The following is a 54,390-nucleotide window of genomic DNA, read 5'->3' as shown; positions in this document are numbered from 1 at the left end:
TCTTATTTCAGTATTTTTATAACCTAACACTTCGGAATTAAAATGGACTTTACCTTACTTTCAACACTCGCCGTAATACATTGCTTGGCACTTATAAGTCCAGGCCCAGATTTTGCCATTATTGTAAAAACATCTACCCAGCAAAGTCGCCAGACTGCGTTGATGTGCGCTGCGGGCATTAGCGCCGCTATATTAATCCACAGTTTACTGTCGCTTTTGGGTATCAGCATTATGATAAAGCAATCTGAGCTGGCATACTTTACGGTACAAATTATTGGGGTGAGTTACCTTGCGTGGATGGGATTTGGGGCCTTAGCCTCTGCAGTAAAATCTTTTCAAAATAAATCGGAGCCTTCTGAAGTACTGCAAACACCTTCTGCTAAAGCTAATATTAGTTTCGATGCTATAACGCCTGCTAAAGGCTTTAAAATCGGTTTATATACTAATTTACTCAATCCTAAAGCGCTGATTTTCTTTATTACTATATTCACAGTACTGGTGACACCTGAAGTTACTGCATCAACCAAAATAGCTTCGGCCAGCTTATTGTTTATTTTATCGCTAATTTGGTTTTGCTTTTTAGCCTTAATACTGACTAAACCAGCAATACAAAATAAAATGAGTAAAGGAAGCAATATCATCGATGCAATAACAGGAGTGATATTCATCGGGGTGGCACTCACCATATTACTAAGTCTGATACAGCAACTGCTTGTCTCATAAGTCAATTACTATTACAGTCAGTTAAGGTTAAGCATTATTACTTTATTATCTACCTATAGCAGGTAGTTAACTGGTGAGTTAGAAAAGTTAACTAGACAATATTTAATAAGCTTTAAAATCATATTTCTAATTTTATAGCGATAACACCAAAGAGTATTTTATGAGAATTTTGGTAATAGAAGACGACCCTATCTTATCCCATCACTTGAATGTGCAATTATCTGATTTAGGTAATCAAGTTCAGGTTGCCTTAACAGCAAAAGAAGGGTTTTATCAGGCTACGAACTACCCTATTGATATCGCTATAGTCGATCTAGGCTTACCCGATAAAGACGGTATGAGCCTCATCTCAGACATACGTAATGCTGGCGTCAAAGCGCCGATTTTAATTTTAACCGCCCGGGTAAATTGGCAAGATAAAGTAGAAGGCTTAAATGCTGGAGCCGATGATTACTTAGTGAAACCTTTTCAAAAAGAAGAGCTAGTAGCAAGATTAGATGCATTAGTAAGGCGAAGCGCAGGCTTTGTAAAACCCACCATCAGTAGTGGCACACTGCAACTGGATTTAGCAGCCAAACAAGTGAGCCTAAATGATGAGAACATGGAAGTGACTGCTTTTGAATATCTCATTTTGGAATATTTGATGCGTCATTGCCACGAAGTCGTTGCTAAACAACGTTTACTGGACGTAGTTTATGGAGATAAAGAAGGCGATCCGAATACCATTGAGGTTATGGTCAGCCGTATTCGTAAGAAACTCAGCAAAGGTGGGATTGAAAACCCTATCGCCACTATTCGCGGCCAAGGATATAAATTTAATCTCCCATGCAGTTAAGATTTAAGCTCAAAAAGCGTCTGTTAACACGGATGTTCATTACCTCACTTTCTATCATTGCATTGGTGGGGTTTGGGCTTGCTTGGTCAGTGACCATCCTTCATGCCCAGAATAGTTATAATAAGGAAACTTCGCAGCTCATCGCAGAAATGCCACAAATCGCTGCCGAACTAAGAGAATACGATCTCATCCCAGCAGACAATGGTTGGCTTAAAGAAAATAACAAACAAAAACGCTATATGATGGCGAGTTGTACCCAGACCTTTGATGAAGTGTGGATTTCTACATTAGCCATAGACAGCGGTTTGGATAACATTTGTCAGCGCTTTGAATCAATAGCAGACACAAACCCGCCATATTACCTCACGATGTCAGATGAAAAGTCCTACTTTGCTTATATGCTGCCAGTTGAACTTAATCAAACTCAGTACAACATGGTAGTCCTCAAAGATGCTAATTCTGTTGAGGGAGAATTTATTCGCTTCAAAAAACTTACTTATCTGCGTCTCGCTGTGGTTATGCTTCTCGCAGTAGTATTACTTGTCAGTGCGGCATACTGGGGAATGCGCCCGATGGCAAGATTGAAAAGCGAATTGCAGGCGATTGGAGATGGTAAAAAAAAGGCGCTTTCGGACGGTTATCCTCATGAACTTGAAGGTGTCACTCAAGCATTAAACCAATTATTGTCGCAATCTAGTGATCAGCAAGAACGCTATCAAAATGCGATGAATGATTTAGCGCATAGCCTCAAAACACGATTAGCTGCAGTACACGCTATTACTGACGACAACTCACTGACTAAAACCGATGCGAGCGAGAAAATTATGCAGCAAGTGGGTCAGATGGATCAGCTGGTTAAATATCAATTAAAACGCGCTTTAGTCGGCAGACAAGGTTTAGTACAAGAACAAACACCTGTAAAACCTATGATTGATCAATTATCGCAAATGCTGTTTAAAATTTACCGTGAAAAAGATATAAAATTTACCGTTAATGTTGAGCCAGAAGTGAGCTTCCCGATTAATAAAGGCGACTTAATGGAGCTTTGTGGCAACTTGATGGAAAACGGGTTTAGGCTATCAATTAGCGAAGTCATCGTTACTGCCAGTATTGATCAAGACGGCAATGCAGTACTCATTGTTGAAGATGATGGCCCGGGTGTTGAAGATGCTTTAAAAGAGCGCATCATTCAGCGCGGCGTGCGCGCTGATACCCAATCACCAGGACAAGGGATTGGACTTGCAGTGTGTAACGAAATTGTCAGCAGCTACCATGGACTACTTTCTATTACAGAAAGCCATTTACAAGGCGCAAAATTTACTATCAAAATTCCGCCTCAATAATCATTGTTTAAATCACGAACTAAATGACTAAATATGTACTAACAATTTAACTTCACTAAATAATTAGCACCAATAGCAAGTAATAAAACGGGGCGAAATGCCTCGATTTTATCTAATTGGCGCATATAAGTTTTCAGCCTTGTTAAACATAATCCATGACGTAGCAATGTACTTATCACCACTAATCGGTGTATTGCCTTTATGGGTATGAGTAAAGCCTGCCGGCGCTATGACCATAGTGCCTTTTTTTGGAGAAACTGATTTATTTTGATAATAGAATTCTGTCTCTCCACCTTCTTGTACATCATTCAGATAAAACATATATAACAGCACTCGATGCAGCGCTTCATGAGAGCCTGTTTGAGGGAAATGTTCTGAATGCCAGTGAGGATATCCGCCAACATCTTGAATATACTTCTGAAGATTCACCACGCCGCTACGATACAAATACTTAGTTAATGCTTCAGCTCTTGGCTCACCAAGAGAAGAAAAATTATCAGGATTGAGGGTGACTGGTTTACCTTGCTCATCGGCTACTGAAACTGAAACCGCTCCCATTAATGCCATGGGATATTTTTTGAAATAACTTGCGGTGTGCTTTAATGTATTCTGTAATAGCTCATTCTTAAGCGAAATCATATCTTCATGATTATCCAAGGTTAAATCAAAGCTTCTCTTTTTCGTCCTATCTACGCCTTGGCCTGTTTTTCCTTCCATAACGCCTTCATGTTTCTCGAAAGCCATTATTAGCCTCTCACACAAATCATCAGGTAATGCATTCGGGATGACTTCAATAAAATCCATATTAAATCAGCACTTTTTAATAATGTAGTGATAATATGCTGCCATGGAATTGATAAATTGGCAAAAATACTCGCTTATCACTTGCTATTCAAATAATAAAAAATGCTTTAGGTATTTGCTTTAACCTATGAAAAAATCTGTAAAAGTATCAATAAATCAAATTCAAGTGGGTAACTTTATTCGCTTACCTGTCTCGTGGAAAGATCACCCATTTCTGTTTAGTAGCTTTAAAGTAAAAACAGAGTCTCAAATAGAATTAATCAAAAGCCTCGGCATTGAGCACGTTTATTTCGACAAAGAACGTAGTGATAGCCCATTAATAGATAAAGCACATATCACGCAGAAATCAGTACTCGTTCAAGATGAAGGCCTAGATAAATTAAAACTCGAAATGGATCAATACAAACAGGATCAAATCGAGTACCAGAATAAACTGCGCCGAAGCATCAAGAAAACTGAACAACAATTTGAACGGTCTTTAGCAATGATGCGCTCAACAGTATCTAAGTTAGGAAGTCGGCCACTTAACTCCGTTAATGATGCTAAAGATATGATTAGTACCATGACGAGTATGTTGCTAAATTCAGATGATTTAGTACTGCATCTAATGAGCGACGCAAAACCTGACGATCTCATTTATCATCACTCAATGAATGTATCAGTGATGTGTATGATGCTAGCTAAAAGCCTTGAATGGAGCCGAGAAGATATTGAGCTAGTTGGATTAGGTGCATTATTTCATGATGTCGGAAAACTTAAAATTCCAAGCAATATCTTAAAAAAACAAGTCCCGCTTACCAAGCCTGAACAAAACTTAATTAAGCAGCACCCGCTGATGAGTCTTAATTTCCTGAAATTAGCAGATACATTTCCGGAGCAAGCAAAACCTATGATTGCTAATCATCACGAATTCCTTGATGGCTCAGGTTACCCAAAAGGTTTAAAAGCAGATGAATTAGATAAATTCAGTCAGTTAATAACTATGGTAAATGAATACGATGATTTGTGTAATGGTACTAAAATTTCCAAAGCCAAAACACCCTACGCTTCACTGGGTATAATTTACAAAAATTATAAGCACAAACTTAACACCGAATACGTTGGGAAATTAATTAAAACTATTGGTATTTACCCCCCTGGTAGTGTCATTGAATTGTCCAGTGGACAGTTTGGCTTGGTCATGTCAGTTAACCTAAACAAGATATTGTTCCCACAGATCATGCTTTATGACCCTTTAGTCCCTAAAGACCAAGCGCCAATTATAGATTTAGAACGAGAAGAAATCAGTATCGTGCGTTGCTTACCCACATCAGCTTTGCCTGACAATATTTTTAAATATTTAAACCCAAGGGAACGCATTAGCTACGGCGTTGGACAAGCTTAGTAGTCTTAGCCAAAACATTAATTCATTAGGCCTGTTTATTTTTAGAGGGCGTTGTTGGAGTGAAGGGGGTAAACTAAAAGCGCTTTACTTACTGTTGAGCGAATTTAGCTTAGATTACTTGGAGGTAACCCTCTCACCTCAATTAAAACGCTTTTATCTCGTACAAAACTTAACCAATAAAGTTCAACATGCCCTAATGTAAAAACCATTAATAACAGAGTTATTAATGGTTTTTGTAAACATGGTTACGCTTAATTAAATAACGTTTATCTAAAACGATTATAACCAACCTTTCCGCTTGAAGAATAAGTAGGTGCCACCGGCACTGGCAAGCATCAAACCAATCGCCATTGGATAACCAAAACGCCAATCTAATTCTGGCATATTGGCAAAGTTCATCCCGTAACTACTGGCGATAACTGTTGGTGGTAAAAATACCACGGCAGCAACCGAGAAGATTTTAATGATTTTTGTTTGCTGGATGCCACTGAAGCCCATCGCGGCATCCAATAAGAAATTTAATTTATCGAAAATAAATTGGCTATGTGGCATTAACGATTCAATATCCGATAGCATTTCACGTAAGTCTTTAATGTTCTCTTCAGATAAATGATCACGATAATAACGTTGAATGTAACGCAATGAACGTTGTGTATCGAGCAAACTTAAACGAATTTTGCCATTTGAGTCTTCTTGCAGCGTGATCATTTTAAAGACTTCATCGAGCTCTTCATCATCAAACACTTTCTGGCTAACATCATCGAGAACTGAATACACATCTTCAATTAAATCAGAAAGGTAATCTACTTTAAGATGAAATAGCTCTAACATCAGTCCTTGTGGTGTTGTTGCATCTAATCGTCCTAAACGTAAATAGTTACGCAGCAAACGGATCAAGCCCACGTCATCTTCGCGAATCGTCAGTAAAAAATCTTTTCGCAAGTTGAACGAGACGTTAATCGCACGAACATCAGAGCCAACACGTTGCGGGAAAAGAGAGTTAATGTGCAACCCATCTTTGCTCTGAAAAAAACGTGCTGAAGCTTCAATTTCATTAATGTCTTCCTCTTCGGGTACTTCCTCTACCGAAAACCGACTTAACCACTCACGCTCATCGTCATTGGGTTTGAACATGTCTAACCATAATGTTTGTTCGGGTATACTGTCTTGAACATTCAGTTCATGAACAGTTAACTTGCGATTGTGATAAACATAGGCAGTAATCATGATTCCCCCAGAGTGGTCACTTTAAGGTGTCCACCTTCAATTAACTTTATACAACTGGCATAAATTTTGGGGCTAGTGTACTAAAATAATTTGATAATAAAATGTTTAAATGTAATTACGAGCAAATAAGCTCACAAATGTGCCCAAAACGTTTAATACATATAATAAATGCAAAAAAAAGCGCCCAAACGGACGCTTTAATTGAAATATGCCGCTTTATTCACCTTTCAGACGTCGGTCTAATTGATCTTTTAAGTTAGCTGGTACACCTTTAATTAATAAGGTGTCAGAAATAGGATCGTAGATAACGCGCTCACCTAAGTGACCACCATCAAAACTCAATGTTACTCCGCCACCCGTGCCCGAAAACTTCTTCAATGTGCGTAAACTAGCTTTATCAGCAGGAAACTCTTCATCTAGCTCGTAAGTGCCACCACACGCAAAATCATAAAATGAGTCCATGCCAGAGTCAGCTAATTCGTCAGCCAAATCTTTCACTTCAATATCTGCGCCTTCATCAGCACGTTCACTACAGTAATCAAATACTTTGTCACGGCACTGCTGACGCTCATCTTTAGTCAACTCGCTGCTAGCAACAAAGTCTTCTACAGCGTGCATTAAGGTTTTGTTTTGCGCTTTGGTATTCACGCCTTCTACGCAACCCATAAAGTCTAAAAAGAAATCGGCTACCTTGCGTCCAGCACGACCTCTAACAAACGAGATATATTTGCGAGATTCTTTATCAGCTTGCCACTCTGTTAAGTCGATACGAGCTGCTAATTGAACATTGGTTAAGTCCAAATGATTATTCTGCGATAGCTCCATGTCATCAAGTACCGTCATTGACGGTTTAGCATTCAGCAAAGCCACAAATAAATAATCACTTGTCATGCTGGTATAACAAGACATCAATAAAAATCCGCCTTGGCTGAAGTCGTATTTAGCGAGTTCTTCTTGTAGCAACTTACTGGCAGCACTACTGAACTCAACAAAACCTAACTCGCCACTACGATATTCATTTAATGCGTTAGAAAAAGCAGGGTTTGCTTCGCCATCTTCCCCATGAGTCCCAAAAAAGCCAAAACCTTTACCCGCTTTTCCAGTATAAGTTTGGTGTAATTCTTCCAACATAGACTCTACTGCATTGCTGTTTAATAGCGGCTGGGGTCTAAGACGACAACTTAACTGTCCCTGACTGTCTTGGGAAATTTCGTGGATAATTGCTTGTTCGATATTGATGCTCATAAGCCCTAACTGATCTCTATTGATGAAAGCGAAATAGCGTTCGATATCATAACAGACCGAGTTAAAAAGTCTCAAAAAATCTTATCGAAAACGTGCAATAACAAATCAAATAAACTTGAGAATTGTCAGCTGAACCTTCAGAGAAGAATGTGGCATAAAATCAGGATAAACAGCTAAATATTGTTGTATTTTTAGTCTTTAGAAACTTGCAGCAACCACGCATTAAATCCGATATAATAGCCGGCTAATTCATTACTTTTTGAACTTTTCTGATTATGGCTATCCAATCTAAATATACCAACACTCAAGTTGAAGCATTAATAACTGAGCTTTTAGCAGTACTAAACAAGCATCAGGCACCAACTGATTTAAGCCTGATGGTATTAGGCAACTGTGTATCACACTTACTTGAAAACAAAGTACCGAGTGAATCTCGTCAAGCTGTTGCTGAACAATTCGCAAAAGCGTTAGCACAATCAGTAAAAGCTGACTAAGACGTACTAAAGTCATTTAAATTGTTCAAAGGTATGCTATTTTTATATTTTACTTTTGACACAATTATTTTGATTCCAGATAGGATTAGGAAAACGATACCGCATGGTTGAGCGCAAAAAACAAATGACTCGTGACAAAGTGTCGCGTCTTGTTAACTGGGGCCACTGGTTTGCCTTCTTTAATGGTTTTTTAGCCATGATAGTAGGCGCTCGCTATTTAAGCAGTGTCGGTTACCCTGAAACCATTATTGGCTGGGGCTACCTTGCAATCAGCACGATTGGTCACTTCAGTTTTTTAGCCTTTATTGTTTACGTCGTATTTCTTTTTCCTGTCACACTGCTGCTGCCCTACTCAAAAATATTGCGTGGCTATGCAGCGCTAGTGGCCACGTTAGGTCTATGTATCTTACTGTATGACACCATTGTTTATGATGATTACGGTATTCACTTAAGTCCATTTGCGTTTGACCTTGCTTGGACAGATCTTAATGCCCTTCTTAAAAGCACATCCTACATAGCGACACCGACAGCGATTATTTTAATCGAGCTAACTGCAGCTAACTTTATTTGGAAAAGAATAGAGAAATTAGAGAAGAAGCAGCTCGGTAATAAAGCGATTGCTTTCGTGGGTATTTGTTTTATCAGCAGTCATTTGGTTCACATTTGGGCTGATGCATCTGATGTTACTCAAATTACCCGTTTTGATGATACCTATCCGCTGTCTTACCCTGCAACAGCCCGGTCTTTCATGGAAAGTCATGGTATTGAAGGCACAAACAGTGATGACAACAGTTATCAAACCAAAGCAAGAAAACTAAGTTACCCAGTTGCGCCACTTGAATGCAAAGCGCCAGCTGAATTACAAGAACAAGCCAATGTGCTTATCATCACTGTTGATGGTTTAAGAGCAGATATGGTCAACGAACTCACCATGCCTTTTTTAACTCAGTACCAAGCTGACAATAAGCAGTTTTCTGAGCATTACAGTGGCGGCAACCAATTCAAAACAGGCATGTTTGCTTTATTTTATGGCTTACAAGGTAACTATGGTGATAGAAAAGAGTTTTATCACACTGCGCCTATTATGACTGACGCATTGACGAAAGCAGGTTATCAACAAGCTATTTTTCTGCCAGAAGAAAATCAACGTGTGTTCGAGGGGCGTTCAATATTTGATGGCCTAACTATTTTTACCAATCATAGTGAAACAAGCAGCGCACAAACCGACATGAAAAATGTACAACAGTTTGTTGACTGGAGTGCAGAACAACAATCACATTGGTTCTCGCTGGTTAACCTATCTGCACCGAAACATTACGATACCCCAATTGGCTTTTTAGGTATTGAAACAGTTAAGCCACATATCGATTTAAAGCCTGCGCAAAGGGTCCTTTATAATCAATACCGTCAGTCACTTTACTTCATTGATCAGCAGTTACAGAAAATTGTAAGTGCACTTAGTGATGATACCGTTGTGATGATTACCGGTACCCATGGTCAGGTGTTTAATAGTAATACTTCTGAAGTTAATCAAAACCTCTCACCGGGTAACGTTCAAGTGCCTTTTGTTATGCATTGGCCGAAAGCGGGTGCAGATAATGTGACCTATCGTACAAGCCATTATGGCATTGTACCTACTGTGATGAGCCACATACTTCATTGTGACAATCCAATCACAGATTACAGCTCAGGTTACAGCTTATTGCAGCCGAGCGAGCAAAGCTGGGTCTATATTGGTGACAGCCGCACATTTGCTATTTACCAAAGTGAAGAAATAACCGTACTGGACCGTCATGGTAAATATCGTATTTATGATATTGATTATCAAAAAAGGCTCAAACACAAATTAAGTGCGCCAGAACTGATTCAAGTGATGCGTGAAGGAAGAAGGCTTTATAATCAGTAATACTGCATAAACGTATAAAATACAATCGATTGATGGTGTTTTTTAGTAAAGCTATTGCCTGAAAAATACCTTATTGATAGTCTATGCAGCATAAGATTTTAATCGGGATATGGCCTAGTCCGGTAAGGCGCTTGTCTGGGGGACAAGAGATCACAGGTTCAAATCCTGTTATCCCGACCAATTCTTATCAATTATTTAAACTTTTTTTAGCTTGCGGCAACTTCTATAGCCAAAAAACAGCATAGCCCAATACTCTGTAAATTTACTAATCGACTTTACCTTGAGACTTCTACTATTCAAATAGCGATTTCAATATTAGCTAACCAACGCAAATACATATTGCCATTTTTGACCTCTGTCACTTAATACAATGCTCGAATGTAGACTTCTGTGAGTGATGTAATAGAACAATCACATTCTAATAAGCTATATTGCTGGATTCAAAATGCATGAATGACAGCTGATTAGTGAGGAACGTGGCAATGTGGTGGCGAATTATTCTAATTTCTTTGGCTTATTTACTTTTAGGTGCACACTTTTTACGATTCGGCCAAATGCCACTGGCGATAACTTGCGTGATGCTTCCCCTTCTACTATTGCTTAAAAGTAACCTGATTACTCGGATCATCCAGCTAGGGCTAGTTGTTGCGACAGTTATGGTTTGGGGAATATCTACATACCAGTATATTGACCTCAGAATGACAATGCATCAACCGTGGTACTTATTGGCAATAATCATGGGCAGTGTTATTAGCTTCAGTTTATTCGCAAGTTACTGCATCAATGGCCTGATACATCCACCTAGAGATAAAAATTGCTTATTTAGATAATCAGATCATGGTGAACAAAATGAGATACAAAAGAGCCGAGTTTAACTCGGTTTTTTTGTAGCTATTTCATAAGAGTTAAACTCTAAGCATTGCTCAACTTATCCCTAGAAAAGCATTCACAATACTGAAGTAAATCATCAAACCTGATATATCAACAATAGATGCGAGTAACGGACTAACAAGTACTGCAGGATCTAGTTTACAGGCCCTTGCAATAATAGGTAATACGCCGCCTAAAGTGGTTGATATTGTTATTTGAATAAACAACGCAACAGCTATCGCACAGGCAATGAGTTCTAAATCAAAGCCACCAGTAGACATACCATCACTAAAAAGCATCACCCTTGCCACAATAACCAGTGCGATCACCAAACCAATGACTAACGCAACTCTGCTTTCTTTCCACAATACTGACAACCACTGGCGCTTCTTAAGCTCTCCAGTGGCCAAAGCTCTAATCACTAAAGTTGCTGCCTGAGCTCCAGTATTACCGCCAGCGGCAGCTATCACCGGCATATAAATAGCCAATAACATTAATTGACTGAGAGTATCTTCATAACTTGCAATAATTAAACCTGAAACAATGCCTAACAAAGCCAGACCAATAATCCAGCCTATTCTTTGTTGCACATGTGCAAACACCCCGGTATTTAAATAACCTTTATGGGGCTCAACTTCTGAAAGAATTATGCCTAGCTGATGTGCATAATGTCTCGCTCTAACATCTTCACCAATAATATCTAATTCAGCGATTAACTTTTGGACATGAATAACTGAACACTCACCAAGAATATTGACTGCATCCTCAATAGGCATTGAGGTTAATAATGCGACTTGTTCATTTTGAGTGTAGTGAGTAAATTCTATATAGGTTGGGCTGGTGTCTTCATTCGTTTCTAGAATTGAATCGTAAGCTAAAGCTTTATTTATAAGCTTCATGGAATATCTCTCTATCTTGCAAAGCTTAACCGACCATTTTTAAAGCGGCAGGTCTTATTCATCAGCCACCTTCAAATAAGTGTGCTAATCATTTTCTAAATACAAAAGTATTGTGAAATTAAGTAGAGAATTGGGAGAAAAATAAAAACTAACTAGTGAAATGCAATCTCAGCCACTGCAGGGCTAGACATTCATTGACAGAACGACTGTAGGTTATTTTTCTCCCTTTCTACTAGGGGGATAATCGGTCGTTTTCATTGTCGTTTCCAAATAAGACTGGTTATTCCAGCGCCGCGCAATATATCAAAGGCCTTCGGTTTTGGACAAGAAGATTAATGCAGGAAAAAGTAAAAATAACAAAACTATGACACAAATTTAAAGTCGGCAAACAGTAGCGCTTTAGCCAAGCCTTTATTGATAACAAAAGATAAATTAACGTATCAGAGCAAGTAAAAATGAACTCCATATGACTCTATTATCAAGAATTAACAGCTACTTTAATTTAAACAACCATTGCTTGATGGTCTTTCTTCTGTACCAAAGTAATAAAACGAACACACCAATATAAATGCTCGGTTCAATAATTTCTGACTTTACCGACCAATAAAAATGAATTGGCGCTAACAATGCCATGACATAAACCCAATTATGTAATGACTGCCAACCTTTACCCATCTTACGTTTTATTGCCTGAAAAGAAGTTAATGCTAAAAAGGTAGCAATAATAAAGCAGGCAGCGCCAACTAAAATATACGGCCGTTTAATTATCTCTTCAAATAGAAAGCCCCAAGCAAACAGCAAATCCAAACTAATAAATGCGGCGATATGTAAACTTGCGTATGCAAATACATATAAACCTACTAACCTTCTTGTTTGCAGTAATAGCCCTTGCCTAAATCGTTTAGCAATTGGTGATATAAGCAGTGTTACCACTAAGGCGTTAATCGCACCCATGCCTGTATAATGAATAATATACTGCACCGGATCGCCGCCGGCATTATCGGTTAACACCATTACGACTAAGTAAATTATTGGGGTTAAAAAGCTTAAATGTAATAAGCCTTTTAACCAGAATAAACCTCTAGGTGTCAGACGCTTCAATAGTACTTCCTTAAATCTAAATTTTTATATAAATCTGCCACTTGTTCGCCATAGCCATTAAACATTTGTGTCGGGATACGTTTTGCAGAAAATAACCCGCCCTCACCGATGCTGCGCTCTGATGCCTGTGACCACCTTGGGTGATCCACCTGTGGATTTACATTGGCATAAAAACCGTATTCATGTGGCGCTAATTGATTCCAACTGGTTGGCGGTTGCTTGTCCGTCACGCGGATTCTGACTACAGACTTGATGCTTTTAAAACCGTATTTCCACGGTAAAACCAGTCTAACTGGCGCCCCATTCTGAGGTGGTAAGGTTTTACCATAAAGGCCAACTGCTAAAAATGGTAATTCATTCATTGCCTCATTAATGGTCAATCCTTCGACATAGGGGTAATGAATGCCGCCGCCCATTAAACGATTCTTTTGCCCAGGCATTTGGTCTGGATCAAACAAGGTTTCAAAAGCAACATGAGTGGCTTTACTCGACACACCAGCCATTTTTAACAGCTCAGCTAATGAAAAACCAACCCAAGGCACAACCATCGACCATGCTTCAACACAGCGCAATCGATAAATACGTTCTTCAAGATCGAACTTAGTGGTTAAGTCATTCAAATCTAAGGTTAAAGGTTTATCAACTAAACCTTCAATTCTTAGTTCCCAGGGGTTAACTTGAAACTGCTGGGCGTTTTCAAACGGATCTTGTTTGCTGGTGCCAAATTCATAAAAATTATTATGACGAATTATTTTATCTTCTGGAGTTAAACGATCAACTATTTGAAACTGGTTAGGCTTGCTGTAATCAAGACCCTGCACGGCAAAAGGAGGTTTATCTTCGCTGCCAAATAAATCAAACAGCCCAGCTTGAACTTGGCCAGGTAAGCTTGCACCCAAGGCGCCAAGTCCCAGTGCTTTAATAATATTACGTCTGTCACTAAACACGCTTTCTGGAGTGACTTCATTTTCTTTAAGTGACCAAGAAGGCGTATTGCTAATTCCTTTCGTAAAGCCTTTTTTTGACACCATAAATCACCCCTTGTCGTTCAATTAGAACCAGATTAACTATCTTCGATAAACTATAAGACAGTTTAATACGAATATTAATTTCAAAAAGTTTATATTATTTATCCTTTTGAGTTTATTAATTAAGCGCTTAAGTATGAAATAGCCTGCAACTCCCTTGCGCCATCATTAACGGCATGAGAATCTTAAGCATCATTTTCAGTTGGTCGAAATCATGACGCTTCCCACTTCTTTATCTATCGCCGAAATCATCGCATTATCTGCCGCCGCTTTTTTAGGTTTACTCATTGGCGCCCTACTTAATCAACGTTTAACCCGCCAGCGATGGGAACAACATCGGGATAAAATTGCCGCTGAAACAAGCCAACTTCAAGCAGATTTAGAGATTAAACAGCAACTATTACAGCAACAAATTGATGAAAAAGAAGACGCGCTGCAACAGGCAAGAGAAAGGTCTGAAATACTGATTGCTCAGTTATCTAAATTAGAAGCACAAGCAGAACGTGTGCCGCAACTTGAACAAACATTAGCTGATGGCCAGCGTAAGTTCATGGAAACCCAGTTGGCACTCTCTAAATCCAATGCCATGCAACAAAGTATTCAAACCCAAGCTAACACTGAAAAAGCGGCGCTAAACGACAAAATTGCCCTACTAGAAAGTGCAGAAGAAAGATTAAAACTGCAATTTGAAAATCTGGCTAACCGCATTTTTGAAGAGCGCAGCGAAAATTTTAAGCAACAAAACGTCACTCAAATTGATGGCGTGCTTGGTCCCCTAAAGCAGCAACTTGAAGGGTTCAGACAGCAAATCCGTGAATCCTATACTCAGGAACAAACTGAACGTAGTGCACTTAAGCATCAACTTGATCATTTAAAAGACCTCAATCTTAAAATGAGTCAAGATGCGATTAACCTTACCAAAGCGCTCAAAGGTGATAACAAGCAACAAGGTAATTGGGGCGAAGTCATACTAGAGCGAGTATTACAAGAAAGTGGTCTACGTGAAGGTCATGAGTACGATACCCAACAAGATTTAAAAGATGAGCAAGGTAAACGCTTCAAACCCGATGTCATTGTTCACTTACCTGAGCAAAAAGATGTGGTTATCGATGCAAAAATGTCACTGGTGGCGTACGAGCGATTCTTTAACAGCGAAGATGAAATCGTTCAGCAACAAGCAATTAAAGAGTTAGCTCTCTCAATTCGTCAACATATTAAAGGCTTAAGTCAGAAGGATTATCATAAGCTTCATGGCCTTAAGAGCCTTGATTATGTGCTGATGTTTATCCCCATTGAACCAGCTTTTTTATTAGCACTAGAATCTGATCCTTCGCTGGTAAGCTTCGCATTAGATCATAATATTATGCTCGTCAGCCCAACAAACTTATTAGTTGCACTGCGCACAATAAATAATATTTGGCGATACGAATATCAAAATCAAAATGCACAAAGCATCGCCGCGCAAGCGGCTAAGATTTATGACAAATTATGTGGCTATGTTGAAGATATGGATAAATTAGGCCGCGCCCTAGAAACCGCGGATAAAACTTATCAGCAAGCAATGAGTAAATTGTCACAAGGAAAAGGTAACCTAATAAGACAAGCTCATATCATGCAAAAACTAGGGGTTGAAACCAGCAAGAACCTAGACCCACAGCTAATTAATAAAGCTTTGGATGACTCTAAAGAGAGCTAAACATTAAGCAACTAGATATAAGATTTAAGCAAATTTTACAGACCACAAACGACTATTTGCACTATTATTTGATTGAGCAAAATTGTTGAGTTTTTTAAAAGTAAATTGCTGAGTTAAAACGCGAGATACAATAACAACACTACAGAGCATGTTTAAATAACAGTTCAATCAATTATTGAACTCTAAATTTAGTTTTCGCAACGAAGTCGTACTGAGGCGGAGGTCTCATTATTATGCGTAACATGGTGCATTTTTCATTTGTCATTGCCGCCCTGCTTTTGTTGCAGGGCTATAGCTACTGCGTCAGTGCTAAAGAAGCAAACTACAGCGCTGAACAGCAACTTTATTTAGATGCCCGTCAAGCGCTAGATAAAAAACAAATGAAAACCTATCAACAATTACGTACTAAACTCGGTGAGTATCCGCTAAACGTTTATCTCGATTACCATGAAAAATCTACCAGCATTTTGAAACTCAATGGCAAACAAGCTCACCAAGCCATTGAAGCATTTAACGCAACTCCCTTATATAACAACTTGCGCTACCGCTATTTAAAAAATGCCGGAAACAGAAAGCAATGGCAAAATTTTCTCACTATCTCGCCAGACTCGCCCAATGATACTGCGCTGCAATGTTATTATTTTAGAGCACAACTGTCACAAGGAAACGACAAAGTCGCTTTTGCTGGCGCACAAAGATTATGGCTATACGGCCGCTCTCGTCCAAAAGAATGTGACGTATTGTTCAGCGAGTGGGCTAAAGCTGGTAAACGCAGCCAAGCGCTCATTTGGTCACGGATGCTATTAAGCTTTAACGAAAGTCAGTACGGCTTAACTCAATATCTAGCAAGAAAAATCACCAAAAATAAAGCTGAAGCTGATTTACTTATATCCGTTTACCGCGATCCAAATAGTTTACGTCATACCCGTAAATTTTCTTCTAAGTCACCAATGGTGGCTGATATCGTTACCGTAGGGCTGAGAAAGCTTGCCCGTAAGGACTTAAAGCAAGCGGTTAAACTTTACAAAAAATACGATAAAGCGAATCGATTCAATGCCATTAAAAGGCAGCAATTAAATCGCTATATTGTTCGCCGTGCACTGATTTATAAAGAAGCTGACTTACTCGAACATATCGATGCCAGTTTACCCATTTTAGATTCTGATGACTTATTTCAAATCAGGCTGCGCTGGGCGATTAGCGAGCAAGATACCGCATCCATAAAGCGCTACCTTGCATTGTTAAGTGATGATGTCATTGACGACTCACGCTGGCAATATTGGCAAGGGCGCTATTTAGATGAAAACGGGGCAAATGAAGCTGACAAACTTCAGTCTAAAAAAATTTCAACGCAACTCAGCCAAGCTCGTAACTTTTACGGCTTTCATACTGCACAAACCATTAAAGCGCCGTTAGCAATGAATGACGATAATTTACAGTCATCACCGCAGCTTGCCGCCAGATTAAATGACGATCCCGCTATGGCAAGGATTGTAGAATTAATTGCCATGGATAAAACTCGAGATGCCCGCAATGAGTGGGTACATATGCTTCGTAGGCAATCTAATCCAATGCGCGCAGAATACGGTTTGTACGCGCTTAAACAAGGTTGGTTTGATTACAGCGTTGAAGCCAGTATTCAAGCTAAACAATGGAATAGCTTAAAGCTACGCTTTCCGCCAGCGGCGCAAACAGAGTTTGAAAAAGCCAGTAAAAAGTACAAAGTGAATATTGATGAAGTGCGCGCAATCGCAAGACGTGAAAGCGCATTTTATCCTTATGCCACATCCGGTGTTGGAGCCCGTGGTTTAATGCAATTAATGCCTGCGACAGCCAAAGAAACCGCGCGTAAGAATAAGCTCAAATTCAAACGTAAAACCGATTTGTACCAAGTGGAGTACAACATTCAACTTGGTAGTGCTTACTATGCAGAGCTATTAAAGCAATTCGATAATAACCGTGTGTTAGCCTCTGCAGCATATAACGCAGGGCCTCATCGAGTTAAACGCTGGCTAAAAGAATCCGATGGAAAATTAGATGTCATGAGCTTTATCGAAACCATTCCATATAAAGAAACACGAGAGTATGTGCAGGCAGTGCTGAGCTACCGTTTGATTTACCAACAATCCCATAGCCCAGATGCCAGTATGTTTAGCCCACAAGAACTGAGTTTTTTATATTAAAACAGCTGTTAATAATGTCTTAAGCATTTAATAAACTTTTACAGCTTAATGACGTTAAGTGCTTTCCTTCTAATTAATGACAAGGTAACGTTATAGTTTCGGTGTATTTGTTAACAAACATCACTTTTTAATTTGTTAACTAACGGAGTCCTGAGTGCCAGCGTCAAAACTAAAACAATTATTATCGCAATTAGAAAGTGTATTACTGGGTAAACCAGAGCAAATTAAACTGGCTGTGGCCTGCATTTTGGCTAAAGGCCACTTATTAATTGAAGATTTACCGGGAATGGGCAAAACCAGTTTATCCCAAGCGCTCGCTACCTCTTTAGGCATGAGTTACCAACGGATCCAATTCACCAGCGATATGCTCCCTGCCGACATTCTCGGTGTGTCGATTTATCAGCAGGAACAGCAACAATTTACTTTTCACCCTGGGCCCATTTTTAATCAAATGCTGTTAGCCGATGAAATTAACCGTGCTAGCCCTAAAACCCAAAGCGCGCTTCTCGAAGCTATGGCTGAACGCCAAATCACCTTAGATGGCACCACTCACCCGTTGCCAAAACCTTTCTTTGTTATTGCAACGCAAAACCCTATTGAGCAATCAGGTACGTTTCCATTACCTGAATCACAATTAGATCGCTTTATGATGCGTATTTCTATTGGCTACCCGAATGAGCAAGCTGAACTTGAAATGCTCAAAGGCTTAACTTCACGCAGCGTAGCTGAACCACTGTCTCAATGCTTTACGCCTGATGAGTTAATCAGCTTACAAAACCAAGTTCAGAAAGTGAGCGCATCTGATGCTGTACTCAAATACCTCATTCATTTAGCACAATTTTCTCGCCAGCAGGCTGATGGCAACGGCCTATCTCCCCGTGCCAGTATTGCGCTGTTAGATGCCGCTAAATCTTGGGCGTTTATACATCATCGCAATTACGTGGTACCTGAAGATATTCAAGCGGTATTTCACTGCGTGGCTGAACACCGTATTCGCACGAATAGTCAGTTACAAGGTCAAGCCTTGTCTGATCATATTCTTGCTAGCGTTAACCCAATTAGCTAGCAAGTATGAATAAGAAAGTTGAACCACGAGCAAGTTTTCAGCCAAATCAAAAATGGTATTCACGCTTCATTCCTCATCGAATAACGCGCCGCTGGGGGCATTGGCTTAACAAGCGGATCCCCCCCAACAAACAGGTCACGCTGACCCATAAGAGTATTTTCATCTTACCCAGTGGCTTTGGTATCGCGTGGTTTGCACTTATTTTTGTACTCTATCTATTTGGAACAAACTATCAAAATAACTTAGTCATAGGCCTAAGCTTATTGCTGGCAAGTGTACTGCATACTTGTATTATCTACAGCTATAAAAACCTTGCAGGGTTAACACTTACATCTCAAACACCACCTGAAACTTATGCCAATCAAAATATTGCATTCCCGGTAAGTTTAACCAGCAAAATAAACAAAAATAACAGTCAAACTAGCCATCAACAAATTTGCCTAAACTTTGCTGACCAGCGACATATTCGACTGACAGATGTTGGTGAGTCAATCCATGCAACTATCGCTTTCTCTCCACAGGTTCGTGGCACATTTAATCCAGGGCGAATTCAAGTTTCATCCAATTTCCCTTTAGGTTTGTTCCGCACTTGGACTTATGTTGATTTAGATATCAATCACATCATTTATGCTGAACCGCTCAACACTCAAGTATCGCTCACCAGTTTAGATGACGATAACAGCACAGAATTTGACCACGGCAAATTACAGCCTGGAGTAGACGATTACAAAGGCTTAAAAACCTATGTTGAAGGTGAGTCATTAAAACAGGTCGCTTGGAAACAGTGGGCCCAAGGTCGAGGCATGCTAACCAAAGAGTTTGCGCAACCAGAGGGTAAACCCGTGTGGTTAAGCCTTGATGACACTCGAGGCAATAGCCTTGAGCAAAAACTCAGCAAACTCGCATGGCAAGTCAATGCCTTATCTCAAGGACAGCAAGTGTTTGGTTTAGCCCTTAATCAGCACATCATTGAACAAGACAGCGGCGAAGCACACCGTAAACAATGCCAACAACTCATTGCACTGTTCGGCAACACTAATGAATTAAACAATGGGAGTGCTGATGAAAGCTAAAAAAACAGCACCTCAAAATGCAAGTTTAACGGATTCATTTAACGATAACTTTAATGAAAACATCGGTCGTAATACCCTGTTTTGGTTACTGTTAACCAATGTGTTGGTGTTATCGCCACTTTATCAAGATGCCACGTTGTGGAGTATTGGTATTTGCGCCATTTGCTTTGTTTGGCGAGTGGGTATTTATTTTGGCAAAGTCGCCGCCCCGCCAAAGCTATTAGTCACCAGCCTTGCCATTGGCGCCGCCGCCACATTAGCTTTAGTGTCTAAAGAAATTGGCATGCTTAACGCACTCGTTAATTTGCTACTGCTGGGTTACGCGCTTAAATACATTGAAATGCGTCAAATTCGTGATGTAAAAGTCGTGGTATTAGTAGGCTATTTTCTCATTGCGTTTGCGCTGCTTGAGCGCCAAAGCATCTTAGATACTGTGCATTTACTGTTTGTCTGCGTTATCAACGCCTGCGTCCTTATCAGCGTATATCAACATAGCAGCAGAAAGGTTCACTTAAGCTTTGGTTTAAAATTATTTTTGCAAAGTCTGCCCTTAGCATTACTCCTTTTTGTAGTATTCCCGCGCCTACCTCCATTATGGTTAGCCCCAAGCATGAACAATGCCACTACAGGCTTATCTGATGAAGTTTCACTGGGAGATATCAGTAAACTCACTCGCTCGCCAAGCCTGGCATTTAGAGTCGGATTTGATAACGAGACTCAAAATTTTTCTAAATCACAGCTTATACCTAATCAGGAACTATACTGGCGCGCGTTGGTGATGGAAAACTATGATGGAAAAACATGGAAGCAAGCAAATAAAAGAAAAAATCAACAACTTAAGATTTATGGGGAAAGACCTAGCAGACCACGTCCCCAAGGGCCTGAGCTTGATAACCCTTTAAATTATCAGGTAATTACCGAACCCACATTTCAAAAATGGCTTTTTGGCTTAGACCAATCCTTCTCTCCCACTGAGCAAGTGGTAGAAATGAGTGATTTTCGCTTATTCTCATTACGTAATGTAGATCAACGTTTTAGTTATCGAGTGACCTCTTATCCTAACAGCAAACTTGAAGCTGAATTACCACCACTGACCAGGCGGATTAATTTAACTCTGCCAACTAAAACCAATCCTAAAACTCAAGCGCTGGGGCAGCAATTTGCCAAGGAATACCCTAACCCCGTTAATCGCATTAACGCAATGATGCGTTATTTTACTGAACAACCGTATTTTTATACCTTAAGCCCACCTCCTATCGGCGGCGATCAAGTGGATGATTTCTTGTTTGAAAACAAAGCGGGGTTTTGCTCTCATTACGCGTCAGCATTAGTGTTTATGGCACGTTCAAGTGGTATACCGGCTCGTATGGTTGCTGGCTATCAAGGCGGTGAGTACAACCCTAAAGCAGGTTATTACAGTATTTATCAGTACATGGCTCATGCATGGACCGAAGTCTGGTTTGAAGGACAAGGCTGGGTTCGTTTTGATCCAACGGCTATGATAGCGCCTGAGCGAATATTAGATGGTTTTGATGCCATGTTTACCGGCCAAGATAGCTACTTACAAGACAGTCCGTTTACCAGTTTGAGATTAAAAGAAATCCCTTGGCTTAATGATATTCGACTGCAACTAGCAAGTTTGGATTTTTACTGGAGCGTCTGGGTACTTGGCTTTGATGGAGAGCGCCAGCAACAAGTGCTCAGTGAATTACTTGGTGATGTAAATACCAGTAAAATGATCATCTTAATGATTATCAGCTTTAGCCTTATAGCGTTAGTGATTGCCTACTATGCGGGTGTGTTTAATTTAAGCCCCAAACAGGACCCAATCATCAAACGCTATAACCTTATATGCGCTAAGTTAGCTAAAAAAGGTTACCCACGTGAGACCATGCCACCACAAGCATTTGCAAACTTTGTACATCAAGTGCTACATCAAGAGCAACCGCAATTGGTATTCGATTTTGAAAAAATGACAGAACACTTTATTGCACTTCAATATCAGCAGTTAAGTGATAAGCAGGTTGAACAACATCAAATCTTGTTTAAGCGCTACTTTAGGAAAGTGAAAATGGGATTGTAGGGTTAACTTTTTAATTTGCTCATTTAAATGAGATTAACGTCGTGGTGCTTCGCCCACACCAGACCAAAAGGGTATCAACAGCAATACCCTCTTGGAACACCCCGCTGCCCCTAAGAAATTTTCTGAAAAGCGAAATATTTCAATGGGGATTTTCACAGCGTCAAACTTCATTTTTAGCCAACCTCGTCAATCGGCAAAAAACACTAACGCTTACGATGGGGCGTCCCTTCCCCTCGAAAGCTAGCCAGACATCCATGTCTGGGCTCACGTAATTTTCTTGCTTTCCTCAATTCACATTGAACATTTTGGCCTTTAAAAGATGTGTTTTTCTAGCTATGACAAACGAGGCTGCAGGCTCAAAATTCTCCGTTTGAAGTGCCCGAATGCTTTGAGCTAATTTGCGTGATGGAGGCAGGAAACCGACACAGCCTAAGATTGAGCCAGGGATGGCGAATCTGAGGCGGTAGTAAACTCGCTAATTTAGCATAAGGAACCACACTTCGTCGGAGCGGCAAGGGATATCGAAAAGGGAAATGCTGTTGTTTCCCTTTCGTCACAATTTACAAAAGAAGGGGCGAAGCGCCACGACCTTTATCCTAATTCAAACAAAGTTTGGAAATAAAGGTAAAATAAGTTGAAGTAGAAGAAACGAAATCTCTTACCTCTTTAACCTGCCTTATCAGCTCCCCTACTAACCAAACTATCACAAATCAAAGCAAGCAAAACTCTTCCTATTTGCTTGCTATTTTATCGTTTAACCCCGCTATGTTATAAAAGCCTTTCAAACCTAATAACAACCTCTTAGAATGGTTTTTATCATCAGTTGCCGAGTCAGTAATGCTTAGATTAATTCAATCGAATCAGATGGAAGTGCTATCTGAACAGCTTTCCAAAATGTTAGCCATTCCCCTTGATAATGCTAACTTGCTGGCTAACGAGCATGTGCTAGTCCAAAGCCCAGGTATGTCGACTTGGCTGCGTTTAGAAGTCGCTAAATACAATGGTATTGCAGCGGCCCTTTCCTTCCCGCTTCCATCTAGCTTTACTTGGCAACTTTGCCATGAATTATTGCCTGATGTGCCCAAAGATAATGCTTTTACCAAGGCGGCCATGACGTGGAAGTTAATGGATTTGCTGCCAACTTTATTAACAGATGAAGATTTTGCGCCACTAAAAGCGTACCTCACTCCTGAGTTAACGACCGATTTTACAGGCACTAACCTAAACTTAGATCCTTCTGCGGTAGAAGCAGCACAAACACATACCCCTACAAAAGATAGCTTAAGTATTTTATCGGCCCAGCATCAACAGCATTTTGATGCGATGAAGCTTTATCAATTGTGTGGCCGTATTGCCGATATTTTTGACCAATACTTAGTTTATCGCCCAAGTTGGATCCTTGGTTGGGAGCAAAACGAGCACCCGATAAAACTGGAACAAAATCAGTTATGGCAACCTAAGTTGTGGCGAGCATTAATTGACTACAATCAAAACACCATCAAGGGTAGCCATTATCATCGCGCCAATTTACATCAAGAATTGATTTCAGCGCTGCAAAACCCTCAAACGGTTATCGGCTCATTACCAGAGCGGTTATTTGTGTTTGGTATTTCATCCATGCCACCGCAAACCCTTGAGGTGCTTTACCATTTAGCCGAACGTATCGAAGTTATCATGTTTTCATTAAGCCCTTGCCAGCATTATTGGGGCGATATCGTTGACCCTAAAGCTCGCGCTCGTATGGCGCTGCAATACGCTGATAAAAAACAGTTAGGTGAACTGTGGGAAGAAAAGTTAGAAGTCGGCAATCCCATTTTAGCCAATAACGGCAAAATGGGACGTGAACTTTTAGATTTAATGCTGGAGTTACCTGCTGAGCACACTGACTTTAGCTACGATTGTTACATAGAACCAGAGCAATCCCCTGATGAGCTAAACCTACTTCAAGGTTTGCAGTTCGACATTTTACAAATGGAAACATTAGGCCAAGCATTAGGGCCAGATGCGCATTTTTATCAAAATGCTGAGGCGCGAAGAAGTCTTAAACCAACTGATGATTCGATTACTTTAAGAAGCTGTCATAGCCCGCTACGTGAAGTTGAAACCCTGCACGATCATTTATTAGAACTCCTTTCCAATAAAGACAATAGTGACAGCTTACTGCCTAAAGATATTGTGGTTATGATGCCTGATGTTGCAGCTTATGCGCCGTACATTGATGCAGTTTTTGGCACAAGTAATAGCCAATCAAGCTCTTTACAAGGCGCGTTAAAAGGTACTCGTCAAAGTAACTATTATATTCCTTATGCCATTGCAGATAGAGGCGCTGCGCAAGAGTCGCCACTAATTAATAGTTTCTTAAATTTACTTAATATCAATCAAAGTCGTTTTGGCTTAACAGATATCATTAGTATTCTTGAAGTGCCCGCTATTTTACGCAAGTTTCAACTCGATGATGACGGTTTACAGCTCATCAGGCGCTGGTTAGATGACGCCAATGTTCGTTGGGGGCGTGATGAACACACTCGCCTGCAACAAGGTGTTCCTGGTTTTAAACAGAACTCATGGGCATTTGGCATTAGCCGTCTTATTCAAGGTTACGCTTTCAACGACGACTCATCGATTTACCATGAAACCTTGTTAGTAAAGGGTGTTGAAGGACAATCTGCGCAAACCTTGGGTTACTTACTTAACTTTTTAGAGTCCATTGATGAGTATCAACTGCAACTTGCGACCACCTGCCCGACACTTGAGCGCATTGAACAGCTTTATCAATTACTCGATGTATTTTTTGAAGCTGATGACGATGAACGCGAACAAGTTCAAACCATCCGTGAAGCATTAACAGCATTAAAAGAAGAGTTAGAAGGCGCAGGTCATCATGGCGAGCTTGATATTGAAGTGCTTAAACAGTGGTTCAATCAACGCTTAAATGAATCAAGAGTGGGTCAGCGATACCTTGCAGGTAGCGTTAACTTTTGTACCTTAATGCCAATGCGATCGATTCCATTTAAAGTGGTGTGTTTATTAGGGATGAATGACGGTGTTTATCCTCGAGTCCAGCATCCTGTGGGCTTTGACTTGATGGCGCACAATGGCGCAATAAAAGGCGACCGATCTCGTAGATTAGATGACAGATACCTCTTTTTAGAAGCGCTTTTATCAGCAAGGCAGCAGCTTTATATCAGTTACATTGGCCACTCAGAGCGCGATAATGCCGAGCGAATTCCGTCGATGTTAGTGTCAGAGCTTATTGAGTATTATCAACTGTGTTACTTTGCCGATTATTGCTTCACCGAAGGTTCAGACTCGACTCTACGGTCAAACATCAGTAATGACGCTGCCGACCAAGCTATTATTGAGCATTTGATTGTTCAGCAACCGCTGCAACCTTTCGATGCGAAACTATTTCAGTCTGAGATTTCTGACTCGCCATTGCAGCAATCTAGGTTACAACAAACTTCTTTTCAGCAAAGTTATAGCCATCAATGGTGCCCGCCTAAGTTTAATGATCCATTAACAGCGCAATGGCAATCGGCATTTATCGACTCTGCTAAACCTATTGCTGTGGATTTACAATCAGATTTAGCCGATGCAGCGACAGAACATCAACTTACTCTTGAGCTATCTGCTTTATTGCGTTTCTTTAGAAGCCCTGCGCAGTTCTTTTTAAATCGTAGCCTTAAAGTCGACTTTAACCTGCGTATTCAGGCCGACGATAATGATGAACCTTTTGGTTTAGACTCGCTTGAGCGTTACAAGCTGCAATCCGCTTTACTCGATAGCGCTATTTCAAATCAGTTAGAACATGCAGATATTGAGTTTGTCGCCAAGCTAAAAGCTAGCGGTTCATTACCGATGAAGCCTTTTGATGATTTGCTACTCAATCAATATCAAAAAGATATCGCACCACTCATTGGCCGTGTATTGTATTTAACTGCTGAAACTCAAACCACTGAAGTGGATGTGGATTTATCCTTTAACGACATTAAATTAACGCCGCAACAAACTATCGAAGTCAATTTGATTGGCCGCATTGATGATATTTACGCCAAGGGCCAAGTGAACTATCGCCCTGGGACTGCTCACGGCCGGGACTTTTTGCGGGTTTACTTACGTCACTTGTGTTTAAACGCGGCTGGAGTAGAGAAAAACAGTTACCTGCTGGATATAGGCCATTTTCATGCCTTTACTGCCATAAAAACTGATGCAGCACAGCAACTGTTGCAACTGTTTATTCAAGCTTATGTTAACGGCCAAGCACAGCCTCTTTGCTTTATGCCCCGTACTGCCCTTGCCTACGTTGAAGCCGAAGGTGAGCACGATGAAAAACTCCATGAAGCCCAAAGCCAATGGATTGATGAACAAACCGAGTTTGGTGAAGGAAACGATCCACACAATAAACGTTTATTTAGCTTCCCAGAGGATTTCACTGAGCAAGGATTTGGCCATACAGCCATGCAACTACTTAAGCCAATGCTCAGCGTGTATCACAAAGGCACCTTGGCTGACTTAGATGAATACATCAATGAAACCGTATCGACTAGCACTGAGGGCAATCAATAATGGTCACAGTAACCAAATTAAATCCCCTCACCTTGCCTTTTGTGGGCAGTAGCTTAATTGAAGCCAGTGCCGGTACAGGTAAAACCTATACCATTTCAGGGTTATATTTACGTTTGCTGTTGGGTGATGAAAACAACGCGCCATTAACCTGCGAACAAATCTTAGTGGTGACTTTTACCAATGCGGCCACCGAAGAGCTACGTGACCGTATCCGTAAACGGATTCAGGTGGCCTTTAAATGTTTTATTGGCCTAGAAACTAACGATGAGTTTGTCAAAGCGCTTTATCAGCAAATACCTGAATCTGAACGTGCAATCGCATTAAGACGATTAGATTTAGCGTTAAAGTCATTAGATGAAGCCGCCATTTTTACCATTCATGGTTTCTGTCAGCGGATTTTGTCAGACATGGCGTTCGAGTCATCATTGCTCTTTGAATCTGAATTTACCCTAGATGACAGCGAGTTTTTACACCATGCGGTAAGGGACTTTTGGCGTGAAACCTGTTACCCATTGCCACCCGTATTAGCCCAAGTGATTGCCAATGAATTTGGCAGCCCTGATGATTTAGCCAAACAACTAAGGCAGCTATTAGGTGCAACGCAAGCTAAAACCTCATTTATAGCCAAAGACTTTAATAAGTTAACCAATGAGCTTATTCAAAGTTTATCACGCTTTAAAATGCGCTGGGCAGCCGACAGTGAAACAGCACTGACATTACTCCACAGCCTACCGCTTAATGGTGCCCGCTTTGGTAAAAAAGCCGATGACTACCCTAAACTTGCAGCAATGTTTGACCGCTTAAGCAATTGGGTCAAAGCAGATTATGGTTTGCCGCCAATTAAAGAATTAGAAATGCTGGCACTGTCAGGTCTTAAGCTCAATAAAGGCGGCACGGTACCAACGCCATCTGAAGCGCCACTATTAGATCATATTGAGCGATTGTTTGATTTAATAAATCAAATCAAACCCGCATTTTTAGTTCGGGCTAAAGATGGAATAAAATTACGTTTTGCGCTGCAAAAAGCCCAGCGTAATTTGATGACCCCAGATGATCTATTAATTACCTTAGCTGGCGCACTGAATTCTGCGCAAAACAGTCAAGCTGCTGAATCACAAGCATCACAAGAGGCTGAGTCTTGCGTCTCGCAGCAGCTTGCTAACGCCATTGCCAGCCGCTTCCCGGTCGCCTTAATTGATGAATTCCAAGATACCGATCCGCTACAATTTGCGATTTTCTCGGCTATTTATCAGGAGCAAGAACAATTAGATAAACTCAGTTTGCTAATGATTGGCGATCCTAAACAAGCGATTTATGCCTTTCGCGGAGCCGATATTCATACCTATATTCAAGCCCGTAAGCAAACCCAAGCCCATTACAACCTTGAAACCAATTACCGCTCATCAACTGCGCTAGTAAAGGGTGTAAACCAGTTATTTAGCCAACATGACGACCCGTTTATTAGTGATGCGATTCCTTATGATGTAGTCAATACGCCAAAAAGTGCTGACAATAAAATACTCACCGAAGCAGAAACTCACGCTGCAGCACTGCGCATAAAGTTACTGGGTGAAGATGACTCCGGATTAAATAAAACCACTGGCCGTAAAGTATTAGCCAATGATGCCGCCAGTGAAATTAAGCGGCTATTAACTGAATCCCAAGATGGTCAGTGTTTTACGGGCAATGGTTTTACGGACAATGGTTTTACGGACAATGGTTTTACGGAAAATAGCTCAAATGGCAAATCAGCCAAACCGCTTATTGCTAAAGACATAGCGGTACTGGTGCGCGACCGAAACGAAGCGGCTGTCATGAAAAAAGCCTTAAGCGACCGTAATATTGGCGCAGTATTTTTAAGCCGTGATAGCGTCTTTAAAACCCAAGAAGCCTTTGAGCTTGCGATTATATTACGTGCTTTAGCTACCCCAAAAGATGAGCGCAGCTTACGCAGCGCCATGGCAACCGAGTTAATGGGCTATAGCGCCCAGCAAATTCATCAATTTAATCAAGATGAAGAACAGCGCCAAGATTTATTAGATAAATTCGCTGAGTGGCATCAACTGTGGAATCGTCACGGCATTATGCCAGCACTGCTTTCCCTCGCCAGTGAAACAGCACTCATCAAACGTTACTTAGCCAAAGGGAATGTGAATGAGTCAAAAGCAATCAACGAAACTGAAAGTGGCGAGCGCCGCTTAACCGATTTTCGTCATCTATCTGAGCTGTTACAACAAAAAGCCACCGAGCTTGATGGTAGCAGCGCCTTAATCAATTGGTTTGAACAACAACTGATTGATGGTCAAGGGAGCGACGAGCAGCAGCTTAGGCTTGAAAGCGAGCAAAACTTGGTACAAATCGTCACGATTCATAAGAGTAAAGGGCTTGAGTACCCAGTATGTTTTGTCCCCTTTATCAGCTTAGCCCGAGATAATCGCCGAAAACCCACACCAATGCTTTACCATCAAAACGACCAATTAATATGGGATGTAGAAGCCACTAAAGAAGGTTGGGAGCAATATAAACAAGAAAATCTTGCCGAAGATTTACGCTTGTTATATGTGGCGCTCACCCGCCCTGTTTATGTATGTTACTTATACATCGCCAATCATAGCCGTATGTTAAAAGCGGGCATTAGTAGCCAATTATTTGAAACTGCCATCGGTTATTTATTGGGTATCACCAGTAAAGAGTGCGACTTTGAGCAGCTCAAATTAAAAGCACAATCGCTTACGAAAGATAAAGCTGGCAATGTCATTAATGCAATTAGTATTACTGAAATCGATGCCATCGATGAGTCAGCGCTTATCAATATTGATAACAACGACCAAGACCTTGCTCCGAAAACATTAGTGCGCGATTACCATACGCCTTGGCGAGTAGGCAGTTACTCAGGGCTAGTGAAGCATTTAGCCCATGAAAAAGTGACCCCAGGGGCAGACGATGAAGACTTCAGTCAAGAAATACAACCACAGTTTGAACCAAGCAGTGATATCAATCCGTTTGATACTGAAGCTCAAGAAGATGCCATTAACCGTTTTACCTTTGAACGCGGTGCCAATGCCGGTAGCTTTATGCACTTGGTATTAGAGTTATTTGACTTCACCAATGCCGATAATGAATTACCAGATGCGTTAATCAAAGCGATGGATCAATACGGTTTTGATAAAGAGATTTGGACAGACACCTTATTTGATTGGTATCAGCAAATATTGCATACCCCACTATTAACGGGTTATCAGCAATGCGATCAACAATTGCTTACTCCGCAAGGGATGCCGCTGACCTTAAGTGAGTTAACTGAAAAGCAAAAACTGGTGGAGATGGAGTTTTACTTACCCATTAGCCGATTAAAGTCGGAGCAATTAAACCAACTGTTAACCCATTACGGTTATGATGCAGGGCTTGAATTTGATGAGCTACAAGGCATGTTAAAAGGCTTTATCGATTTAACCTTTGAATATAATGGTCAATATTACATAGCCGATTATAAATCGAATCATTTAGGTGACGACTACCAAGATTACAATATCGACGCCATGAGCAAAGCCATCAGTAGCCACCGCTATAACCTGCAATATATCTTGTATACCTTAGCGCTCCATCGTTACTTGTCATTGCGCATGCCAACCTATGACTATCAACGTCATATTGGCGGCAGCTTTTACTTATTCCTACGTGGAATGAGCCCTCAATCGCCGCAATCTGGAGTGTTTTTCGACAAGCCACCTCAAGCGTTGATTGAGCAATTAGATGTACTATTTAATGCTTCAATTGATCTAAGTACTTCAACAGAAGCGAGAGCATCAATGGAGTCTGCATCATGAGTCAATTACTCCATCTCAGCGCACCAATAAAAGATTTATTAAAACACTGGCAACAGCAAGCACTAATCACCCCCCTTGATCGCCACTTCGCTTTGGAAATGGCCAAAGTTCAAGTTGAGGCTAAAATTTCACGCCAAACAACTCAAGTCGATAACGGCTCAAACGGTGATTTTTTACTGTTTATTTGCGCCCTATTAAGCCAGCAACTATCAAGTCAGCATAGCTGTTTAGTGATCAACGATATCGATTTGGCTAACCCTTTTTGCGAGCAACAAGCTTTGTGCAAGCTAACGCTCGACCACCAGCAATTAGCCAATGCCATTATCGACTTGGATTGTGTTGGTGAGCCCAATGATAATAAACCACTTATTTTTGAACATGGGCGTTTATACCTTAATAAGTACTATCACTTTGAAACCGAAGTGGCTAACCGCCTAAATCAAATGGCAGCGATTAACTTAGATATTGATTTATCAGCTGGCTCTCAAGTATTGCCCGCTTATTTAAATGACTTATTTGATGAAGTAAATCCAAGCTCTACAGCCCCGATGATCAACTGGCAAAAAGTGGCTACCGCCACTGCTTTAACGAAAGCCTTAGCGGTGATTACGGGTGGCCCTGGCACAGGTAAAACCACTACGGTGACTAAGCTTTTATTGCTTCTGCTGACTCAATCATCATTAACCATACGCTTAGTCGCACCAACGGGGAAAGCTGCAGCAAGATTAAGTGAGTCAATTAAAGCGTCAAAATCCCGTTTACTTGCTCAAGTCAGCCAAACCGGCAAACCAGAGTTAATTGATGCGCTAAATAGTATTCCCGAAGAAGCTGCTACCTTACACAGGTTATTGGGGGTTATTCCTAACTCCCATGCTTTTCGCCATAACAAAGACAACCCATTGCGATTAGATTTATTGGTGGTAGATGAAGCCTCGATGGTTGATTTACCTATGATGCATAAGCTGTTAAATGCATTGCCAAATAAAGCCAGGTTGATACTTTTAGGCGATCAAGACCAGCTAGCCTCTGTTGAAGCTGGCGCAGTCTTAGCCGATATTTGCTCGGGACTTGCCAATACGGCTGTTAGTTCAACAGCTAACCCAGAAATATCCAACGAGCAATCACAGCCTTGGCGAATGCGTTATTGCGCCAAACAAGCTGAATTACTTCATCAGTTAACAGGTGAAGATACCCATCAATTTATTGATCAAACACCGATGATTGGTGACAACTTATGCATGTTAATGCACAGCCACCGCTTTAAAGGTGATGCGGGGATTGGCTTGCTGGCTAAAGCGGTTAACACTGTCGATATCAATGGTATTCGCCGTGAGTGGCAACAAGGCCATCAAGAACTCACATGGATTGAGCACCTGCCTGAAGGCCAAAGCTTACAGTTACTGCAATTGTCTGTTGCGGCTTATAGCGAATACTTGCAAATGATCCTCGATAATCAATTTGCTTATCAGCAGAATTCTGATTCTGGTTCACGTGAGGATATTCATCAAGCGATAGACATTATTGATAGCTTCAATAAATTCCGTGTTTTATGTGCCATGCGCTCAGGTGAATTTGGCGTCGATGGAATTAACCTTGCAATTACCAATGTACTTAAGCAAAACCGTTGGATAAAGCCAAGCCAAGAGTTTTATCTAGGCAGACCGATTATCATCCAGAGTAACGATTACAACCTGGGCTTGTTTAACGGTGACATTGGGCTAATTTTACAAGATGAGCTTAAACCTGAGCGGCTTATGGCTTACTTTGTCAAAGCTGATGGTAGTTTACTTAAAGTGCAACCCGCTCGCTTGCCACATCATGACAGCTGTTTTGCGATGACCGTACATAAAAGCCAAGGCAGTGAGTTTGAAAAAGTAGCCTTCGTTTTACCACAAAAACCCAGTAATGCTCAGTGGCAACTGCTCACTAAAGAGTTGGTATATACTGCCATTACAAGGGCTAAACAACACTTTATCTGCTTAGGCTCACCTTATGTATTCGAAAAAGCCTGTAAGCAAGTGACCTCAAGAGCATCAGGATTAGCAATGAGGTTATGGGGAGAGGCTCGTTAGCAGATTGGTATTCATCTAACAGTTAACTGATAGCTGTTAGTCTCCCCCAAATATCATGCAAGAAATAACGAAAGGGAACCCTATTCCTTTCGTTATATTAGGTGAACTATTAACAGTGACTGTGAAGATGTCATTTAGATTTATTTAAGTATGCTCAATGTGAGTGCCTTTTCTTCAAATGAATAAAATCATCATTAAAGTCAATTCTGTAGCCTTTTCACTTTAAGCAACCTATTGAGTAAACCAGCGAGCAGCATTACTGATTGCTTTTTGAAAACCGCTCATTGGCTTGATGATAAAGTGCTCCATAGTCACTTCCGTTGGCTCATCCAATGATTGTAAAATCGTATTCAGCTGCTGTAAGTTTTTTACCGTTAAATCAAGGTTTGCTTCATTAGGTTGGTATGTTGAGCCAATAGGATAGTACTCCCCTAACTGCGCTTTCATTTCAATATGAGCACCAAGTATCGCACTCACTTCATGGGACTCAGCAAACTGGGTTAATCTAGCAATACTTGAGCGATATTCATCCCAATTTTTAACATAAATATATCCTGGGTATAAAGTATCTCCAGTCAATAGCCATTTATTTTTATCGTCGTAAAAAGTTAATGCTTCTTCTTGATGGCCAGGAGTGGGGAATACCGTAATATCTCTGCCTCCAAGCGCAATGGTGAATTGCCCTTGTGGCCATTTATCAAACTGATAAAACTGCTGTACAGCTGATGATGAAGGCATAACTAGATGTGTATTTTTTTCCCCTTCAAAAGATTTATCACCTTGATAATGATCACTATGCCCATGAGAGTGAACGATAATCAGCTCCTTGTTGGCGATCATATCGCTACCCAATATTGTTTGTATTTCTTCATAAAAACTAAAATCAGCGTCACGATTAAGTGCACCGGTATCAAGTATTAACACTTTATTTTCACCGACTAAGATATATATAAACGGCGCTTCGTATGTTAAACATTTATTTTGACGGACAATATAGCTGTTAGGATCATACTGATAAACCTCATGTGCTGGCTGATTATCAGCATTACAATCCAACGCGCCATGAGCCCAAGTGTGACCATTGAATATTGATATTGGCTGAGTTTGCTCGGTATCACTTAAATGTATGCTTGATTGAGCAGAGCATCCTGACGTGATGAAAACTAAAACCATTAATAACACTAATGTCAGCCAAGCTTGTCTAGTAGGGGTAAAGTCCTTAATTGAAGACCTCATAAATTCACCGTCCTTGAAAAATGATTTTAAACTCAGGCTAAATACATAGCTAAAATACCAAAGTTCAGCTAGCTATATTGTTAACAGTAAAAGCTATTAAGCTTAGGAAGCAACAGAACTAGGAATCATCACTAGAGCATTAAGTCATTTATAAGTGATGTTTGTTATTCAGTAAAATCTAATAATGTAAGAAAAGGTTTTAGATTTTGTCGTCCCCCCCCACTGCTAGGCTTATAAATATTGTGAGTAAATTACTGAAAGCACCATTAACAGAGCAAATGACACTCTGATTATCCTTGCCAGTCTCGGATGAGTAAAAAGTGGTTTTATTAAACGGCCAAATATTAACCACAAGCTATCAACGACCATAGCAATTAACATGCAAATTAGGCCTGTAGAGATATAACTTATCCACGACAGTTCAAACGGCAATAAGAACTGTGAGAATATTGCTAAAAAGGCTGCGTAAGCTTTGGGGTTAATAAGGTTCAGAATAAAGCCATCTTGAAAGCTAGGAGCATGATGTATTTCTTTATCAATAACCAAGGGCGCCGTTGCAATTTTGTAGGCAATAAAGCAGAAATATAGTCCACCGATAGTTTGGCAAATCACTTTGACATTGGGATAAACACTAAGCAGCGTGGATAACCCAAGAGTTGTAACTATAATGGCTACTAACAACCCTAGCAAAATCCCCATAAGAAATGGCGTACCTTGCTTTATACCAAAGGTTGCCCCTGTGGCAGCAAGTGCGATAGGTACTGGACCTGGCGAGCCTAATAATAAGGTTGTGGCAAGCATAAGAGAAGCAATGGATTCTATCAATTTCTCACTCCATGGGATTTATAAAAGATAGCTAAATTTTGACAAAATAAAGGCTAGCAAAGGGCATTTGCTAGCCTTCTATTATTGATAGCCTAAAGATCTAGTTAACAGTACTAGTTAATAATTAGGAACAGCCTTGGTTAATTAAAAACTATTTTCAGGAATTCTTACCCAGCCTTCCATTAACACCCTTGCACTACGGCTCATACTGGCTTTGTTCACTTGCCAGTTACCATCAACCATTGTTGCCTCTGCGCCAACCTTTAGCGTACCGGACGGATGACCAAACACCACTTGAGTACGTGGAGTGCCGCCAGCAGCTAAGTTCACTAATGAACCTTCTACAGCCGCTGCAGTACCAATCGCCACAGCAGCAGTACCCATCATGGCATGATGAAGTTTACCCATAGATAAGGCACGAACTTGTAAATCAATATCTGAAACTGTAATTGATTTTCCGCTTGATGAGGTGTAATCACTAGGGGCTGAAACAAAGGCAATTTTTGGCGTATGTTGACGACCCGCCGCTTCATCAATGTGATTAATTAACCCCATTTGCACAGCCCCATGAGCACGAAGCATTTCAAAAAAAGCTAAAGCGTGTGGGTCACTATTGACGTCATCTTGCAGTTCATTACCTTGATAGCCAATATCTGCAGCATTAACAAAAATTGTCGGAATGCCAGCATTAATCATGGTGGCTTTCACTGACTTAACGCCCTTTTCGCTAAACTCTGGAATAGATTGCGGCAATATCAGCTCATCAACCACATTACCTGTTGGGAACATCGCCGCGTCAGCATCAGCTGGTGCCATAAATTCCACAAGCACTTCGGCTGCAGGAAAAGTAACCCCATCGAGCTCAAAGTCACCGGTTTCTTGCACTTCACCATTTGTCATTGGTACGTGAGCAATGATGGTCTTGTTAATATTGGCTTGCCAAATTCTCACTACTGCAATGCCATTTTGTGGAATACGGCTCGCATCAACCAAGCCGTTTGAAATGGCAAATGAGCCAACCGCTGCAGTTAAATTACCGCAATTACCACTCCAGTCTACAAACGGTTTATCAATGGCCACTTGACCAAATAAATAATCTACATCGTGATCAATTTGAGTGCTTTTTGATAAAATTACCGTTTTACTGGTACTGGATGTTGCCCCGCCCATACCGTCGGTTTGTTTACCGTATGGATCAGGGCTACCGATCACTCTAAGTAATAATGCATCACGAGCAGCACCCGCTACTTGAGCCACTTTTGGCAAATCAATTAGATTGAAAAAAACGCCTTTACTGGTGCCACCACGCATATATGTGGCGGGTATTTTTACTTGTGGAGCATGCGCCTGTTGTTGCGTAGACATACCAATTCCTACTCATTTTATTCTTATAAAATCTATAAATCATCAATGGATGTATGGGACTTAATCGCCCCCAACATTACCAAATACCAAGCGCGAGAGATCTTATTCGCGCTTATATCATATCGTCTTTGATTTAATAGCTACTGATTACAGATTACTTTCAAGAAAGTCTTGAGCAAAGCGCTGTAAAATACCGCCAGCTTCATATACCGATAGCTCTTCAGCAGTGTCTAATCGGCACTTAACAGGCACTTCAGCTTGTGAGCCATCACGACGATGAATAACTAATGTCATCATAGCCCCAGGGGTTCGCTCACCCACCACATCAAAGGTTTCGCTGCCGTCGATTTGATATGTATGACGGCTTTCACCATTGATAAATTCAACAGGTAATACGCCCATACCGACCAAGTTAGTGCGATGAATTCGCTCAAAACCTTCAGCGACAATCACTTCAACACCCGCTAAACGAACGCCCTTTGCTGCCCAGTCACGACTTGAACCTTGGCCATAATCTTTACCAGCAATGATCACTAATGGCTGCTTACGATCCATATAGGTTTCTATGGCTTCCCACATACGGCTTATCTTCCCTTCTGGCTCAATACGCGCGTATGAACCTTGCTTAATTTGGCCATTGTCTTGGACCATTTCATTGAGCAGCTTAGGGTTGGCAAAAGTAGCGCGTTGAGCGGTTAAGTGATCGCCGCGATGCGTCGCATACGAGTTGAAGTCTTCTTCTGGTAAACCCATTTTATCAAGGTAAGCACCCGCTGCACTATTGAGCATAATCGCATTAGATGGCGATAAATGGTCAGTGGTAATGTTGTCACCCAATACCGCTAATGGACGCATACCCTTCATAGTACGCTCACCTGCTAATGCGCCTTCCCAATATGGGGGACGACGAATATAGGTACTTTGCGGACGCCACTCATATTGCGGATCAATCTTAGGTGAAGAGCCCTCTTGTGAAGAACCTGTGCCATAGTCCACTTTAATATCAAACATTGGCTCGTACACTTTACGAAATTGCTCAGGCTTAACGCTTTTAGCAATCACTGCATCGATTTCAGCATCTGATGGCCACAAGTCTTTTAAGCGAATGTCATTTCCTTCACTGTCTTTGCCCAATACATCTTTTTCGATATCAAAACGAATAGTTCCGGCGATAGCGTAAGCAACAACTAATGGCGGTGATGCCAAGAATGCTTGTTTCGCATAGGGATGAATACGACCATCGAAGTTACGGTTACCAGAGAGCACTGCGGTGGTGTATAAATCGCGCTCAATAACTTCTTTTTGAATAACTGGGTCTAATGCGCCACTCATACCATTACAGGTGGTACAAGCAAAACCAACAATGCCGAAACCAAGGGCTTCAAGTTCGGTTAATAAATTGGCATCTTCAAGGTAAAGTTGCACCGCTTTAGAGCCTGGTGCTAATGAGGTTTTCACCCATGGTTTGCGAGTTAACCCTTTAGCATTGGCATTACGTGCAATGAGACCTGCTGCAATAACGTTGCGCGGGTTTGAAGTATTAGTACAGCTAGTGATTGCGGCAATAATACAGGCACCATCAGGCATTAAGCCTGCTTCATTTTCAACTTCACCACTGATGCCTTTTGCAGCTAAGTCACTGGTTGAAACACGGCGATGTGGGTTCGACGGGCCAGCAATGTTGCGACCTACTGATGACAAGTCAAACTTAAGCACACGTTCGTATTCAGCATTGGTGAGCGTATCAGCCCATAAACCATTAGCTTTGGCATAGGTCTCTACAAGCTTAACTTGTTCATCATCACGACCTGTCAACGTTAAGTAATCAATGGTTTTATCATCGATATAGAACATTGCAGCTGTAGCGCCAAATTCTGGGGTCATATTAGAGATGGTTGCGCGATCGCCTAATGTTAGGTTTGCTGCGCCCTCACCGTAGAACTCAAGATAAGTTGATACTACTTTTTGCTCACGTAAAAACTCAGTAATCGCTAACACAATATCGGTGGCAGTGATACCAGCTTGACGCTCACCCATCAACTCAACGCCCACGATATCAGGTAGGCGCATCCATGATGGACGACCAAGCATAACGCTTTCAGCTTCTAGGCCGCCCACACCAATTGCGATAACGCCAAGCGCATCCACATGGGGCGTATGGCTGTCTGTACCTACTAACGTATCAGGAAATGCCACACCTTCTCGGGCTTGTACCACTGGGGACATCTTTTCTAGGTTAATTTGATGCATGATGCCGTTACCAGGCTGGATCACATCAATGTTTTCAAATGCCGTTTTCGTCCAATTAATAAAATGGAAACGGTCATCATTTCGTCTATCTTCAATAGCGCGGTTTTTCTCAAAGGCATCTTTTTCAAATCCTGCATGCTCAACAGCCAATGAATGGTCGACAATTAATTGAGTTGGTACCACGGGATTTACTTTAGATGGGTCACCGCCTTTTTCAGCAATAGCGTCACGTAAACCCGCTAAATCAACTAATGCCGTTTGGCCTAAAATATCATGACAAACTACACGAGCTGGGTACCAAGGAAAATCAAGATCGCACTTACGCTCGATAATTTGCTTAAGTGAATCGGTTAGCGTTTCTGGTGAGCAACGTCTTACTAGGTTTTCAGCATATACGCGTGAAGTGTATGGCAGTTTTTCATAAGCACCTGGCTTAATGGCGTCGACTGCAGCTTTGGTATCAAAATAATCAAGATTGCTACCAGCTAGGGGCTTTCTAAAATTGGAATTCATAATCAATCCGTTGTTATTAATGGTTAACAACTTTTCTAATCGCTTACTGTGTTTTACTGAATGAAATGCAGATCGTTTTTGTTTTTATTGAGGCATATTCAGCAGTGAAGTAACGATAAAAAGATGTAAAACAAACTAATTTATTCGCGTTTAAATAAACAAAAGGCTGACGGATTCCGTCAGCCTTTACGCTTTATCGTTCACTAATTGGCGTTACTGTACGAGGCTCTGAACCGGTGTAATCAGCACTTGGTCTGATAATACGGTTATTAGTACGCTGCTCCATAACATGCGCAGCCCAACCCGTTAAACGAGAACATACGAAAATAGGCGTAAACAACTTGGTTGGAATACCCATGAAGTGATAAGCCGAGGCATGGAAAAAGTCAGCATTACAGAATAGTTTTTTGCTATCCCACATGAACTCTTCACAGGCAACAGAAATATCATAAAGACTGGTATCGCCATGTTCATGGGCAAGTTTTTCTGACCACGCTTTAATAATCACATTACGTGGATCTGAGGTGCGATAAATGGCATGCCCAAATCCCATGATTTTCTCTTTACGCTCTAGCATGCCAGCCATTTGAGTTTTAGCATCTGCTGGTGAGGTAAACTTTTGGATCATATCCATCGCCGCTTCGTTGGCGCCACCATGTAATGGACCACGAAGTGTACCGATAGCACCAGTAATACATGAGAACATATCAGATAATGTTGATGCACAAACACGAGCGGTAAAGGTTGAAGCGTTAAACTCATGCTCAGCATAAAGGATTAACGAGACATCCATCACCTTACGATGTTGCTCAGATGGCGTTTCACCACGAAGTAGCTTTAAAAAATGACCGCCAATGGTGTCTTCATCTGTAACACAGTCAATTTCAACGCCGTCATGGCTAAAACGGTACCAGTAACACATGATGGCAGGAAAAGCGGCAAGTAAGCGATTAGCAGCAGTATTTTGCTGAGTAAAATCCATTTCTGGTTCTAAATTACCTAAAAATGAACAACCTGTGCGCATCACATCCATTGGGTGTGCATCTGCAGGAATACGTTGTAGTACTTCTTTTAGCGCTTGTGGTAAATCACGCTGAGCGTTTAGTGCCGTTTTGTAGGTTTCTAGTTGGTCTAGTGTTGGCAGTTCACCGTTAAACAGTAAGTATGCGACTTCCTCGAAGGTGGCATTTTCAGATAAATCAGCCACATCATAACCGCAATAAGTTAAACCAGAGCCTGATTTACCCACGGTACATAATGCTGTTTCACCTGCGCTTTGACCTCGAAGGCCCGCGCCACTTAATTTCTTGTCTACCATAATGATGTCCTATTCTTTTATGTTTCTGCTATTTTTCACATATTCGATAAATCAAAGATGCTTATTATTTATTAGGTCCTGTTAACACTTACTTCATTACTCTTTCTAACTTATCTGCTTGCTAAAAATTGTCATTGTCCCAAAACAATGTTTGGCTAATTTTTATACTGACGTTTTATACCAACAATTAGCGCATAACTTCTAGCAGACAGCTTTTACATTAATATTTATGTTGTTTACTTGTTCTTACCTTCAGCAAATAAGCTATCTAGTTTTTGCTCGTAATCGTGATAACCCAGGTAATCATACAAATCCATACGAGTTTGCATGGTATCGACAACCGCTTTTTGGTCACCATCATTTAAAATTGCTGAATAGACATTCTCAGCAGCTTTATTCATTGCACGGAAGGCACTTAATGGATAAAGCACCATGTCTGCACCCCACTCACCTAGCTGCTCTTTATTCCACAACTCTGTTTGGCCAAACTCTGTAATGTTCGCCAGAATAGGCACGTCTAACGCCTCAGAAAATGCACGATAGTGTTCTTCTGTTTTAACGGCTTCTGCAAAAATACCATCTGCACCTGCTGCCACATAAGCTTTAGCGCGAGCGATTGCCGCCTCTAAACCTTCTTGAGCAAATGAATCAGTGCGAGCCATGATGAAAAAGTCAGGATCAATACGCGCATCAACCGCAGCTTTAATGCGATCAACCATTTCTTCTGTTGAAACTATTTCTTTATTTGGACGATGACCGCAACGCTTTTGCGCTACTTGGTCTTCCATGTGCACCGCTGCTGCGCCTGCTTTTTCCATATCACGAACAGTTTTAGCAATGTTAAATGCGCCGCCCCACCCCGTATCAATGTCCACTAATAACGGTAAATCACAGGCTGAAGTAATGCGCTGCACATCAACGATTACATCGTTCAATGACGTCATACCCAAATCAGGCAAACCGTATGATGCATTTGCAACACCGCCGCCTGATAAATATATCGCTTGATGACCTATTTGTTTTGCCATCATTGCAGCATAAGCATTGATAGTACCGACGATTTGTAGTGGTTTGTTGTCAGCTAGTGCTTGACGGAATTTTTTGCCTGCGCTCATGACTTCCCTCTCTTTATTGTGCAATTGTGTTCAATGGCTTGCCGTGTTTTGCTGTTAATACACGTGCGATTGAATGGATTTGTTGGTTTATTAGTTTTCTAGCTTCGATTCGATATTGGCTTTTGAGTACATGATATGACGGCGCATGAGCATTTCTGCCAGCTCTTCATCACGGTTCGAAATCGCTTTGACTATGTGTTTATGTTCATCAAATGCAGTAGTGACACGTGGACCTGCCATACCAAGTTGTACGCGATACATACGTATAAGGTGATACATGCCCTCAATAAGCACGGTAATAAGATGTTTATTCTTACTGCCTAATATGATGCGGTAATGAAAGTCGACATCGCCGGCTTCTTGGTAATAGGATTCGCCTGATTGAACTTCGTCAAAATGACGATTCAGCAGGGAATTTAAATCAGCAATTTCAGTATGTGACATATTTTTAGCAGCAAGTCTTGCAGCCATGCCTTCCAACGACTCACGAACTTGATATAGCTCAATCAAGCCTTCGGGCGTTAACGCCACAACTCTTGCGCCAACATTTGCTTTGCGCTCAACCAAATGGCATGACTCTAACCGATTAATCGCTTCACGAATAACGGCACGGCTTACTTGATACTTTGTCGACAGTTCAGTTTCACTCAATTTTGAGCCAGCTTGAATATCGCCCTCGACAATATCTTTGCGCAATTCAAAGAAAGTCTTATCAGCTACGGTTACTGGCTGTTCGTTAAAGAATGTCATTAGAATAAAGTTAAGCTATATTTCGAATAATTGTCGACAATATATGCTCATTTATTGGCATGGTCAATATAAAACCAGCTCATTGTCGACAAAGGTCTAACGTGGACGTCAACATTTCAGTACGTTTTTAATTGCAATAAGAAGATTCAAACAAAGTGGCTCTAGTATTGTTATTTCTTAACAATAAAAGCACAATGGAGTAACACTGATATTTCTTATTAAAGAATAATAGAATCAAGGCTTAATATGTCAGAGAGTGCAAAAACAGTTAACGTAAAACCTGCTGAGAAAAAAGGCTTTTTAAACAGCATTAATCACTTTCGTGGAATAGCGATTATTTTTATCGTTATGGCTCACTGTTATCGCCCTGCCGGTTGGGAGGTCGAAACATTAGCCGATAAAGCTTGGTTTAATTTAATGATGAATGGCACGGTATTTTTTGTGTTTATTTCAGGTTTTTTATTCCACCACGTGTTTTATCATCGCTGGGATTATAAGAAATACATGAAAAGCAAAACCAAGTTTGTATTCTTGCCTTATATATTGCTATCACTACCTTGGATATTTTGGCACTTATCAATCGGTACAGATCCAGCGATGCATGTAATGTATGCCGATATTGAGAAGCCCGTTGTTGCAGCAAGCTGGTATGTCATCACTGGCAGAACATTAACCGCGTATTGGTATATTCCAATGGGAATGATGTTGTTTGCTCTATCTCCTTGGGTAATGCATTTAATCAAGCGTCAACACCTCCTTTTCGTAGCAGTACCATTATTTATAATTGCCATGCTAATCCATAGACCAGAGTCAAACCTTAACGCGATTCAGTCTTTGTTTTATTTTTTACCTGTCTATTTATTTGGAGTGTGGGGCTCGGCGCACAGAGACAAACTATTTCCATTCATCGATAAATACTGGATTTTGATGTTACTACTCGCCATCGTATTAGCAGTTGCTCAAGCTCATTGGTTTGGTGCGGGTACTTTAAATAAAGCAGCACTTGAACTGACTGTGCCTGATTTGATGTTGCCACAAAAGATATTACTGACTTTTGTCATATTGGCGATTTTAAATAAATTTGAACACATCAGTATTAAGCCACTGCAAAAGCTCGCCGAAGTCAGTTTTGCAATTTACTTTATTCATCCTTGGATAACGACTCCTTGGTGGATGATCTATAACAGTCCAGATATTTTCGGCTTAGCGGGTAGCGGGAATATTCTCACCACATTAATTGTCACTATGCTAGTCATCGTCATTTCTTACTTCATTGCCGTTGCGATCAAGAAATTATTCGATAAAAAGAGCCGTTATCTCATTGGCTGGTAAAATAGGCGAATCAACGTCAATAACTAAGGCCTTGTTGATTAACAGCAAGGCCTTTTGATTGGCTGACAAACTGGTTTATTTTGTATAGATGAAGGCGAATAATTAAACTTTAGTAATTAATAACCCATATTGATGATTAGATAAGCAGTTACCGAAAACCTTGCTTGCACTAAACCTTACCAGTTCATTATCATGAACCAACGATAAACCTATTTTCACCGTCAACTTCTCACGGGGCTATATGACAACTATCAATGTACTGCTAATTTGTGGCGGAGGCAGCGCTGAACACGATGTTTCAGTATTGTCAGCTAACTATTTTGAATCATCTTTAGCAAAGTCAGATAAAGTAAATCTGCTTAGACTAGAGCTTGATGCTAATGGCCACTATTTCGATACAGAAGGTAATCGATGTGAGTTAACTAACCGCCGTGAAGTTCGTTTTGATAATGAAAGTAAACCCGCATGGCCTGTAGATTATGCCATTCCTTGTATTCACGGCTTTCCCGGAGAGACAGGTGATATTCAATCATATTTTAACCTGATCCAACTGCCTTATTTTGGTTGTGAATCTGAGGCATCAAGTAACTGCTTTAATAAAATTACAGCTAAAATGTGGTTTACTGCATTAGGTATTCCTAACACACCTTATATTTTCTTAAATGATTTAACTCAAGAGGCTGTTTCACAAACGAAAATTGCACTTAAACAGTGGGGATCTGTATTTGTAAAAGCAGCGTCTCAAGGGTCATCTGTTGGTTGTTATAAAGTTGATGATGCATCACAAGTCGAACAAGTCCTAAATGATGCTTTTGGTTTTGCACCGTCTGTGGTGGTTGAGAAAACCATCGTTGCACGAGAACTTGAAGTGGCAGTTTATGAATATCAAGGTGAAGTGATTGCCACATTACCCGGGGAAATTATTTGTGCAAGTAATACCTTTTACACTTTTGAAGAAAAATATAATGCTAGCAGCAAAGCCAGAACGGACATTGTCGCGCAAAACTTATCCGCAGAAGTAACACAACAAATCAGAGAGTATGCCATAAAGGCATTTAAAGGAATGAAGCTCAGACATTTATCAAGAATTGATTTCTTTTTAACAGATGAGAATGAAATATTATTAAATGAAATTAATACCTTCCCTGGTTCTACACCCATTTCGATGTTTCCAAAAATGCTTCAAAATAACGGTGAAGACTTTACCGCTTACCTTGTAAACAACATCGAAAATCAGCTTTAACGCGACATATTAATTGAAATAATATTGGAGAATGTTTGCTGATGGCCAGCATTTTCCAATTCATCCCGCCACGGCTTATCTTGCACCTTTACCATATAAAAGTCTTGCCTGTATGTGTCAGTAACAAATGCAATACCATGTTGCATCAACTCGTAATGAATGTCGTTAATGAACACCAACGAGAAACCTTGCCGCCCGGTTAATTGATTAATATCTTCCCTAGTTAAACTGACCCCAGACTCTAATTGATCAAACTGTAACTTAAGCCAGTTAGCAAAATCTTTAGAACTCACCATAGACATAATACCCCTCCAAACAAAGCTCGTGTTGTTATCAGCGGATATCTCATCCGTTGAGAGCTAGCTGAATAGTAGTAAGTATAGTTTGTTAACTTAATTATTTTGCAAACAATACTTTTTATAGACCAAACAAGCTTCCATGTAGCACTTTAGTTGTAACAAAAATGCAGAGCTCAATTGTTAAAAAATGTATCCTAAGTCGCTCAAATAAAAAGGAGAGCTTGATAACATACTGAGCAAATAAAGCGTCAATCAGGTGTCAAACGTCAAATAAGTGACTTCAATCACTTGCATTCATTAAACGAACATACCATCACCCCATTAACAAAATAAACTTTAGCACTACATTTTTAACATTACACTTACGCTTTGTAAGACTTGTAATAACTTGAATACAAGGGAGACTCAAATGTTCTACAAGGTGCTGATTAACTCTATGATCATCCTTACAACTGGTTGTGCTGCTAATACATCAACCAATAATCCCATAAAATTAAGCCAAAACGTTATAGGGACATACTTAAATGATGATGGTTTTGGTAACAACACTAATTTAGTGCTAAATGATGACGGAAGCTATCAGTCATCACTTGAAGGAAAAATTGGAATTTATGGTTTTTCATCAGGTATTTGGTCTGAGAATGAAAGTGTTATTTCGTTTTTACCGAGTGATGAGTCTGGTGTTTTAAAAAGCTCTTTGAAGCCAATGGTTATAATAAATAAAAAAGATGGCTTTTCTCTAGTACCAACTCAAAAAATTAAATTACACAACCAGTTAATGGCAGATTTTGGAAAATCGACATACTCTTTTACTCTCAACAAAATTTAATAAAAAAGCTTTCCTCTGCCTACCTACAAGGAAGCACCGTAGGCTAAATTTACTTTTTCCATAAACCCATCTTGATACATGCTGTTTAACGCATCCACTAACGCCTCATGCTGGGTCCTATCCAAGGTTTTATTGCACGCCATCGCCCGTAAAGAGGTATGAAAAATGAGTTCTGGCTCCCCCAATTGAATTTTAGATTGTCTCATTAAGGCTTGGGCACTAATCAACTCAGCAGCCCAAAGGTCGATGCGATTCCTTTCAAGCTTTTTGATATTTAATGCATCATCATTGGTAACCTGAACTTGATACCGAAATGATGTCAGATATTCACTGATCCCACTGCCTAAATAAGTACCAATAGATAATGGCTTAGCATCTTGAAGCGTCACTAAAGGGATTGCTTGACTCTTTGAACTGAATAAACCGTAGCGCGAGATCAAAACAGGCCCAACCCAGCGATAATCACTTTCTTTTTGTTGGGTGCGCACAATAGGTAACACACACACATTATGGCTTCTTTTTGTCATCGTCAATCCACGTTTTAATGGATTAAAAACCACCTTATATTCGATTTCAGCTCGCGAAAACATCTCGTCGATAATATCAATTATCAATCCTTGATGTGTAGTGTCCGTTTGTTCTGCAAACGGAACGTGCTGATAGGTGTAAACAGTAATTTCGGAAGCAAAAACCATTTGAGATAAAAAAACATTCATAATTATAAAGCAACCGCAAAACCAAGAATAAACCTGTTTATTACCAAGCATTGATTGCCTCCTCAAAAGGTAACGTTTTGCCTTTAACTTCATTTGGCATCATCGCTTTTGGGGCACCAGGTTTATTCAACCAAACCGAGGGGTTAACCTTTTTATTCACTTTTGGCCCACAAGTTAAATTTTGCTCCTGTAATTCAAGTAAATGATTATCAATCTGCTCTGCTAGCGTATTCAATCCTTCCGGTACAGATAGTTTCCCTTCAATAATGAGGCTTATAGCTTGCCACCAATAACCCGCCATCCCTTGATAATCAGGCACATTGGTTCCAGTAGGCGTCCAAATATTTCTCGCATGACTTCGATAAAACTCAACTAGACCACCTAAATAAGGTGCTCTTTCTGTCATGTAATCAGAATCTATATCCGATTGACGAATAGGCGTTGAACCAACGAGTGTTTTCTTTAATGAGACCGTCTTTGAAACAACAAATTGAGCGTACAACCAAGCAGCAATTTGATGGCTTTCTGGCGTGTGACTCAAGAAAGTCCAAGCACCTGTATCTTGGTATCCTGACTTCATGCCTTTTTGCCAATATTTGCCGATAGGAGATGGAGCGACTCGCCATTTCGGCGTACCATCTTGATTCATCACAGCTAAGCCTTGTTTTGTAAAGTCAGGCACAAATGCGGTATACCAAAATATTTGTTGGGCGATATTGCCTTTGGCTGCCCAATCTCCAGATTCTGAGAAGGTTAACTGCTGCGCTTCTGGTGGCGCATATTTAACTAGCCACTCTTTATACTTTTCTATGGCGTATATCGCAGCAGGACTATTTAACGCCCCCCCTCGCTCAACACTTGCCCCCACAGGATGACAGTCCTCAACACGAATACCCCATTCATCAACTGGCAAGCCATTAGGCAGCCCTTTATCACCAACACCAGCCATTGATAACCACGCATCAGAGATTCGCCAACCTAGTGAAGGGTCTGATTTGGCGTAATCCATATGCCCATATATTTTAATACCATCTATCTCGTTAATATCAGCAGTAAAAAACTCCGCAATATCTTCATAGGCTTGCCAATTCTGCGGAACTCCTAATGGATATCCATACTTGGCTTCGAACAACTTTTGATACTCCGGTTTGGCAAACCAATCACTCCGATACCAGTACAAATTAGCGAATTGTTGATCGGGTAATTGATATATTTTTCCATCTGGGCCGGTAGTAAAAGCAAGGCCAACGAAATCATTTAAATCGAGTGATGGAAGCGTATAGGCTTTTGCTTGATTATTTATCAGATCAGTTATCGAAATCACATGCTGTTGTCTAAAATGGCTACCAATAAGATCGCTATCACTAATATAGGCATCATAAAGACGTTGGCCTGTCATAATTTGAGCGGAAAACTTTTTAATCACATCGTCTTCGTTAGTTAACTCATGAATGACATGAATTCCGGTTATTTCGTAAAAAGCTTTAGCTAAAATATTGGCTTCATATTGGTGGGTATTTATTCGCTCAGAAACAACTCTAATGGTCATGCCTTTAAAAGGTTGTGATTTATTCTGAAACCAACTTAGCTCTTCTAATTGCTGGGAAATTGATAACGTTGAAGGTTGAAACTCAGAGTCTAACCATTTTATTAATAGCTCATTGGAATCTTTAGATTCGACAGTAGATGGTTGTTTATCTTGGTGAGTGATTAACGAAATCTCGCTCGAAGCAACGTCAATAGGCAACGCAAAGCTAAAAGACATCATAGCCAAGAACTGCAAAGCTAGTCTGGGCTTGAGTAATGTTTTAACGTCATTATATATTGAATTGAATTTCTGCATGCATCCTGCTTCAGTGTTCGTTTAAAACATATTAGCCAAATTAAGTCTCTATAACTGCTGTAAAATTCGTCTATTTTAATATAGCCTCATTAGTGACAAAAAGGCCAGCTTACGCTGACCTTTTATGATACATACTGACTAAAATCTTTGCGACTTTATCACAGTGGGAGTATTAGAAACCTTCCACTCCAGCCATATCAGGTAATTCATGTGCAATACCTTTATGACAATCAATACAGGTTTTTTCACCACTTGCTAAAGATGTTGAATGCATTTGTGATGCACGCTTAGACTGGCGAGTGAAATCCATATAATCGAAGTTATGACAGTTACGGCACTCTAACGAGTCATTTGCTTTAAGCCTATTCCATTCATTTTCAGCTAAGTGACGACGCTTAGCTTCAAATTTTTCACGAGTGTTAATCGTACCAAATACTTTGCCCCATACTTCTTTCGAAGCCTGCATTTTACGGGCAATCTTATCAGTCCAATTATGCGGGACGTGACAATCAGGACACGTTGCTCGAACACCACTGCGGTTAGTAAAATGAATCGTTGTTTTCAACTCTTCATAAACATTGTTTTCCATCTCGTGGCAACCAATACAAAACTGTTCTTGGTTCGTCACTTCTAGGGCAGTGTTAAAGCCACCCCAGAAAATCACACCAGCAACAAAGCCACCTAGAGTAAGAAAACCAAGACTGTAGTGGATACTTGGACGGTTTAGTACTTTCCAAATTAGCTTCAGATTTTCTATTAATTTTCCAATCATACCCGCTCCTAGTGCTCAGCTTTAGAAGATTCTTTCATGAGTTCTTTAACATCCACAAAATCATTTTCAACGAGTAACTTAGCATCCAACTGAGCTACATGGCATTGAGTACAGTAATAACGACGTGGTGATAATGAAGCCAAGAAGTTATTATCTCTATCCATGTAATGTGTCACACTCACCATAGGTGCTTGTGAATGTCCTGTACTGTTACGAGCATGACATTGCATACATTTATTCACTTTCAAATCAACTTGATATCCGTCAATTTTGTGCGGAATAATCGGCGGTTGCATTGGGTAGTTACGCACTTGTTTTACATCAGAGTTAATTACCTTCTGCATTACTGGTGGCGTTGGTTCGACTTCAATAGGGGCTAAACGTAATGTCGCCACTTTGTCTTCAGGTACAGTTGCAGCCATCAAACTAAAAGAGAAGCCCAATAACGCAATCATTGATAAAATTTTACGTGCTTTCATGGTCGTTCTCCTTAGGCTTTGACAATCTTAACCGCACACTTTTTAAAGTCAGTTTGTTTTGACAAAGGATCTGTCGCATCAAGTGTGACCTTATTAATCAGCTGGCTAGCATCAAACCATGGTACGAAAACCAATCCAATTGGTGGCTTATTACGCCCTCTTGTTTCAACGCGGGTTTTAATTTCACCACGACGAGAAATAACTTTCACTTCATCACCACGGCGTAGTCCACGCTTTTTAGCGTCATCAGGATGCATGAAACACACTGCATCTGGGAAGGCTTTGTAAAGCTCTGGTACACGTTGCGTCATCGAACCAGAATGCCAATGCTCTAAAACACGGCCTGTTGATAGCCAAATATCAAACTCTTCATCTGGCACCTCAGGTGCTGGCTCATATGGCAAGGCGAAAATAATCGCTTTACCGTCTGGTTTACCGTAAAACTCAAAGCCTTTACCCGCTTTCACATAAGGATCTGATCCTTCACGGTAACGCCATTTAGTCTCTTTACCGTCAACCACAGGCCAACGCAAACCATGCTCAGTATGGTACACATCAAAATCAGCTAAATCATGACCATGACCACGGCCAAATTGAGCGTACTCTTCAAATAAACCTTTTTGAACATAGAAACCAAAATGCTTCGCTTCATTATTCATAAACTTAGGGTCGGCATCACTTAATGGGAACTTCTCAACGTTACCGTTTTGGTAAAGCACTTCAAATAATGTTTTACCTTTGAATTGCGGATTAGCATCAAGGACGTCTTTTGACCAAACTTCGTCAGTAGTAAAGCGTTTTGAGAATTCCATCAACTGCCATAAGTCTGACATTGACTCTCCAGGTGCTTGTACCATTTGATGCCAAAACTGAGTACGACGCTCTGCATTACCATATGCGCCTTCTTTTTCTACCCACATTGCTGAAGGTAAAATCAAATCACCTGCTTGAGTAGTAACTGTTGGATAGGCATCAGAAACAACGATGAAATTGTCAGGATTACGGTAGCCCGGTAAACCTTCTTCGTTCATGTTAGCCGCAGCTTGCATGTTGTTGTTAACTTGAACCCAATAACAATTCAAATCACCGTCTTTAAGGCGACGGTTTTGCTCAACAGCATGGTAGCCAGGTTTAGGCGGAATAATACCACTTGGAATATTCCAAATATCTTCGGCAAGTTTACGATGCTTAGGGTTGGTGACCACCATATCTGCAGGTAGACGATGCGAGAAAGTCCCCACTTCACGAGCGGTACCACACGCAGACGGTTGACCCGTTAACGAGAATGGACTGTTACCCGGAGTCGAAATCTTACCCACTAGTAAATGAATGTTATAAATTAGGTTGTTACACCATACACCGCGAGTATGTTGATTGAAGCCCATAGTCCAGAAAGAAGTAACTTTCTTTTTAGGGTCAGCATATAACTCAGCCAGTTCTATTAATTTATGTTCAGGAACACCTGACAGCTTGCTAACGCTTTCAACATCATAATCAGCAACAAACTTTTTGAACTCTTCAAAATCAATTGGGGTTGAATCACCAGCAGTACCGACATTTTTTGCTTTTTTCTGCAATGGATGTGATGCGCGTAAACCATAACCAATGTCAGTTTCACCTTTACGGAAATTAACATGTTTACTGATAAAGTCTTTATCGACTTTGTCATTTTGAATTATGTAGTTAGCAATAAAATTCAACATTGCTAAATCTGTTTGTGGCGTAAATACAATCGGCAAATCGGCTAAATCAAATGAGCGATGTTGGAACGTCGACAATACCGCCACTTTTACATGAGGAGCACTTAAGCGTCGGTCAGTCACACGAGTCCAAAGAATAGGATGCATTTCTGCCATATTTGAGCCCCACAATACAAAAGCATCAGCCGCTTCCATATCATCGTAACAGCCCATTGGTTCATCTATACCAAAGGTACGCATGAAGCCACCTACTGCCGAAGCCATGCAATGACGAGCGTTAGGGTCAATATTGTTTGAACCAAAACCCGCTTTCATCAGTTTAACTGCAGCGTAACCTTCCCAAACTGTCCACTGACCTGAGCCAAACATACCAACAGCCGTTGGACCTTTAGCTTTGATGGTTTTCTTCCATTTTTCAGCCATGGTATCAAATGCCATATCCCAGCTAACAGGAGTGAATTCACCATTCTTGTCGTATTTACCATCGGTCATTCTTAACATTGGAGTTTGAAGACGATCGCGTCCATACATGATTTTTGATAAGAAATAGCCTTTAACACAGTTTAAACCACGGTTAACTTCACTTTTAGCATCACCGTGAGTAGCAACCACTTTACCGTCTCTCGTAGCGACGATGACTGAACAGCCAGTACCGCAAAAACGACATGGTGCTTTATTCCACTCTAATTTTGTTTGCTCCGAGCTAGTGATCAGGTTACTCGCTGATGCGGGTAAAGCCATACCAGCAACACCAGCTGCTGCCATAGCAGCATTGGCTTTCATAAATTCACGTCTGTTCATACTCATTCTTCACCCTCTTCTAGCTCTTCGCTTTGGTGATAAACCATAGTGGCAGTTAACACACCTGGGATTGCATTAATGGTAGAGATGTCATCCATTAAAGAGCGCTGTGTTGGCCCTTCAATCACCACTACAATTTTCATTTCATTATTCACTGATAATTCAGCATTTTTCATCGCCATAATCTTCTGACGAACTTCAGCCATTTGTTCTGGTTGAACTTGAACAATTAGGCTAGTTACATGGATTTCTTTTTTGCTCATCGACACTTACTTCTCTATTATTTATTTTTGTTAGATTAAACTAACCCGCACCGGGTGGGCCTGAAAGGATTTGACTGAACCAAATGGTAAAACCAAGTGCACTGACTAACAGTGCTGATAAGATTGGTGCTAAAAAAACCGTTAAGAATATAAAAATTTTAAATTCTAGGCTTTTTTCACGTTGCAGATCTGTACTCATGGAGCCTCCTGCAGAGGGTTATAAAGAAAGTAATGTAACTTAGTTGTTACCTACTAAGAATTGCGAGAATTTTATCTTTAATCAAAGACTAAACTATATACTCACAAATTGGTAAAGCGAATATTTGTTGATCTAGATCATAAAAACAAACTAAACAATTGCTCTGTATGGATTTATATTTGACTTAACTAATCCAACTCTATAGTGACAAGAAAATGACTTACAAAATGAATACAATTGAAAATCGTTTCTAATACCTAAGTATATATAGCCGCTTAGTCAAAAGTTATCAACTTGTTAATCATTCATTTGCGATTATTAAATAGGCAAAACACGAAAACTTTTAAAGTCTCTCCACACGAAACTGAATACAATTTTGATTATTTCCATAAACAAACAAAAAAGCACAATTGAATTGATATTCAATTGTGCTAAATAAATGATATTGACTGGAAGAGGTTCAGTTTAGCGTCTTACTCTATATCGCAATACTTTTAATGACTTTTGCTCGTCGACATCTGCAAATACAGGCGGGTTTTCAATACGTTCAACAAACTCAATATTTGGCGCAGTTTCAGTGACCTGTTCCATTAAAAAATCACATCCTAACTCTGGCGCATTCAAACACAGCAACACTTCTCCTTGCTCAGCTAACAGTTCTGGTAGTCTACGTAAAAGTCTTACGTAGTCTTTAGTTGCCACAAAACTGCCTTTTTGATTACTTGGTGGATCGGCAACAATTAAATCATAAGGGCCTAATTTTGTAAGCTTACCCCACGACCTGAATATGTCATGACCAAGAAAACGTGCTCCTGATTCAAACCCATTCAAAAGGTGATTTTGTTTACCAATACTCAGCGCGCCTTTACTCATATCCATATTAACGACTTCAGTCGCACCGCCTTGCAAACCGACAACTGAAAAAGCACAAGTATATGCAAAAAGATTGAGTACTTTTTTATCCTTTGCATGGTCTTTAACCCATCGACGACCGTTTGCCATGTCCAAAAAAATACCATGATTTTGACCACGTAAAAGGTGTACTAAAAAATCGGCACCATTTTCTGTGATGATATGTTTTTCAGGCACTGCACCGGACACTATTTCAGTGACTGTTTTACCAGCATTTCGATATTGAAATACAAGATTAAAACTCAATTCGCTGTGGCTTTGTTGCCATACTTCGGCTATTGCGTCAGTCAAAGTAAAACGCTCAGCTTCTGATAGCTCTTTAAAACTGGTTAATAGCAACACAGGCTTAAACCAATCTAAACAAAGGTGTTCAAAACCTTCAAATCGACCACCTCTGCCGTGAAATACACGGCAAAGTTCATCAGTTAATTGAACTTGAGCAAGAGCTTGCCCAAGTGGAAAATCTTCACACACTAAATTCATGTTTTTACATTCACAATTTTATAAATAAGCTATTAAAGAAAATTTATGCTTTATCAACGTTAGTTGTTTCTTCGGCATCTGGCTGTTGAGATTTGTCCGGCTCAACAGGGATTTCGTCTGATAATAAAATGGCAAACCATTTTCCGCCCTCGCTAGACTCAAGTGCAATTTTAACAATCATGGTTAATGGAACAGATAACAGCATACCGACCGAACCCAATAACCAGCCCCAAAAGATTAATGACAAAAACACTACTAGAGTTGATAACCCCAAACCTCGGCCCATAAACCGTGGTTCCACGGCATTGCCCATTACTGTATTCGTACCAAGATATAAAAGTGCAGTAAAACCAGCAGCCCCTGGCCCCATCTGAATAAACGCTAATAAGACTGCCGGGATAGCCGCAATGATAGAACCAATATTTGGAATATAGTTAAACAAAAAAGCAATAACAGCCCAAAGCAAAGCGTAATCAACTCCAATAATCGATAAACCAACACCAATGATAATGGCCGTTCCGATACTGACCAATGTTTTAATCACCATATACTGGTTTACTGAGTGCAAAAATTTATCAATTTGCTTTAAACGCATGTCTGGATCATCAAGCGCTAAATGAAACTTTTTAGGTAAAGATTGCGCTTCAAATAACATAAAAATAATGGTCAAAATGATTAAAAACAAATTGGCCATCACATTACCTAAGCCTGACAACATATTT

The 54,390-nt window shown here is 40.4% G+C and carries 40 protein-coding genes and 1 tRNA gene; 18 read left to right on the top strand and 23 right to left on the bottom strand.

What is annotated here, in order from left to right:
• The first annotated feature begins 42 nt into the window (after window positions 1-42).
• The 3 genes from K5Q58_RS15865 to K5Q58_RS15855 all read left to right on the top strand — a co-directional run bounded on the left by K5Q58_RS15865 (window position 43) and on the right by K5Q58_RS15855 (window position 2,901).
• Entirely contained in the window at window positions 43-723 is a 681-nt protein-coding gene (locus K5Q58_RS15865; protein ID WP_220754879.1) for a LysE family transporter, read from the top strand.
• A 160-nt stretch (window positions 724-883) separates the two neighbouring features.
• Window positions 884-1,558, top strand: coding sequence for a response regulator (locus tag K5Q58_RS15860; RefSeq protein WP_220754878.1), 675 nt, complete (start codon window positions 884-886; stop codon window positions 1,556-1,558).
• Window positions 1,549-2,901: an ATP-binding protein gene (locus tag K5Q58_RS15855; protein WP_220754877.1), complete on the top strand. Its 1,353-nt coding sequence runs from the start codon at window positions 1,549-1,551 to the stop codon at window positions 2,899-2,901. The genes K5Q58_RS15860 and K5Q58_RS15855 overlap by 10 nt, the downstream gene beginning before the upstream one ends.
• A gap of 108 nt (window positions 2,902-3,009) precedes the next feature.
• Here K5Q58_RS15855 and K5Q58_RS15850 read toward each other — a convergent pair whose 3' ends face one another.
• On the bottom strand, window positions 3,010-3,705 hold the full coding sequence (locus K5Q58_RS15850; protein ID WP_220754876.1) for a 2OG-Fe(II) oxygenase: 696 nt from the start codon (window positions 3,703-3,705) through the stop codon (window positions 3,010-3,012).
• Between the two features lie 127 nt (window positions 3,706-3,832).
• Here K5Q58_RS15850 and K5Q58_RS15845 point away from each other — a divergent pair, with 127 nt between their 5' ends.
• The gene (locus tag K5Q58_RS15845; RefSeq protein ID WP_220754875.1) at window positions 3,833-5,089 is read left to right on the top strand and encodes a DUF3391 domain-containing protein; all 1,257 of its coding nucleotides are present in this window, start codon (window positions 3,833-3,835) and stop codon (window positions 5,087-5,089) included.
• Window positions 5,090-5,368: 279 nt separating this feature from the next.
• On the opposite strand, the gene corA is transcribed toward K5Q58_RS15845, so the two are convergent.
• Window positions 5,369-6,316 (bottom strand): magnesium/cobalt transporter CorA, encoded by a 948-nt coding sequence (corA, locus tag K5Q58_RS15840; protein WP_220754874.1) that lies wholly within the window; start codon window positions 6,314-6,316, stop codon window positions 5,369-5,371.
• A gap of 216 nt (window positions 6,317-6,532) precedes the next feature.
• On the bottom strand, window positions 6,533-7,561 hold the full coding sequence (gene yejK, locus K5Q58_RS15835) for a nucleoid-associated protein YejK (protein WP_102528343.1): 1,029 nt from the start codon (window positions 7,559-7,561) through the stop codon (window positions 6,533-6,535).
• A gap of 275 nt (window positions 7,562-7,836) precedes the next feature.
• Between yejK and K5Q58_RS15830 the strand changes: the two genes are divergently transcribed.
• The 3 genes from K5Q58_RS15830 (at window position 7,837) to K5Q58_RS15820 (ending at window position 10,141) form a co-directional block, all read left to right on the top strand.
• Window positions 7,837-8,055 carry a YejL family protein gene (locus K5Q58_RS15830; protein ID WP_102528342.1) on the top strand — a complete coding sequence of 73 codons (219 nt, stop codon included), beginning with the start codon at window positions 7,837-7,839 and terminating at the stop codon, window positions 8,053-8,055.
• A gap of 103 nt (window positions 8,056-8,158) precedes the next feature.
• Complete coding sequence (locus K5Q58_RS15825; RefSeq protein WP_220754873.1) at window positions 8,159-9,961, top strand: DUF3413 domain-containing protein; 1,803 nt, start codon at window positions 8,159-8,161, stop codon at window positions 9,959-9,961.
• Window positions 9,962-10,064: 103 nt separating this feature from the next.
• Window positions 10,065-10,141 (top strand) — tRNA-Pro (locus K5Q58_RS15820).
• Window positions 10,142-10,884: 743 nt separating this feature from the next.
• Here K5Q58_RS15820 and K5Q58_RS15815 read toward each other — a convergent pair.
• The 3 genes from K5Q58_RS15815 to msrP form a co-directional block, all read right to left on the bottom strand.
• On the bottom strand, window positions 10,885-11,730 hold the full coding sequence (locus K5Q58_RS15815) for a magnesium transporter (protein ID WP_220754872.1): 846 nt from the start codon (window positions 11,728-11,730) through the stop codon (window positions 10,885-10,887).
• A gap of 492 nt (window positions 11,731-12,222) precedes the next feature.
• Window positions 12,223-12,831: a protein-methionine-sulfoxide reductase heme-binding subunit MsrQ gene (gene msrQ, locus K5Q58_RS15810; protein WP_220754871.1), complete on the bottom strand. Its 609-nt coding sequence runs from the start codon at window positions 12,829-12,831 to the stop codon at window positions 12,223-12,225.
• Window positions 12,828-13,862 carry a protein-methionine-sulfoxide reductase catalytic subunit MsrP gene (gene msrP / locus K5Q58_RS15805; RefSeq protein ID WP_220754870.1) on the bottom strand — a complete coding sequence of 345 codons (1,035 nt, stop codon included), beginning with the start codon at window positions 13,860-13,862 and terminating at the stop codon, window positions 12,828-12,830. The genes msrQ and msrP overlap by 4 nt, the downstream gene beginning before the upstream one ends.
• A gap of 211 nt (window positions 13,863-14,073) precedes the next feature.
• On the opposite strand from msrP, the gene rmuC reads away from it, so the two are divergent.
• The 8 genes from rmuC to recD all read left to right on the top strand — a co-directional run bounded on the left by rmuC (window position 14,074) and on the right by recD (window position 32,425).
• Window positions 14,074-15,555 (top strand): DNA recombination protein RmuC, encoded by a 1,482-nt coding sequence (gene rmuC / locus K5Q58_RS15800; protein WP_220754869.1) that lies wholly within the window; start codon window positions 14,074-14,076, stop codon window positions 15,553-15,555.
• Between the two features lie 233 nt (window positions 15,556-15,788).
• The gene (locus K5Q58_RS15795) at window positions 15,789-17,738 is read left to right on the top strand and encodes a transglycosylase SLT domain-containing protein (protein WP_220754868.1); all 1,950 of its coding nucleotides are present in this window, start codon (window positions 15,789-15,791) and stop codon (window positions 17,736-17,738) included.
• Between the two features lie 154 nt (window positions 17,739-17,892).
• Window positions 17,893-18,804, top strand: coding sequence for a MoxR family ATPase (locus K5Q58_RS15790; protein WP_220754867.1), 912 nt, complete (start codon window positions 17,893-17,895; stop codon window positions 18,802-18,804).
• A 5-nt stretch (window positions 18,805-18,809) separates the two neighbouring features.
• Entirely contained in the window at window positions 18,810-19,877 is a 1,068-nt protein-coding gene (locus tag K5Q58_RS15785) for a DUF58 domain-containing protein (protein ID WP_220754866.1), read from the top strand.
• Window positions 19,867-21,960: a DUF3488 and transglutaminase-like domain-containing protein gene (locus K5Q58_RS15780; RefSeq protein ID WP_220754865.1), complete on the top strand. Its 2,094-nt coding sequence runs from the start codon at window positions 19,867-19,869 to the stop codon at window positions 21,958-21,960. The genes K5Q58_RS15785 and K5Q58_RS15780 overlap by 11 nt, the downstream gene beginning before the upstream one ends.
• An 837-nt stretch (window positions 21,961-22,797) precedes the next feature.
• On the top strand, window positions 22,798-26,526 hold the full coding sequence (gene recC, locus K5Q58_RS15775) for an exodeoxyribonuclease V subunit gamma (RefSeq protein ID WP_220754864.1): 3,729 nt from the start codon (window positions 22,798-22,800) through the stop codon (window positions 26,524-26,526).
• Window positions 26,526-30,353: an exodeoxyribonuclease V subunit beta gene (gene recB / locus K5Q58_RS15770; protein ID WP_220754863.1), complete on the top strand. Its 3,828-nt coding sequence runs from the start codon at window positions 26,526-26,528 to the stop codon at window positions 30,351-30,353. The genes recC and recB overlap by 1 nt, the downstream gene beginning before the upstream one ends.
• On the top strand, window positions 30,350-32,425 hold the full coding sequence (recD, locus tag K5Q58_RS15765) for an exodeoxyribonuclease V subunit alpha (RefSeq protein WP_220754862.1): 2,076 nt from the start codon (window positions 30,350-30,352) through the stop codon (window positions 32,423-32,425). Before recB ends, recD begins: the two co-directional genes overlap by 4 nt.
• Before the next feature lie 231 nt (window positions 32,426-32,656).
• On the opposite strand, the gene K5Q58_RS15760 is transcribed toward recD, so the two are convergent.
• From K5Q58_RS15760 to K5Q58_RS15730, 7 genes are all read right to left on the bottom strand, one after another.
• The gene (locus K5Q58_RS15760; protein WP_259651369.1) at window positions 32,657-33,661 is read right to left on the bottom strand and encodes an MBL fold metallo-hydrolase; all 1,005 of its coding nucleotides are present in this window, start codon (window positions 33,659-33,661) and stop codon (window positions 32,657-32,659) included.
• Between the two features lie 231 nt (window positions 33,662-33,892).
• Window positions 33,893-34,486, bottom strand: coding sequence for a LysE family translocator (locus tag K5Q58_RS15755; protein ID WP_259651368.1), 594 nt, complete (start codon window positions 34,484-34,486; stop codon window positions 33,893-33,895).
• 144 nt (window positions 34,487-34,630) lie between these two features.
• Entirely contained in the window at window positions 34,631-35,851 is a 1,221-nt protein-coding gene (prpF, locus tag K5Q58_RS15750) for a 2-methylaconitate cis-trans isomerase PrpF (RefSeq protein WP_220754861.1), read from the bottom strand.
• Between the two features lie 147 nt (window positions 35,852-35,998).
• A complete protein-coding gene (acnD, locus tag K5Q58_RS15745; protein WP_220754860.1) occupies window positions 35,999-38,614 on the bottom strand; it encodes a Fe/S-dependent 2-methylisocitrate dehydratase AcnD in 2,616 nt (871 codons plus the stop codon).
• Between the two features lie 193 nt (window positions 38,615-38,807).
• On the bottom strand, window positions 38,808-39,932 hold the full coding sequence (gene prpC, locus K5Q58_RS15740; protein ID WP_220754859.1) for a 2-methylcitrate synthase: 1,125 nt from the start codon (window positions 39,930-39,932) through the stop codon (window positions 38,808-38,810).
• 236 nt (window positions 39,933-40,168) lie between these two features.
• Window positions 40,169-41,047: a methylisocitrate lyase gene (gene prpB / locus K5Q58_RS15735; RefSeq protein WP_220754858.1), complete on the bottom strand. Its 879-nt coding sequence runs from the start codon at window positions 41,045-41,047 to the stop codon at window positions 40,169-40,171.
• A 90-nt stretch (window positions 41,048-41,137) separates the two neighbouring features.
• Window positions 41,138-41,797, bottom strand: a complete 660-nt coding sequence (locus K5Q58_RS15730) for a GntR family transcriptional regulator (protein ID WP_220754857.1) — start codon at window positions 41,795-41,797, stop codon at window positions 41,138-41,140.
• Window positions 41,798-42,043: 246 nt separating this feature from the next.
• Between K5Q58_RS15730 and K5Q58_RS15725 the strand changes: the two genes are divergently transcribed.
• Window positions 42,044-43,129 carry an acyltransferase gene (locus K5Q58_RS15725; protein ID WP_220754856.1) on the top strand — a complete coding sequence of 362 codons (1,086 nt, stop codon included), beginning with the start codon at window positions 42,044-42,046 and terminating at the stop codon, window positions 43,127-43,129.
• Window positions 43,130-43,370: 241 nt separating this feature from the next.
• The gene (locus K5Q58_RS15720; RefSeq protein WP_220754855.1) at window positions 43,371-44,372 is read left to right on the top strand and encodes a D-alanine--D-alanine ligase; all 1,002 of its coding nucleotides are present in this window, start codon (window positions 43,371-43,373) and stop codon (window positions 44,370-44,372) included.
• Here the strand turns inward: K5Q58_RS15720 and K5Q58_RS15715 are convergent.
• The gene (locus K5Q58_RS15715) at window positions 44,369-44,674 is read right to left on the bottom strand and encodes a hypothetical protein (protein WP_220754854.1); all 306 of its coding nucleotides are present in this window, start codon (window positions 44,672-44,674) and stop codon (window positions 44,369-44,371) included. The genes K5Q58_RS15720 and K5Q58_RS15715 overlap by 4 nt on opposite strands.
• Window positions 44,675-45,080: 406 nt before the next feature.
• Between K5Q58_RS15715 and K5Q58_RS15710 the strand changes: the two genes are divergently transcribed.
• Window positions 45,081-45,500 carry a hypothetical protein gene (locus K5Q58_RS15710; protein WP_220754853.1) on the top strand — a complete coding sequence of 140 codons (420 nt, stop codon included), beginning with the start codon at window positions 45,081-45,083 and terminating at the stop codon, window positions 45,498-45,500.
• A 23-nt stretch (window positions 45,501-45,523) separates the two neighbouring features.
• Here the strand turns inward: K5Q58_RS15710 and K5Q58_RS15705 are convergent, their stop codons facing one another.
• The 9 genes from K5Q58_RS15705 to K5Q58_RS15665 form a co-directional block, all read right to left on the bottom strand.
• The gene (locus tag K5Q58_RS15705; protein WP_259651367.1) at window positions 45,524-46,216 is read right to left on the bottom strand and encodes an ABC transporter substrate-binding protein; all 693 of its coding nucleotides are present in this window, start codon (window positions 46,214-46,216) and stop codon (window positions 45,524-45,526) included.
• A gap of 40 nt (window positions 46,217-46,256) precedes the next feature.
• Window positions 46,257-48,059, bottom strand: coding sequence for an ABC transporter substrate-binding protein (locus K5Q58_RS15700; RefSeq protein WP_259651366.1), 1,803 nt, complete (start codon window positions 48,057-48,059; stop codon window positions 46,257-46,259).
• A gap of 172 nt (window positions 48,060-48,231) precedes the next feature.
• Window positions 48,232-48,831, bottom strand: coding sequence for a cytochrome c3 family protein (locus K5Q58_RS15695; RefSeq protein WP_220754851.1), 600 nt, complete (start codon window positions 48,829-48,831; stop codon window positions 48,232-48,234).
• A gap of 8 nt (window positions 48,832-48,839) precedes the next feature.
• Window positions 48,840-49,310 (bottom strand): nitrate reductase cytochrome c-type subunit, encoded by a 471-nt coding sequence (locus K5Q58_RS15690; protein WP_220754850.1) that lies wholly within the window; start codon window positions 49,308-49,310, stop codon window positions 48,840-48,842.
• Window positions 49,311-49,321: 11 nt separating this feature from the next.
• Window positions 49,322-51,811 (bottom strand): nitrate reductase catalytic subunit NapA, encoded by a 2,490-nt coding sequence (gene napA / locus K5Q58_RS15685; protein ID WP_220754880.1) that lies wholly within the window; start codon window positions 51,809-51,811, stop codon window positions 49,322-49,324.
• A 2-nt stretch (window positions 51,812-51,813) separates the two neighbouring features.
• Entirely contained in the window at window positions 51,814-52,074 is a 261-nt protein-coding gene (locus K5Q58_RS15680; protein WP_220754849.1) for a chaperone NapD, read from the bottom strand.
• A 40-nt stretch (window positions 52,075-52,114) separates the two neighbouring features.
• A complete protein-coding gene (locus K5Q58_RS15675; protein ID WP_220754848.1) occupies window positions 52,115-52,273 on the bottom strand; it encodes a periplasmic nitrate reductase, NapE protein in 159 nt (52 codons plus the stop codon).
• Window positions 52,274-52,738: 465 nt separating this feature from the next.
• Entirely contained in the window at window positions 52,739-53,668 is a 930-nt protein-coding gene (locus K5Q58_RS15670; protein WP_220754847.1) for a class I SAM-dependent methyltransferase, read from the bottom strand.
• A 43-nt stretch (window positions 53,669-53,711) separates the two neighbouring features.
• Window positions 53,712-54,390 (bottom strand): AI-2E family transporter (locus tag K5Q58_RS15665; RefSeq protein WP_220754846.1); only part of this gene is annotated, 679 nt, incomplete at its 5' end.

The sequence above is a fragment of the Shewanella sp. KT0246 genome, assembly GCF_019654955.1.
Classification (GTDB): Bacteria; Pseudomonadota; Gammaproteobacteria; order Enterobacterales; family Shewanellaceae; genus Shewanella; species Shewanella goraebulensis.
This window is presented reverse-complemented; position numbering and strand designations above follow the sequence as displayed.

Bases quoted from the DNA above. Each gene is read 5' to 3' on its own strand.
- K5Q58_RS15710 (WP_220754853.1), top strand. From the start codon at position 45,081: ATGTTCTACAAGGTGCTGATTAACTCTATGATCATCCTTACAACTGGT.
- K5Q58_RS15825 (WP_220754873.1), top strand. From the start codon at position 8,159: ATGGTTGAGCGCAAAAAACAAATGACTCGTGACAAAGTGTCGCGTCTT.
- recD (WP_220754862.1), top strand. From the start codon at position 30,350: ATGAGTCAATTACTCCATCTCAGCGCACCAATAAAAGATTTATTAAAA.
- recC (WP_220754864.1), top strand. From the start codon at position 22,798: ATGCTTAGATTAATTCAATCGAATCAGATGGAAGTGCTATCTGAACAG.
- K5Q58_RS15690 (WP_220754850.1), bottom strand. From the start codon at position 49,310: ATGAAAGCACGTAAAATTTTATCAATGATTGCGTTATTGGGCTTCTCT.
- acnD (WP_220754860.1), bottom strand. From the start codon at position 38,614: ATGAATTCCAATTTTAGAAAGCCCCTAGCTGGTAGCAATCTTGATTAT.
- K5Q58_RS15860 (WP_220754878.1), top strand. From the start codon at position 884: ATGAGAATTTTGGTAATAGAAGACGACCCTATCTTATCCCATCACTTG.
- K5Q58_RS15760 (WP_259651369.1), bottom strand. From the start codon at position 33,661: ATGAGGTCTTCAATTAAGGACTTTACCCCTACTAGACAAGCTTGGCTG.
- msrP (WP_220754870.1), bottom strand. From the start codon at position 13,862: ATGGTGTCAAAAAAAGGCTTTACGAAAGGAATTAGCAATACGCCTTCT.
- K5Q58_RS15725 (WP_220754856.1), top strand. From the start codon at position 42,044: ATGTCAGAGAGTGCAAAAACAGTTAACGTAAAACCTGCTGAGAAAAAA.
- K5Q58_RS15730 (WP_220754857.1), bottom strand. From the start codon at position 41,797: ATGACATTCTTTAACGAACAGCCAGTAACCGTAGCTGATAAGACTTTC.
- K5Q58_RS15715 (WP_220754854.1), bottom strand. From the start codon at position 44,674: ATGTCTATGGTGAGTTCTAAAGATTTTGCTAACTGGCTTAAGTTACAG.
- K5Q58_RS15850 (WP_220754876.1), bottom strand. From the start codon at position 3,705: ATGGATTTTATTGAAGTCATCCCGAATGCATTACCTGATGATTTGTGT.
- K5Q58_RS15695 (WP_220754851.1), bottom strand. From the start codon at position 48,831: ATGATTGGAAAATTAATAGAAAATCTGAAGCTAATTTGGAAAGTACTA.
- K5Q58_RS15795 (WP_220754868.1), top strand. From the start codon at position 15,789: ATGCGTAACATGGTGCATTTTTCATTTGTCATTGCCGCCCTGCTTTTG.
- K5Q58_RS15830 (WP_102528342.1), top strand. From the start codon at position 7,837: ATGGCTATCCAATCTAAATATACCAACACTCAAGTTGAAGCATTAATA.
- K5Q58_RS15700 (WP_259651366.1), bottom strand. From the start codon at position 48,059: ATGCAGAAATTCAATTCAATATATAATGACGTTAAAACATTACTCAAG.
- napA (WP_220754880.1), bottom strand. From the start codon at position 51,811: ATGAACAGACGTGAATTTATGAAAGCCAATGCTGCTATGGCAGCAGCT.
- K5Q58_RS15865 (WP_220754879.1), top strand. From the start codon at position 43: ATGGACTTTACCTTACTTTCAACACTCGCCGTAATACATTGCTTGGCA.
- K5Q58_RS15855 (WP_220754877.1), top strand. From the start codon at position 1,549: ATGCAGTTAAGATTTAAGCTCAAAAAGCGTCTGTTAACACGGATGTTC.
- K5Q58_RS15670 (WP_220754847.1), bottom strand. From the start codon at position 53,668: ATGAATTTAGTGTGTGAAGATTTTCCACTTGGGCAAGCTCTTGCTCAA.
- K5Q58_RS15680 (WP_220754849.1), bottom strand. From the start codon at position 52,074: ATGAGCAAAAAAGAAATCCATGTAACTAGCCTAATTGTTCAAGTTCAA.
- yejK (WP_102528343.1), bottom strand. From the start codon at position 7,561: ATGAGCATCAATATCGAACAAGCAATTATCCACGAAATTTCCCAAGAC.
- recB (WP_220754863.1), top strand. From the start codon at position 26,526: ATGGTCACAGTAACCAAATTAAATCCCCTCACCTTGCCTTTTGTGGGC.
- K5Q58_RS15780 (WP_220754865.1), top strand. From the start codon at position 19,867: ATGAAAGCTAAAAAAACAGCACCTCAAAATGCAAGTTTAACGGATTCA.
- prpC (WP_220754859.1), bottom strand. From the start codon at position 39,932: ATGGTAGACAAGAAATTAAGTGGCGCGGGCCTTCGAGGTCAAAGCGCA.
- prpF (WP_220754861.1), bottom strand. From the start codon at position 35,851: ATGTCTACGCAACAACAGGCGCATGCTCCACAAGTAAAAATACCCGCC.
- K5Q58_RS15720 (WP_220754855.1), top strand. From the start codon at position 43,371: ATGACAACTATCAATGTACTGCTAATTTGTGGCGGAGGCAGCGCTGAA.
- K5Q58_RS15675 (WP_220754848.1), bottom strand. From the start codon at position 52,273: ATGAGTACAGATCTGCAACGTGAAAAAAGCCTAGAATTTAAAATTTTT.
- K5Q58_RS15705 (WP_259651367.1), bottom strand. From the start codon at position 46,216: ATGAATGTTTTTTTATCTCAAATGGTTTTTGCTTCCGAAATTACTGTT.
- prpB (WP_220754858.1), bottom strand. From the start codon at position 41,047: ATGAGCGCAGGCAAAAAATTCCGTCAAGCACTAGCTGACAACAAACCA.
- K5Q58_RS15785 (WP_220754866.1), top strand. From the start codon at position 18,810: ATGAATAAGAAAGTTGAACCACGAGCAAGTTTTCAGCCAAATCAAAAA.
- K5Q58_RS15815 (WP_220754872.1), bottom strand. From the start codon at position 11,730: ATGAAGCTTATAAATAAAGCTTTAGCTTACGATTCAATTCTAGAAACG.
- rmuC (WP_220754869.1), top strand. From the start codon at position 14,074: ATGACGCTTCCCACTTCTTTATCTATCGCCGAAATCATCGCATTATCT.
- corA (WP_220754874.1), bottom strand. From the start codon at position 6,316: ATGATTACTGCCTATGTTTATCACAATCGCAAGTTAACTGTTCATGAA.
- K5Q58_RS15845 (WP_220754875.1), top strand. From the start codon at position 3,833: ATGAAAAAATCTGTAAAAGTATCAATAAATCAAATTCAAGTGGGTAAC.